The organism is Promicromonospora alba (genome assembly GCF_042654905.1).
GTDB lineage: Bacteria > Actinomycetota > Actinomycetes > Actinomycetales > Cellulomonadaceae > Promicromonospora > Promicromonospora alba.
Genome location: NZ_JBHSFI010000009.1, coordinates 1 through 56,077, shown reverse-complemented (window position 1 = coordinate 56,077; position 56,077 = coordinate 1). Strand labels below are relative to the sequence as shown.

50 protein-coding genes and 4 tRNA genes (1 of these 54 cut by a window edge) are annotated in these 56,077 nt (G+C 70.9%); 39 read left to right on the top strand and 15 right to left on the bottom strand.

The annotated features are described in order from the left end of the window. Positions 1–2,249, top strand: partial view of a hypothetical protein gene (locus ACFO6V_RS25710; RefSeq protein ID WP_377141325.1) — the 3' portion only. 58 nt of this gene lie to the left of the window's left edge; only the last 2,249 of its 2,307 coding nucleotides appear in the window; the start codon falls outside the window, past its left edge; its stop codon occupies positions 2,247–2,249. Between the two features lie 113 nt (positions 2,250–2,362). Here the strand turns inward: ACFO6V_RS25710 and ACFO6V_RS25705 are convergent, their stop codons facing one another. Together ACFO6V_RS25705 and ACFO6V_RS25700 are read right to left on the bottom strand one after the other, a co-directional pair. Continuing rightward, positions 2,363–2,737 (bottom strand): hypothetical protein, encoded by a 375-nt coding sequence (locus ACFO6V_RS25705; RefSeq protein ID WP_377141322.1) that lies wholly within the window; start codon positions 2,735–2,737, stop codon positions 2,363–2,365. An 81-nt stretch (positions 2,738–2,818) separates the two neighbouring features. Beyond that, positions 2,819–3,664: an SMP-30/gluconolactonase/LRE family protein gene (locus ACFO6V_RS25700; RefSeq protein ID WP_377141319.1), complete on the bottom strand. Its 846-nt coding sequence runs from the start codon at positions 3,662–3,664 to the stop codon at positions 2,819–2,821. A gap of 68 nt (positions 3,665–3,732) precedes the next feature. Here ACFO6V_RS25700 and ACFO6V_RS25695 point away from each other — a divergent pair, with 68 nt between their 5' ends. Then, entirely contained in the window at positions 3,733–4,377 is a 645-nt protein-coding gene (locus ACFO6V_RS25695) for a TetR/AcrR family transcriptional regulator (RefSeq protein WP_377141316.1), read from the top strand. A 33-nt stretch (positions 4,378–4,410) separates the two neighbouring features. Here ACFO6V_RS25695 and ACFO6V_RS25690 read toward each other — a convergent pair whose 3' ends face one another. After that, on the bottom strand, positions 4,411–5,781 hold the full coding sequence (locus ACFO6V_RS25690; RefSeq protein ID WP_377141313.1) for a M20 family metallopeptidase: 1,371 nt from the start codon (positions 5,779–5,781) through the stop codon (positions 4,411–4,413). Positions 5,782–5,905: 124 nt separating this feature from the next. Here ACFO6V_RS25690 and ACFO6V_RS25685 point away from each other — a divergent pair, with 124 nt between their 5' ends. Next, the gene (locus ACFO6V_RS25685; protein ID WP_377141310.1) at positions 5,906–6,316 is read left to right on the top strand and encodes a RidA family protein; all 411 of its coding nucleotides are present in this window, start codon (positions 5,906–5,908) and stop codon (positions 6,314–6,316) included. A gap of 30 nt (positions 6,317–6,346) precedes the next feature. Here the strand turns inward: ACFO6V_RS25685 and purB are convergent, their stop codons facing one another. Beyond that, positions 6,347–7,846: an adenylosuccinate lyase gene (gene purB, locus ACFO6V_RS25680; RefSeq protein ID WP_377141307.1), complete on the bottom strand. Its 1,500-nt coding sequence runs from the start codon at positions 7,844–7,846 to the stop codon at positions 6,347–6,349. 220 nt (positions 7,847–8,066) lie between these two features. Between purB and ACFO6V_RS25675 the strand changes: the two genes are divergently transcribed. Beyond that, complete coding sequence (locus tag ACFO6V_RS25675) at positions 8,067–8,324, top strand: hypothetical protein (RefSeq protein ID WP_377141304.1); 258 nt, start codon at positions 8,067–8,069, stop codon at positions 8,322–8,324. Continuing rightward, positions 8,321–9,874, top strand: a complete 1,554-nt coding sequence (locus ACFO6V_RS25670) for a lipase family protein (RefSeq protein WP_377141301.1) — start codon at positions 8,321–8,323, stop codon at positions 9,872–9,874. Before ACFO6V_RS25675 ends, ACFO6V_RS25670 begins: the two co-directional genes overlap by 4 nt. A 25-nt stretch (positions 9,875–9,899) precedes the next feature. Here the strand turns inward: ACFO6V_RS25670 and ACFO6V_RS25665 are convergent, their stop codons facing one another. Beyond that, positions 9,900–10,307 carry a phage holin family protein gene (locus tag ACFO6V_RS25665; protein WP_377141298.1) on the bottom strand — a complete coding sequence of 136 codons (408 nt, stop codon included), beginning with the start codon at positions 10,305–10,307 and terminating at the stop codon, positions 9,900–9,902. Between the two features lie 14 nt (positions 10,308–10,321). On the opposite strand from ACFO6V_RS25665, the gene hisC reads away from it, so the two are divergent. From hisC to ACFO6V_RS25645, 4 genes are all read left to right on the top strand, one after another. Next, complete coding sequence (gene hisC / locus ACFO6V_RS25660) at positions 10,322–11,410, top strand: histidinol-phosphate transaminase (protein WP_377141296.1); 1,089 nt, start codon at positions 10,322–10,324, stop codon at positions 11,408–11,410. 332 nt (positions 11,411–11,742) lie between these two features. Further along, on the top strand, positions 11,743–12,912 hold the full coding sequence (gene pdhA, locus ACFO6V_RS25655) for a pyruvate dehydrogenase (acetyl-transferring) E1 component subunit alpha (protein ID WP_377141294.1): 1,170 nt from the start codon (positions 11,743–11,745) through the stop codon (positions 12,910–12,912). 5 nt (positions 12,913–12,917) lie between these two features. Then, positions 12,918–13,949 (top strand): alpha-ketoacid dehydrogenase subunit beta, encoded by a 1,032-nt coding sequence (locus ACFO6V_RS25650; RefSeq protein ID WP_377141292.1) that lies wholly within the window; start codon positions 12,918–12,920, stop codon positions 13,947–13,949. Positions 13,950–13,986: 37 nt separating this feature from the next. Continuing rightward, a complete protein-coding gene (locus ACFO6V_RS25645) occupies positions 13,987–15,459 on the top strand; it encodes a dihydrolipoamide acetyltransferase family protein (RefSeq protein WP_377141289.1) in 1,473 nt (490 codons plus the stop codon). Between the two features lie 197 nt (positions 15,460–15,656). On the opposite strand, the gene ACFO6V_RS25640 is transcribed toward ACFO6V_RS25645, so the two are convergent. Next, on the bottom strand, positions 15,657–15,938 hold the full coding sequence (locus ACFO6V_RS25640; protein WP_464719208.1) for a WhiB family transcriptional regulator: 282 nt from the start codon (positions 15,936–15,938) through the stop codon (positions 15,657–15,659). A gap of 157 nt (positions 15,939–16,095) precedes the next feature. Here ACFO6V_RS25640 and ACFO6V_RS25635 point away from each other — a divergent pair, with 157 nt between their 5' ends. Both ACFO6V_RS25635 and ACFO6V_RS25630 read left to right on the top strand, forming a co-directional pair. Then, complete coding sequence (locus ACFO6V_RS25635) at positions 16,096–18,144, top strand: bifunctional copper resistance protein CopD/cytochrome c oxidase assembly protein (RefSeq protein ID WP_377141286.1); 2,049 nt, start codon at positions 16,096–16,098, stop codon at positions 18,142–18,144. A gap of 96 nt (positions 18,145–18,240) precedes the next feature. Further along, a complete protein-coding gene (locus tag ACFO6V_RS25630; RefSeq protein ID WP_377141283.1) occupies positions 18,241–20,424 on the top strand; it encodes a S9 family peptidase in 2,184 nt (727 codons plus the stop codon). Between the two features lie 107 nt (positions 20,425–20,531). Here ACFO6V_RS25630 and ACFO6V_RS25625 read toward each other — a convergent pair whose 3' ends face one another. After that, entirely contained in the window at positions 20,532–20,900 is a 369-nt protein-coding gene (locus ACFO6V_RS25625) for a hypothetical protein (protein WP_377141281.1), read from the bottom strand. Positions 20,901–21,106: 206 nt separating this feature from the next. After that, on the bottom strand, positions 21,107–22,180 hold the full coding sequence (locus ACFO6V_RS25620; RefSeq protein ID WP_377141278.1) for a hypothetical protein: 1,074 nt from the start codon (positions 22,178–22,180) through the stop codon (positions 21,107–21,109). 260 nt (positions 22,181–22,440) lie between these two features. Here ACFO6V_RS25620 and ACFO6V_RS25615 point away from each other — a divergent pair, with 260 nt between their 5' ends. The 4 genes from ACFO6V_RS25615 (at position 22,441) to ACFO6V_RS25600 (ending at position 26,500) form a co-directional block, all read left to right on the top strand. Beyond that, a complete protein-coding gene (locus tag ACFO6V_RS25615) occupies positions 22,441–22,656 on the top strand; it encodes a hypothetical protein (RefSeq protein WP_377141275.1) in 216 nt (71 codons plus the stop codon). Between the two features lie 10 nt (positions 22,657–22,666). Next, a complete protein-coding gene (locus tag ACFO6V_RS25610) occupies positions 22,667–24,607 on the top strand; it encodes an NHL domain-containing thioredoxin family protein (protein ID WP_377141272.1) in 1,941 nt (646 codons plus the stop codon). A 244-nt stretch (positions 24,608–24,851) separates the two neighbouring features. Beyond that, a complete protein-coding gene (locus tag ACFO6V_RS25605) occupies positions 24,852–25,784 on the top strand; it encodes a hypothetical protein (protein WP_377141269.1) in 933 nt (310 codons plus the stop codon). A gap of 62 nt (positions 25,785–25,846) precedes the next feature. Next, positions 25,847–26,500: an HAD family hydrolase gene (locus ACFO6V_RS25600; RefSeq protein WP_377141266.1), complete on the top strand. Its 654-nt coding sequence runs from the start codon at positions 25,847–25,849 to the stop codon at positions 26,498–26,500. A 98-nt stretch (positions 26,501–26,598) separates the two neighbouring features. Here the strand turns inward: ACFO6V_RS25600 and ACFO6V_RS25595 are convergent, their stop codons facing one another. Continuing rightward, positions 26,599–27,105 (bottom strand): PTS sugar transporter subunit IIA, encoded by a 507-nt coding sequence (locus ACFO6V_RS25595; RefSeq protein WP_377141263.1) that lies wholly within the window; start codon positions 27,103–27,105, stop codon positions 26,599–26,601. Positions 27,106–27,315: 210 nt separating this feature from the next. Between ACFO6V_RS25595 and ptsP the strand changes: the two genes are divergently transcribed. From ptsP to ACFO6V_RS25580, 3 genes are all read left to right on the top strand, one after another. Continuing rightward, entirely contained in the window at positions 27,316–28,965 is a 1,650-nt protein-coding gene (ptsP, locus tag ACFO6V_RS25590) for a phosphoenolpyruvate--protein phosphotransferase (protein WP_377141260.1), read from the top strand. A gap of 70 nt (positions 28,966–29,035) precedes the next feature. Further along, on the top strand, positions 29,036–29,914 hold the full coding sequence (locus ACFO6V_RS25585; protein WP_377141257.1) for a sugar phosphate isomerase/epimerase family protein: 879 nt from the start codon (positions 29,036–29,038) through the stop codon (positions 29,912–29,914). A 310-nt stretch (positions 29,915–30,224) separates the two neighbouring features. Then, the gene (locus ACFO6V_RS25580; RefSeq protein ID WP_377141254.1) at positions 30,225–31,361 is read left to right on the top strand and encodes a magnesium and cobalt transport protein CorA; all 1,137 of its coding nucleotides are present in this window, start codon (positions 30,225–30,227) and stop codon (positions 31,359–31,361) included. A gap of 191 nt (positions 31,362–31,552) precedes the next feature. On the opposite strand, the gene ACFO6V_RS25575 is transcribed toward ACFO6V_RS25580, so the two are convergent. Then, positions 31,553–32,158, bottom strand: coding sequence for a TetR/AcrR family transcriptional regulator (locus ACFO6V_RS25575; RefSeq protein WP_116677251.1), 606 nt, complete (start codon positions 32,156–32,158; stop codon positions 31,553–31,555). Between the two features lie 302 nt (positions 32,159–32,460). On the opposite strand from ACFO6V_RS25575, the gene ACFO6V_RS25570 reads away from it, so the two are divergent. Next, a complete protein-coding gene (locus tag ACFO6V_RS25570) occupies positions 32,461–33,471 on the top strand; it encodes a hypothetical protein (RefSeq protein ID WP_377141250.1) in 1,011 nt (336 codons plus the stop codon). Positions 33,472–34,004: 533 nt separating this feature from the next. Next, positions 34,005–35,057 carry a pirin family protein gene (locus ACFO6V_RS25565; protein WP_377141247.1) on the top strand — a complete coding sequence of 351 codons (1,053 nt, stop codon included), beginning with the start codon at positions 34,005–34,007 and terminating at the stop codon, positions 35,055–35,057. A gap of 2 nt (positions 35,058–35,059) precedes the next feature. Here ACFO6V_RS25565 and ACFO6V_RS25560 read toward each other — a convergent pair whose 3' ends face one another. After that, positions 35,060–35,782 (bottom strand): GntR family transcriptional regulator, encoded by a 723-nt coding sequence (locus tag ACFO6V_RS25560; protein WP_377141245.1) that lies wholly within the window; start codon positions 35,780–35,782, stop codon positions 35,060–35,062. Positions 35,783–35,922: 140 nt separating this feature from the next. Here ACFO6V_RS25560 and ACFO6V_RS25555 point away from each other — a divergent pair, with 140 nt between their 5' ends. The 4 genes from ACFO6V_RS25555 (at position 35,923) to ACFO6V_RS25540 (ending at position 37,919) form a co-directional block, all read left to right on the top strand. Beyond that, positions 35,923–36,222, top strand: coding sequence for a hypothetical protein (locus tag ACFO6V_RS25555; RefSeq protein ID WP_377141242.1), 300 nt, complete (start codon positions 35,923–35,925; stop codon positions 36,220–36,222). After that, positions 36,210–36,587 (top strand): hypothetical protein, encoded by a 378-nt coding sequence (locus tag ACFO6V_RS25550; RefSeq protein WP_377141239.1) that lies wholly within the window; start codon positions 36,210–36,212, stop codon positions 36,585–36,587. The genes ACFO6V_RS25555 and ACFO6V_RS25550 overlap by 13 nt, the downstream gene beginning before the upstream one ends. A gap of 137 nt (positions 36,588–36,724) precedes the next feature. Beyond that, positions 36,725–37,264: a hypothetical protein gene (locus ACFO6V_RS25545; protein ID WP_377141236.1), complete on the top strand. Its 540-nt coding sequence runs from the start codon at positions 36,725–36,727 to the stop codon at positions 37,262–37,264. Positions 37,265–37,322: 58 nt separating this feature from the next. Next, positions 37,323–37,919 carry a hypothetical protein gene (locus ACFO6V_RS25540; RefSeq protein WP_377141233.1) on the top strand — a complete coding sequence of 199 codons (597 nt, stop codon included), beginning with the start codon at positions 37,323–37,325 and terminating at the stop codon, positions 37,917–37,919. A 125-nt stretch (positions 37,920–38,044) separates the two neighbouring features. Here ACFO6V_RS25540 and ACFO6V_RS25535 read toward each other — a convergent pair. Beyond that, positions 38,045–38,118, bottom strand: a tRNA-Gly gene (locus ACFO6V_RS25535). A gap of 156 nt (positions 38,119–38,274) precedes the next feature. Between ACFO6V_RS25535 and ACFO6V_RS25530 the strand changes: the two genes are divergently transcribed. The 3 genes from ACFO6V_RS25530 to ACFO6V_RS25520 all read left to right on the top strand — a co-directional run bounded on the left by ACFO6V_RS25530 (position 38,275) and on the right by ACFO6V_RS25520 (position 40,574). Beyond that, complete coding sequence (locus ACFO6V_RS25530) at positions 38,275–38,754, top strand: TM2 domain-containing protein (RefSeq protein ID WP_377141230.1); 480 nt, start codon at positions 38,275–38,277, stop codon at positions 38,752–38,754. 23 nt (positions 38,755–38,777) lie between these two features. Continuing rightward, a complete protein-coding gene (dcd, locus tag ACFO6V_RS25525) occupies positions 38,778–39,353 on the top strand; it encodes a dCTP deaminase (RefSeq protein ID WP_377141227.1) in 576 nt (191 codons plus the stop codon). A 102-nt stretch (positions 39,354–39,455) separates the two neighbouring features. Further along, positions 39,456–40,574, top strand: coding sequence for a hypothetical protein (locus tag ACFO6V_RS25520; protein ID WP_377141224.1), 1,119 nt, complete (start codon positions 39,456–39,458; stop codon positions 40,572–40,574). Positions 40,575–40,640: 66 nt separating this feature from the next. On the opposite strand, the gene ACFO6V_RS25515 is transcribed toward ACFO6V_RS25520, so the two are convergent. After that, a complete protein-coding gene (locus ACFO6V_RS25515) occupies positions 40,641–41,273 on the bottom strand; it encodes a bacterial proteasome activator family protein (RefSeq protein WP_377141221.1) in 633 nt (210 codons plus the stop codon). Between the two features lie 94 nt (positions 41,274–41,367). After that, positions 41,368–42,345, bottom strand: a complete 978-nt coding sequence (locus tag ACFO6V_RS25510) for an NAD(P)H-quinone oxidoreductase (RefSeq protein WP_377141218.1) — start codon at positions 42,343–42,345, stop codon at positions 41,368–41,370. Between the two features lie 141 nt (positions 42,346–42,486). Between ACFO6V_RS25510 and ACFO6V_RS25505 the strand changes: the two genes are divergently transcribed. The 5 genes from ACFO6V_RS25505 (at position 42,487) to ACFO6V_RS25485 (ending at position 48,575) form a co-directional block, all read left to right on the top strand. Then, the gene (locus ACFO6V_RS25505; protein WP_377141215.1) at positions 42,487–46,641 is read left to right on the top strand and encodes a HAMP domain-containing sensor histidine kinase; all 4,155 of its coding nucleotides are present in this window, start codon (positions 42,487–42,489) and stop codon (positions 46,639–46,641) included. Between the two features lie 42 nt (positions 46,642–46,683). Continuing rightward, on the top strand, positions 46,684–47,133 hold the full coding sequence (locus ACFO6V_RS25500; protein WP_020017525.1) for a roadblock/LC7 domain-containing protein: 450 nt from the start codon (positions 46,684–46,686) through the stop codon (positions 47,131–47,133). A 10-nt stretch (positions 47,134–47,143) separates the two neighbouring features. After that, complete coding sequence (locus tag ACFO6V_RS25495; protein WP_020017526.1) at positions 47,144–47,554, top strand: DUF742 domain-containing protein; 411 nt, start codon at positions 47,144–47,146, stop codon at positions 47,552–47,554. 172 nt (positions 47,555–47,726) lie between these two features. Next, positions 47,727–48,365, top strand: a complete 639-nt coding sequence (locus ACFO6V_RS25490; protein WP_377141902.1) for a GTP-binding protein — start codon at positions 47,727–47,729, stop codon at positions 48,363–48,365. Positions 48,366–48,490: 125 nt separating this feature from the next. Then, positions 48,491–48,575, top strand: a tRNA-Ser gene (locus ACFO6V_RS25485). A 91-nt stretch (positions 48,576–48,666) separates the two neighbouring features. Here the strand turns inward: ACFO6V_RS25485 and ACFO6V_RS25480 are convergent. Then, positions 48,667–50,379 carry a GMC oxidoreductase gene (locus ACFO6V_RS25480; protein WP_377141212.1) on the bottom strand — a complete coding sequence of 571 codons (1,713 nt, stop codon included), beginning with the start codon at positions 50,377–50,379 and terminating at the stop codon, positions 48,667–48,669. A 238-nt stretch (positions 50,380–50,617) separates the two neighbouring features. Between ACFO6V_RS25480 and ACFO6V_RS25475 the strand changes: the two genes are divergently transcribed. The 7 genes from ACFO6V_RS25475 (at position 50,618) to ACFO6V_RS25445 (ending at position 55,553) form a co-directional block, all read left to right on the top strand. Further along, positions 50,618–50,709, top strand: a tRNA-Ser gene (locus ACFO6V_RS25475). A 209-nt stretch (positions 50,710–50,918) separates the two neighbouring features. Next, positions 50,919–50,991 (top strand) — tRNA-Arg (locus ACFO6V_RS25470). Between the two features lie 166 nt (positions 50,992–51,157). Further along, entirely contained in the window at positions 51,158–51,808 is a 651-nt protein-coding gene (locus ACFO6V_RS25465; protein WP_377141209.1) for a PAS and ANTAR domain-containing protein, read from the top strand. Positions 51,809–52,099: 291 nt separating this feature from the next. Continuing rightward, positions 52,100–52,894, top strand: a complete 795-nt coding sequence (locus tag ACFO6V_RS25460; RefSeq protein ID WP_377141206.1) for an IclR family transcriptional regulator domain-containing protein — start codon at positions 52,100–52,102, stop codon at positions 52,892–52,894. A gap of 72 nt (positions 52,895–52,966) precedes the next feature. Next, the gene (locus ACFO6V_RS25455) at positions 52,967–54,160 is read left to right on the top strand and encodes a thiolase family protein (protein ID WP_377141203.1); all 1,194 of its coding nucleotides are present in this window, start codon (positions 52,967–52,969) and stop codon (positions 54,158–54,160) included. Then, positions 54,157–54,870: a 3-oxoacid CoA-transferase subunit A gene (locus ACFO6V_RS25450; RefSeq protein WP_377141200.1), complete on the top strand. Its 714-nt coding sequence runs from the start codon at positions 54,157–54,159 to the stop codon at positions 54,868–54,870. Before ACFO6V_RS25455 ends, ACFO6V_RS25450 begins: the two co-directional genes overlap by 4 nt. After that, on the top strand, positions 54,867–55,553 hold the full coding sequence (locus ACFO6V_RS25445) for a 3-oxoacid CoA-transferase subunit B (protein WP_377141197.1): 687 nt from the start codon (positions 54,867–54,869) through the stop codon (positions 55,551–55,553). Before ACFO6V_RS25450 ends, ACFO6V_RS25445 begins: the two co-directional genes overlap by 4 nt. Positions 55,554–56,077: the final 524 nt, after the last annotated feature.

The window sequence follows — 56,077 nt, the reverse complement described above, 5'->3', positions numbered from 1 at the left end:
TCGCCGTGGCGCTTCTACCGCTGATGATCCTGGGGCTGCTGATCTCCGCCCTGTGGAACCCGCAGGACCGGCTGGACACCGTCAAGGCAGCGATCGTGAACCTCGACGAGCCGGTCAAGGTGAACGGTCAGACCGTTCCGCTCGGCCGTCAGCTCGCCGCGGGTCTGGTGAGCGGCGGTGAGACCGCGGACGCCAAGGCCGGAGAGGCGACGGCGGTGCCCGCGTCGGACGCGAGCTACGACTGGCAGATCACGGACGAGGCAGGCGCTGCCGACGGCCTCGCCGACGGTACGTACGCCGCCGTCGTGACCATCCCCGAGGGCTTCTCCGCCGCGGCGACGTCGTTCGGCGGCGACGACCCGACGAAGGCACGCCAGGCCACCATCGACGTCGCGACCCCGGCCAACGGCCGCGTGCTCGACGACGCCCTCGCGCAGATCGTGGCGCAGACCGCCACCGGCGTGCTCGGCAGCACCCTCACCGAGACCTACGTGGACAACGTCCTCGTCGGCTTCTCCACGCTCTCGGAAGAGCTCGGCAAGGCCGCCGACGGCGCCGACCAGCTCGCCGACGGCGCGAACGAGGCGGGCAAGGGCGCAGAGAAGCTGGCCGACGGGGCACACCAGACCTCGGCGGGTGTGGCCGGGGTCGGCGACGGCGTGAACAGCTTGGCCGGCGGCGTCGGGCAGTGGGCCACGGGCGCGAACCAGTGGGCCGCGGGTGCGGACCAGGTTTCGGCCGGTGTGGCCGGACTGGCTTCCGGTGCCTCTGGTCTCGCGGACGGAGCCAACCAGGTGGCGGACGGCGTGGGACAGAGCGCACGGGGAGCGGACAAGCTGGCCAGCGGTGCAGGGCAGCTTTCTGTCGGTGCTGCCGAGCTCTCCACAGGTGCCTCGGGTCTGGCTGACGGATCCGCCCAGCTCGCTGCGGGCGCGAAGAAGGCCGCGGACGGTGCGAAGTTTCTTGCCGGCCATGCGGCTGATGCTTCCAAGGGAGCCGTCGCCCTGGCCACCGAGACCGGGAAGGTCTGTGCTGACCCGCTTCTCGCGGTCCAGGTCGCGGAGCTGTGCGCAACACTCGCCAAGTATTCGGACCTTCCTGTCGACGCGGGGACCGTCGAGCACGGGCTCGCCGCGATGTCCGACGGGAGCGAGGAGAGCCTCTACGGACTTGCCGCGGGAGCCTCCCAGACGTCGGAGGGCATAAACCAGGTCGCCGCGGGTGTCGATGGCCTCGCAAGCGGTGCAAAGGGCCTGTCGACAGGCAGTCAGGAACTTGCAGACGGCCTCGGTCAGCTGGAGTCCGGCTCGGCACAGGTCGCGTCCGGCGCGACCCAACTGGCCGGCGGTTCGTCGCAGCTCGCCTCCGGTGCCTCCGGTCTTGCGTCCGGCGCACGTGAGCTGTCCGGCGGAGCCGGCGGCATCGCGTCCGGTGCGACGGAGCTCGCCAACGGTGTCGGTGAGCTGGAGACCGGCACCAGCCAGCTCGCGACGGGCGTAGACGGCCTGGCCGACGGCGTCGGCGAGCTGGCCGGCGGAGCGACGGACCTGTCGAAGGGTCTGGGGCAGGCCACCGAGGAGATCCCGTCCTACACGGAGCACGAGCGCAAGTCGCTCGCCTCCGTGGTGGCCGACCCGGTCGCCACGGACGGCGAGGTCACCGACCTCGACACCGGTGCGACGGGCCCGATGTTCGCGGTTCTGGCACTATGGCTCGGCGCGCTCGCGCTGATGACCGTCTTCTCGCCGGTCCCGCTGCACGCACGTGGGTCGACCCGCGGTGCGCTGCGGCTCGTGCTCGGGACGTTCGCCATCCCGGCGGCGGTCGGACTGGCTACCGGCCTCGCGGCGGGCGCCGTCCTGGCCGGGATCGAGGACCTCGACGCCGGTGGATGGGCGGCGACCATGGGCGTCGGCGCACTGATCTCGATCGCCTTCGTCGCGGTCAACCAGGCGCTCGCAGCGGCGCTCGGACACGTCGGCCGGGGGATCAGCCTGCTGATCGCCGTGCTCGTCATCGCGACGGGTGTCGTGTCGACGGTGCCGGGCGTGCTCGAAGGCCTGGCGGCGTTCCTGCCGGTCGGTCCCGCGATCGTCGGCCTGGGCCGCCTCGTCGAACCCGGCACGGGAAGCGTTGGCCTGGTGATCGCCTCGGTGGTCCTGTGGGGCATCGCAGGCCTGGCCGTCACGACCATCATGGTGGCGCGACAGCGCACGGTCCGGGTCGCGGAGCTTCTCCGGACCGCCTGACCCGGCCACCACGCCGAGATAGAACTGGGGCGAGATAGAACCGCAGCACCTGCGGTTCTGTCTCGCCCCAGTTCTATCTCGGCGTGGTTCTGTCTCGGCCTCGTCGGGGCGCCCTACCTAGCCGGGGCTCGGCGGAGGCGTGTCGCCGTGTCCGGCCACGGGACATGCACCCGCTTCGTGGGCGACAGCGACTTGGACAGGAACGCGTCGCGCAGCACTATCCCTTCGGGCGAGAGCTCGATGACCGTGAGCTCAGGACCCTCGCCGTCGAGCAACCAGTACTCCGCCAGCTCGCCCAGGCCGCGTTCGAGCACGAGTTCCTCGGCCGCGTGATAGTCCTGGGCCTCGCCGACGGCATGGCCGAGACGGTTGCGCGGCAGCACGTCGGCGTAGTCGTCGGTCAGCGGTTCGAGGTAGCCAACGGTCTCGCCGTCCTCCCGCGTGACGGCGAGCCAGGTCTCAACAGGAGCTATCTCCGGCATCGTCATGGCCCGACCATAGGGTCGCTCGTCGCCTGGGGCCCGCTGTTATTGCGCCCAGTCCTCGCCCGGCCCGGCCCCGTGGATGCTCTACTCGGGCACTTCGACGACGTAGATCCGTGCGCTGCGCCGTGCGAGCACCGAGTTGAGCTGGTCGATGCCCTCGAACTCGTTGCACAGGAGGAACAGGTGGCGGCCCTCTGGGCCACCGAGCGCACATGCGAAGCAGGGAAGCTCGGTCTCCACACGGTGGGTGATCTCGCCGCCATCGAGCACACGGACTACCGCACCTGCGGGACCGCTTCCCGTGTGTGCGAACGTGTCAGCGGTCTGGCACCAGATGCCGCCCGCGGAGTCGATGCAGATGCCGTCTGGTCCCAGGCCCTCCGCCCAGGTGCGACGGCCGGACAGCGAACCGTCCGCCGCGATGTCGAAGGCCGACAACCGGCCGGCGAAGGACTCCGCGATCACCAGTGTGGAGCCGTCCGGAGTGATCACCATTCCGTTGGGGAAGTCGATGTCGCCGGCGACGTCCCGCGTGGTGCCGTCGGCCTCGACCAGGCGAATCCAGCCAGGTTCGGGTGCGGCGCCGCCGAGGAAGTCGAAGTCGGCGCCGTTGATATAGACGCGGCCGGCCGGGTCGACGACCAGCTCGTTGCCGCCCTGCGGACTGTGCAGCGCCGTGGTGCCGTCCGGCTCGACCCGGGTCAGCTCCTCGCCGGAGACCAGCAGACGGCCGTCGGGCAGCCAGTCGATCGCCCAGCCCATCGTGTCGCGGCCCGGCCCGACCACCTCACGCCGGCCGTCCAGGCCGACTGCGATCACCTCACCGCTGCCCCAGTGAGCAAACCACAACCGATCTTGGTGCCAGCGTCCGGACTCGACCATGGTCAGGTCGTCGGTGAGCAGCCGTGGGGCGGGGAGTAGCACAGCCATGATCAACTCCTGGGTCGCTAGACTGGACCGTCTAGTCTTGTCGAGTCAACGTAGCGTACTTTGGCTCTGTGGTCGACGAACATGCCTCCGTAGCCAGCTCGGAGCCGCCGGGCAGAAAGCAGGCGGCGATTCTCGAGGCGGCGACGAGAGTCTTTCTGGACAACGGCTTCCGCGGGACGAGCATGGACGTGGTCGCGCGTGCCGCAGGGGTCGCCAAGCAGACCGTCTACCAGTACTTCGCCGACAAGGAGCGCCTTTTCGCCGCAGTGGTCGGCGGCGCCGTCAACGTGGTGGCCGACCCGGTCTCCGCCGAGATCGGCCGACTCGGCACAGGGGACGACCTTGCCGCGGACCTGCGTGAGCTCGCTGTACGACAGCTCGGTGCAGTACTCGCGCCCCGCGTGCTCGCGCTGCGCCGGTTGGTGATCGCCGAAGCGGGTCGGTTCCCCGAGCACGGGCAGGCTTTCTTCGCCCAGGGGCCGGGCCGCACGATCGACGGCCTCGCGGCCAGGTTCGCGGAACTCGCTCGCGATGGCCGGCTACGCGCGGACGATCCGGCGGCCGCGGCGGCGGACTTCAACTGGCTGGTCATGGCCGCACCGATCAACGAGGCGATGTTGCTCGGCCGAGCAACTTTTCCGGCCGCGGACCTGGCCCGCATCGCCGACCACGCAGTGGCGACCTTCTTGCGCGCCTACGGCCCGCCGGCCTGACCGGCCGGTCGGCCTGACCGGCCCGCCGGCCTCTCAGTCGAAGTACGCGGGCACGTCGACGGCGCCGCCCTCCTCGGCGAACTCCGCGTGCACCGCGGCCCGCAGCCCGGCGTCGTACAGGTAGTCCAGGGCCGTCGACGCGAGCCCGGCCGCACTGTCGACCGCGGCGGACACCGCCGCCGGGCTGGCCGCCGCGGCGGCGAACTCGGCCGTGTGCAGCGCGACGTCCGGGGTGGAGACCTGCACCAAAGGGTGGATCCCGGGTATGCGGAAGGAGATGTTGCCGAAGTCGGTCGACGCCGCGAGCGTCTCCGAGAGCACGCCCGCGGGTAGCGGGTCACGCCCACGGCGACGCTGAGCCGCGACCCACCGGTCGGTGAGCCGCTGGTTGGTGCGCACGGGGAGGCTCGGGTGTGCGCCGTCGTCCCAGGTGATCTCGACGTCCGTGCCCGTCATGCGCGCGGCGCCGTACGCGATGTCGTCCAGGCGGCGCGACAGGTCACGCAACGTGTCCGCGTACTTGGACCGGGCGTACAGGTGCACGACCGCCCGCTCCGTGATGATGCTCGGCCGGGTGCCGCCCTCCGCGATCGTCGCGTGCACCCGGTCCACGGGCGGCATCTGCTGCCGCAGCAGGCCGATGCCCTGGTAGGCCAGGCTCGCGGCGTCCAGCGCGTTGCGGCCCATGTACGGCTGGGCGGAGGCGTGCGCGGGCCGCCCCGTGAAGGTCCAGGTCAGCAGACGGCGACCGAGCCAGACCTGGTCGGCGACGTCGAGCCCGTACGGGTGCACCATGATCGCGGCATCGATTCCGTCGAGGGCTCCGTTGCGTGCCAGGACCTCCTTGCCGGTGTGCCCCTCCTCGGCAGGCGTGCCGAGCAGCACCACCCGTCCGGCGGGCGCGTCGGCTGAGGTCATGACCTCGCGCAGGGCGAGGAACGCGCCGACGCCGGACGCCGCGATGACGTTGTGGCCGCAGGCGTGACCGATGCCGGGCAGCGCGTCGTACTCCGCGCAGATCGCGATGGTCGGCCCAGCGGGGTCGCCGATCTCCGCCCGGAATGCCGTCGGCACCCCGTGGGCGCCCGGCTCCGCCTCGACGCCGTGCCGAGCCAGCACCTCGATCAGCGTCGCCGCGCTGCGGTGCTCCTCGAAGGCGGTCTCGGGGTCCTCGTGCAGCCGCCGCACGATCTCGGCGAGCTCCGGCTCCAGCCGCTCGGCCGCCCGCTCGATCGTGGAGTGCAGCGCGGCGGGCGCACCGCCGTCGGGCAGCGTGGCGTCCTGCCCACCGACGGCGCCGAGGCCACCCGCGGGTGCCACACGGGTCAGCGCCTGCCGCCGGCCGGCGGTCTCGGCGACCAGGTGGTCCAGGTAGGCGGTGCTGGGCGGGGTGGTGCGGCTCATGCGGCCATCGTATGGAAGGCGCGGACGGCCAGGACGAAATCCAACGGACAGGGCTCGTCACCGGGGCGTACCGTGCCTGACGTCGCACACCACTCGTGACGGATACGACGTGAAAGGTTCAACGATGACTGAGATCGTGGCGCGTAATCCTGCAGGCGTGTTTCCGCCGTACGCCGGCTATGCACACTCCGTCGAGGTCCCGCCCAACGCTCGAACCCTGTACATCAGCGGACTCAACGGATACGAGTCCGACGGCGCAACCATGCCGCCGGACTTCGCGGGACAGACCAGGCTGGTGTGGCAGCACCTCGGCACCATCTTGTCCGGGGCAGGCATGGGCTACGACGATCTCGTCTCCCTGCGGTTCTTCCTCGCGTCCGCCGCCCACGACCCGGAGAACGTGGCCATCCTCAAGGAGCACCTCGGCGACCACCGCGCATGCAGGACGGTGGTGGTCCAGCAGCTCCTGGAGCCGGATTGGCTGATCGAGGTCGAGGCGATCGCCGCCAGGGTTGACGAACCCGCTGCGCGCTGAGTCTCCCGGAGCGGCGTCGCGAGCCCTACGTCAGGCCTCCAGGTAGTCCTTCACCAGCTGCTCGGCCAGCCCCGTGTACGTGGCGGGGGTCAGCGCGGCGAGGCGGGCGGCGACGTCGTCCGGGAGGCCAAGCCCTGCCACGAACTCGCGCATGCGCGCGCCGTCCACGCGCTGGCCGCGGGTGAGGTCCTTGAGGCGCTCGTACGGGTTCTCCATGCCGGGAACGCCCGCGACGGACGCCGCGCGCATGGCGGACTGGACGGGCTCGCCCAGCACCTCCCAGTTGGCGTCGAGGTCCTCGCGCAGCAGGGTCTCGTTCACGGCGAGCCGGTCCAGGCCACGCGAGACGTTGTCGATCGCGAGCAGGCTGTGCCCGAATGCCGGGCCGATGTTCCGCTGCGTCGTCGAGTCGGTGAGGTCGCGCTGCAGGCGGCTCGTCACGAGCGTCGCCGAGAGGGTGTCCAGGAGCGAGCACGAGATCTCGAGGTTGGCCTCGGCGTTCTCGAACCGGATCGGGTTCACCTTGTGCGGCATCGTGGACGAGCCGGTGGCGCCTTCGACCGGGATCTGCGTGAAGAACCCGAGCGAGATGTACGTCCACACGTCGGTCGCGAGGTTGTGCAGGATCCGGTTGAAGCGCGCGATGTCGGCGTAGACCTCCGCCTGCCAGTCGTGCGACTCGATCTGCGTGGTCAGCGGGTTCCAGTCCAGCCCGAGACCTTCGACGAACGCCTTCGACACGGCGGGCCAGTCGGCGGTCGGGACGGCGACGGTGTGCGCCCCGTAGGTGCCGGTGGCGCCGTTCAGCTTGCCCAGGAACTCGGCACCCTCGATGCGGCGCAGCTGACGACGCAGGCGGTGCGCCAGCACGGCGAGCTCCTTGCCCAGCGTGGACGGCGTCGCGGGCTGGCCGTGCGTCCTCGACAGGAGTGGCGCGGCGGCGTGCTCGCGTGCCATACCGGCGAGCTGGTCGACGACGGCGGTCGCGGCCGGGAGCCAGGCGTCGCGGACCGCGCCGCGCACCATCAGCGCGTACGAGAGGTTGTTGATGTCCTCGCTGGTGCAGGCGAAGTGCACCAGCTCGCTCGCCGCGGGGAGGTTCGTCGTACCCAGGACCTCGGGCGCCACGGCGATGCGGCGCTTGATGAAGTACTCGACGGCCTTGACGTCGTGCACCGTCTCGCGCTCGATCTCGGCCAGCTCGGCGATCTCGTCCGCGCCGAACGTCGCGGGGATCGCCCGGAGGTAGTCGATCTCCTGCGCCGACAGGGTCGGTGCGCCGGGGACCACGGGCGCCGCGATGCCTGACGCGCCGTTGCACAGCGTGATGAGCCACTCCACCTCGACGTGGATGCGCTCACGGTTCAGCGCGGCCTCGCTCAGGTGGTCGACGAGCGGGGCGACGGCCTTGCGATACCGGCCGTCGAGCGGTCCGAGCGCGATGGCCGGGCTCATTTCCGCGAGGGTCACGCGGGTGGCGGGGCTGGTCGGGCTGGCGGCGGGCGCGGTCGTCTCAGGCACGTTCTCCATTCTCCCACGGGAGATCCGCAAGAGACCCGCACAGACCCGCAGGACGGCGCCGCACCGCTGCGAGCCCGACCACACCCGACCGGTTCGGCGACCTGTGCACAGGCGGTCGTCCCCGGCCGACGGCGGTGCCCGGCCCGCGCCTAGCGTCGTGACCCATGAGACACACCGGACGGGGAGCACGAGGGACGGGTACTGCAGGACGCGCACCGAGGAAGAGCCGATGACCGGCGCGTGCGGACCGCCCGTACCCGGAGCAGGGGATCCGACGGCGGCGTTCGCGGCCGCCGTGGAGCTCCTGGCCCGGGGGAGCGACCAGCTGCTGGCCGCCGCTGTCGAGGTGGACTGGGAGGCGCCCGCGGCGGAGCTGTACCGGGCAGAGGTGGCCGAGGCGGCGCTCGCCGTCGCACGCGACATCTCGCAGCTGAAGGAGGCGATGAGTCGGGTCGCCGTCCTGCGTGCTGCGGGCGTGCCGGGATGACGACACCCCTGACGTTGCCGCCGGACGGCCCGCGCCTGGCGCCGGACACCGTCACGGTGTTCGGGGGTGCGGGTGTCACAGCTGTCGAGTCCGACTCGGTGCGCCGAGCAGCAGCCTGGGTAGCGGCCGCCGCCGAGGATCTGCGGTCGGCCGCGAGACTGTGCCTTGCCGCGAGCGAGGACCTCGTGCTGCCCGGGGTCGCCGGAGCAACGACGTCCGGGCAGCCCGGCAACGGTCTCGGCCGGCCCGTCGCCGCGCTCGCCCCCGCGGCCCGCGCGCTGGAGGAGGTCGTGCGCGATGTGGCACGCAGCCTCGTCCAGCACGCCGACCTGTGCGACCTGCTGGGCTGGCGCGTGCTGCGTGCGGCAGGCCTCTACGAGGAGGCGGAGTCGACGGCGGAGCGAGTGGTCGGTGCCCTCGTCACCGCAGGAACCTTCGGTACGGGAGCTGCGTTCGGCAGCCAGGGCTGGCGTGGGCTGACGGGAGTCGGCGTCCTGGCCGCGGGCGACCTGGCGGGCCGCACGGGCGGGGGACTGATCACCGGAGGCCTGTCCTGGGCGGTCAGCGGATGGCTCGGTTCGGCCGCCGTGCGCGACCTGGCCCCGTACTCGGACGAGGCGTTCGCCGGGCTGGGCAGCGGCGTCGGGCGGGCGCAGCCCGGGCTCGCCAACGGCAACCCCGGCATCGCCGGAGGGGCAGGTGTGCTCGCGCACGTGGCCCGGGAGCTTCCGCTGCTGGGAAACGACGACCAGGGGGTCCGGGTCACGCGGATCACCGCGGAGGACTTCGCGGGCAGCTCGCGCCCAGCCTGGTCGGACACCGGTGCACGGTCCGTGCAGGAGGCAGTGGCCAGGATCGACAGCCTCTACCCGGCCACGGGCGGGGCACCGCCGGGCACCGTCGCGGTCCAGAAGGTCACCGGGCCCGACGGCGCGGTCTCGTGGACCGTGCTGATCCCCGGCACCCAGTCGGCGCTGCCCGCGGAACATCCGTGGGACGGCCGGACCGACGTCGAGCTCGTCGCCGACCAGGCGGACGGCGCCACCGCCGCGGTCGAGCGTGCGCTCGCCGCCTCCGGCGTCGGACCCGACGAGCCGGTGACCCTCGTAGGGCACAGCCTCGGCGGGATCGCCGCGGCGGCCCTGGTGTCGCGGGCGGGTTTCGCGGAGCGCTACCGGATCGGTGGGCTCGTCACTGCTGGATCACCGACAGGCCTGCTGTCCACACCGCCGGGTATCCCGGTCCTGCACCTGGAGACCCCGGAAGAGATCGTCTCGCACACCGACGGCCGGTCCGCCTCGGAGAATCCCCGCACCCGGGACCGGGTGACGGTCGTCCGGTCGCTCCGGGACTCCGCCGACGCGGACGACCGCGCGGCGGCGGGCGACGTGGTGCGGGCCCACTCGGTCGGCACGCACGTCCGCACGCTCGACCTGGCCATCGGCCTCGGCGATCCCAGGGTGACCGAGATAGCTGACCGGATCGCTCCGCGACTGGACGGCACGACGGCGAGCACCACGTTCTACCGCGCGGAACGGGTCAGTCGGTGACCTCTCAGTCGGTGATCTTGTTGGGTCAGTCGGTGATCTTGTTGGGCAGGATCGCCAGGAGGATCGTCTGCACCACCGAGATCACGAGCGCCGCGAGCACGAACCACCAGAAGCCGCCGGTCACCTCGAGACCCCAGTTGGGCTGGTCCGAGAACCACGACTGGTTGGTGATGAGCGTCGTGATCCACAGCATGAGGGCGTTGATCAAGAACGACACCAGGCCGAGCGTGAGGATGTAGAGCGGCAGCGAGATGAGCTGGACTATCGGCTTCACGATCATGTGCACCAGGCCATAGATCACCGCGACGATGATCGTGGCGAGAATCGTGCCCAAGGTGGTGTCGTTGCTGACGATGTCCATGTGGGAACCGAGGATCAGGGCTGACAGCCCGATCGCAAGTGCGGTGATGAGGATGCGCGCCACGAGCTTCATCTGGCCATCGTGGCATGCTGACCCCCGTGGAAGAAGCATTCGTACCGCTCCGCCCGGCCGTGTCGGCACTCCCCGCCTACGTTCCCGGCGCGCGCGTCGGCGCGGGCGCACCGGCGTGGAAGCTCTCGTCCAACGAGAACCCGTACGCGCCGCTGCCGTCGGTCCAGGCCGCCATCACGCGTGCAGCGGCGGAGGTGAACCGGTATCCCGACATGTATGCCGAGGAGCTCGTCGGGGCGCTCGCGGCACACAGCGGCGTGGCCGTCGAGAACGTGGTGGTCGGCAACGGGTCCGTCGCGCTGCTGTCGCACATCCTGAGCGCCGTCGTCGACCACGGGGACGAGATCGTGTTCCCGTGGCGCTCGTTCGAGGCCTATCCGATCGCGGCTGCCGTGTCCGGCGGCAAGGCCGTGACCGTGCCGCTCGAGGAGGGCACGGGCCGGCTGGACCTGCCAGCGATGGCCGCCGCGGTCACGCCGCGCACCCGCGTGGTGTTCGTCTGCTCGCCCAACAACCCGACCGGCCCCGCGGTGCACGCGGGCGAGCTGGAGACGTTCCTGGCGGCAGTGCCGAAGAACGTGCTGGTCGTGCTCGACGAGGCGTACCTCGAGTTCGTGCGTGACCCCGAGGCGCCAGTCGGTCTCGACGTGTACACGCGCCACCCGAACGTGCTGCTGCTGCGCACCCTCTCCAAGGCGCACGGCCTCGCGGGGCTCCGCGTCGGCTACGCGATCGCGGAGCCGCGCCTCGCCGCCGGTATCCGCGCCGTGTCCACGCCGTTCGGCGTCTCGCACGTCGCGCAGGCCGCCGCGCTGGCTTCGTTGCAGCCGGAGGCACAGGGCCAGCTGATGGAGCACGTCGAGGCGCTGGTCGGCGAGCGCGCTCGTGTCGTGGAGAGCCTCCGCGACCAGGGCTGGGTGCTGCCGGAGACGCACGCGAACTTCGTGTGGTTCGACCTGGGCGAGGCGACCATGCAGCGCGCCGCCGAGGCGAAGGAGGCGGGTGTCCTCGTGCGTCCGTTCGCCGGCCACGGGATCCGGGTGAGCATCGGCGACCCCGAGGCGAACGACGCCTTCCTGACCGTCGCGTCGAGCTGGCGCTGATCGTCCCGCTGGGCATCCAGGGCGCCTCGGGTCCGCAGAACCGGCCGGTATCCGCCGAGACCGAGGCGCCCTCCCGAGGGCTGGGGCGCCTGTGCGTCGAGACTCCGTCGCGCGGCTTGGTGGAATCCGACAAACGCTCCGCCGCAGGATTGGCCGACATCGCGGCAGACCAACCTACGGTTCCGTAGCCTACGCTTGCGTAGGCTACGAGAGCGTAGGTTGCGGATCGGCTAAATTTCCGGCCGGACCCGTGCCAGGATGGAAAGGTCCCCGGGACGGGCCGGGCGTCTCCGCAACAGCGGGCGCTCGCGTCCGCAGTTGAAGGAGGAAGCGTGACTACGACCAACGGCTCCAACGAGGCGATCCCGACGTTGCAGCTACTCGATCCCCAAGGGAACCGCGTCACGACGCGCGGGTCCAAGGGGTATCGCGACCGCGCTGCGGCCCTGACCACGGAAGACCTTCGTGGCATGTACCGCGACATGGTCCTGACTCGTCGGTTCGACGACGAGGCGACCTCGCTCCAGCGACAGGGTGAGCTGGCCCTGTTCGCACCCGCTCGTGGCCAGGAGGCCGCGCAGGTCGGCAGTGCCTACGCGCTGCGGCCGCAGGACTACGTGTTCCCGTCCTACCGGGAGCACGGCGTGCTGCACGTCCGCGGCCTGGACCCTGTCGACCGGCTGCGGTTCTTCCGCGGTTCGGACCACGGTGGCTGGAACCCGACGGAGCACAACACGAGCGTCTACACGATCGTGATCGGCGCGCACACCCTGCACGCCACCGGCTACGCCATGGGCGTCCAGCGGGACAACACCCCGCTCGACAAGCACGACGGCACCGCCGTGATCACCTACTTCGGTGACGGCGCCACCTCGCAGGGCGACGTCAACGAGGCGATGGTCTACGCGGCGGTGAACGACGCACCGGTGGTGTTCTTCCTGCAGAACAACCAGTGGGCCATCTCCGAGCCGACCACCCGGCAGACCAAGACCCCGCTGTACAAGCGGGGCGAGGCGTTCGGCCTGCCCAGCCTGCGGGTCGACGGCAACGACGTGCTCGCCGTGTACGCCGCCACCCAGGAAGCGCTCGAGCGGGCCCGGACGGGCCAGGGCCCGAGCTTCATCGAGGCGTTCACGTACCGCATGGGCGCCCACACGACGTCGGACGACCCGACCCGCTACCGCACCTCCGAGCAGGAGGAGCTGTGGCGAGGTCGCGACCCGATCGACCGGCTGGGCGCGCTGCTGCGTGCCGAGGACGCGCTCGACGACGACTTCGAGGCCGAGATCAAGGCACTGGGCGACGAGCTGGGCGCAAAGCTGCGTACCGGCGTCCGCGCCCTCGACGGCGGCCCGGCCGTCTCGAGCATGTTCGACGACGTGTACGCCACACCCCACGGCACGGTCGCCGCCGAACGCGCCTGGTACGAGGCCTACGACGCCGGCGACCCGCCGGCCCCGCAGTACGCGACAGCGGACTCAGCGCAGGGAGGCGCACGATGACAACCATGGCGGAACGCACGCACACCACATCCGGCGCCCAGGAACCGGCGTCGGGCATCCAGACGCTCTCGTTCGGCAAGGCGATCAACGAGGGCCTGCGCGCCGCGATGCGGCGCGACGACAAGGTCATGCTCATGGGTGAGGACATCGGCCCGCTGGGCGGCGTCTTCCGTGTGACCGACGGCCTGCAGGCGGAGTTCGGCGAGCAGCGGGTCGTGGACACGCCGCTGGCGGAGTCCGGCATCGTCGGCACCGCCATCGGCCTCGCCATGCGCGGCTACCGGCCGGTCTGCGAGATCCAGTTCGACGGGTTCGTCTTCCCGGCGTTCAACCAGATCACCACGCAGCTCTCGAAGATCCACAACCGCACGCGCGGCGCGGTGCAGATGCCCGTCGTCATCCGCATCCCGTACGGCGGCGGCATCGGCGGCGTCGAGCACCACGGCGAGAGCCCGGAGTCGCTGTTCGCGCACACCGCGGGCCTGCGTGTGGTCTCGCCGAGCACCCCGCAGGACGCGTACACGATGATCCAGGAGGCCATCGCCTCCCCGGACCCGGTGCTGTACTTCGAGCCCAAGAGCCGTTACTGGGGCAAGGGCGCGGTCGACCTGGGCGCTCCCGTCGGTACGGACACGCTGAACTCGGCACACGTCGTCCGCCAGGGCACCGACGTCACGTTCGTCGCCTACGGCCCGTCCGTCGCGACGGCGCTCAAGGCTGCCGACGCGCTCGCCGAGGAGGGCCGCTCCGCCGAGGTGCTCGACCTGCGCGCCATCTCCCCGCTCGACACGGCGGCGATCGTGGCCAGCGTGCGCAAGACCGGACGCTGCGTGGTGATCCACGAGGCGCCGGTGTTCTTCGGCGCGGGTGCCGAGATCGCGGCCCGGGTCACCGAGGAGTGCTTCTACGCTCTCGAGGCGCCCGTGCTCCGCGTGGGCGGCTTCCACACCCCGTACCCGGTGGCCAAGCACGAGCACGAGTACCTGCCGAGCGTGGACCGTGTGCTCGACGCCGTCGACCGCGCCTTCGCGCACTGAGCGAGGCCGAGATGAATGATTCGAGAGTGAGCCGAGAGTGAGCTTGAAGACCCAGAGGTTCCCGCTCCCCGACGTCGGCGAAGGACTGACCGAGGCCGAGATCGTCGAGTGGCAGGTCGCCGTCGGCGACACCGTCGAGGTGAACCAGACGATCGTGGAGATCGAGACGGCGAAGTCGCTCGTCGACCTGCCGTCGCCGTGGACGGGGACGGTGTCCGCCCTGCTCGTCGAGGCGGGCACCACCGTCGACGTCGGCACCCCGATCATCGAGATCACCGTGCCCGACACCGGAGGCTCCGCGGGGTCGGCCCCGGCCGGTTCGGCGGCCGGCTCCGACGGCACCCCAGCAGCCGGGGGCGCCCAGGACGAGAGCTCCGGATCGGTGCTCGTCGGCTACGGCACGGTGGAGGCGAAGGCCAGCGGACGTCGTCGCCGGCACCAGGCGGGCGCGTCCTCCCCGGCACCGGTCGCGCCTGCGCCCGTAGCGGTCGCACCGGTAGCGGTGGCCGAGACCCGTGCACCCGCACCGGTGGCAGCCCCCGTGGCAGCCGCTCCGGCGCGGCCGGCGGCTCCGGCGTCGGACACCGGGACCACCACCGCCGCGAGGGCGCGGGTGCTGGCGAAGCCGCCGGTCCGCAAGCTCGCCAAGGACCTGGGGGTGGACCTGGCGGGCGTGCACGCGTCAGGCCCGGGCGGCATCGTGACGCGCGAGGACGTGGTCGCCCACGCCGAGCGCTCGTCGGTGCGGACCCTTACCCACTACCCGGATGACGAGCCGTGGCTCGCCTCCGGCGTGGTCTCACCGGACGGGCGTCAGACGCGTGTCCCGGTGCGGTCGGTCCGCAAGCGCACCGCCGAGGCGATGGTCGCCAGCGCCTTCACGGCACCGCACGTGACGGTGCTGCACTCCATCGACGTCACGAAGACCATGAAGCTCGTCGCGAACCTCAGGGAGGACCGCGACTTCGCCGACGTCAAGGTGACGCCGCTGCTCGTCGCGGCCAAGGCGATCCTGCTCGCCGTGAAGCGGCACCCGCAGATCAACGCCTCGTGGGACGACGCGGCCCAGGAGATCGTCTACAAGCACTACGTGAACCTCGGCATCGCCGCGGCGACACCCCGCGGGCTCGTGGTGCCGAACATCAAGGACGCGCACACGCTCGACCTGCTCGGCCTCGCGAAGGCGCTCGCCGGGCTGACGGCGACCGCACGGGCCGGACGTACCTCGGTCACGGACATGTCCGACGGCACCATCACGATCACGAACCTGGGTGTCTTCGGCATCGACACGGGCACGCCCATCCTCAACCCGGGGGAGGCGGGGATCCTCGCCTTCGGCGCGATCCGCAAGCAGCCCTGGGTGCACAAGGGCAAGGTGAAGCCGCGGTGGGTCACGCAGCTGAGCTTCAGCTTCGACCACCGGCTGGCCGACGGCGAGCTGGGCGCGCGGTTCATCAAGGACGTCGCCCGCGTGCTCGAGGAGCCCGCCCATGGCCTCGTCTGGGGCTGAGCTGCTGAGCTGAGCTGAGAACGAGTCAGACCCCCAGGTCGGGTGACCTGGGGGTCTGACTCGTAGTACGACCGGGGCAGTGCGCTCGTCCGGATCCGTCTGGGAGATCCTCGGTGCGGAGAGCGCACTGCTCCGGTGTCTCACGGCGAATGGACTCGGTCGCCGTGCCTCAGGAAAAGTCTCTGGTCACGTGGCGGTCACGCCACGCGCATCCCTCCGATCGACCGGGGCCGGCCACGACGACGCTTGCGGCTGCGCACGGTGCCGTCGACGACGATCTCGCCGCCCCAGACACCCCACGGCTCGCGGCGCGCGAGCGCACCCGCGAGGCACTGCGCCTTCAGCGGGCAGACAGCGCACGCGCGCTTCGCCTCCTCAAGGTCCGCGGGATGTTCCGCGAACCAGAGCTCGGGCTGTTCCGAGCACGGCACGGAGTCGTCGGTCACGGTGATGATGTTCGCGAGGTCCACACTGGTCACAACGCAGAGGAGGGCTAAAGGGTTGGGTTTGGTGCACAAATCCGCCGAACTTTTCCTGAACTCCGTCGGAATGCCCGGTTTTCGCGGTCATGACGTGGTCAACCGGACACCCACAGACGGTCCGAACCGCCCCGGACCGCGCCTTAGGCTGGGTCGTGTGACGCCGACCGACGCCCGGAACAGGACCAGCAGACCTGCTCGGACGAGCACAGCAAGCGGCCCGACGAGCCCCTCGTGGCTCGTCACCGCCCTGCCCGCCGCAGGCCTCGTGGCGCTCGCGGCGCTCTTCGCCGCGGGTACGTTCTCGGGCGCCTTCACCGCGTTCGCGAACTTCACCGACCCGGGCGCCTTCGTGCGCTGGGGCGCTCCGGTCGCGACGGTGATCACCGAGCTGGCCGTGGCGCTGACCGTCGGGGCCCTCGCGCTGGCGGCCTTCGTGCTGCCGCGCGGGCCCCTTGCCGACCGGGCCCTCGGCGTGGCCGGCGTCGCCGCCGGGGTCTGGACGCTCGCGGCGCTGGTGCAGCTGGTGCTGCGGTTCTCGTGGTCCTGGTACCTGCCGTTGGACGCGGAGGGGTTCGGCCCCGCGCTGATCGAGTACGTGACGACCATCCCCGTCGGTCGCACGTACCTGGGGATAGTCATCGTCGCCGCGCTGACGGCGGCCGTCGCACTGCTGGTCCGCGGCCCGGTCGGCGCGCTGGGCACCATCGCGCTGCCGCTGCTCGCTCTCGGCATGCAGTCCTCGACGGGCCACGCCGCCGGGGCCGCCAGCCACGACGTCGCCATCTCGGCTCTGTTCCTCCACCTCGGGGGTGCCGCCCTCTGGATCGGCGGCCTCGCGGCCATCGCCTTCGTCGGCCTCCGGCATGCCGCGACGGCCGACGTGATCCGGCGCTACTCGAAGATCGCGTTGTGGTGCTTCGCCGCCGTGGCGGTCTCCGGCGTCGTCAGCGCCTGGGTCCGGATCGGTTCGCTCGACGGGCTGAGCACCGATTATGGGGTCCTGCTCGTGGTCAAGGCCGCGCTGCTGCTCGTCCTCGGCAGCCTCGGCTATCTGCACCGCAGCACGGTCGTCGCCCGGCTCTCCGCGGCGACCACCACCAGGAACGCGGCGATCGGCCTGTTCTGGCGGCTCGCGGCCGTGGAGGTCGGGGTGATGGGCGCCGTGTCCGGTGTGGCGGTCGCGCTCGGCTCCACCGCGCCGCCCGTGCCCGACGACGAGATCGTCGACCCGACCCCCGCCGAGCTCGTCACCGGCCACCCGCTGCCGCCCGAGCCCACCGTGCTGCGCTGGTTCACCGAGTTCCAGTGGGACGTCATCGTCGCGTTCGCGTGCGCTGCCGCCGTGCTCGTGTACGTGCGGTGGACGCTGCGGCTGCGGCGCCGGGGGGATGCCTGGCCGGTCGGCCGCATGATCTCCTGGTGCCTCGGCATCCTGGTCCTGTTCTGGGCCACCAACGGCGGCGCGGCCGCCTACGGGCACGTCCTGTTCAGCGCGCACATGGTGCAGCACATGGTCCTCGCGATGGTGGTGCCGCTGTTCCTCGTGCTGGCCGCCCCCGTCACCCTGCTCCTTCGCGCGGTCCCCGCCCGCAAGGACGACTCCCGCGGGCCGCGCGAGTGGGTGCTGGTGCTCGTGCACTCCGCCTTCGGCCGGTTCATGGCGAACCCGGTGGTGGCCGCGGTCCTGTTCGCGGGCGGGATGATCGTCTTCTACTTCACGCCCCTGTTCGAGCTCGCGCTGACGACCTACGCGGGTCACCTGTGGATGATCGTCCACTTCACGCTCGTCGGATACCTCTTCGCGAACGCCCTGGTCGGCGTCGACCCGGGGCCGGCCCGCCCCGGGTACCCCCTGCGGCTCGTGCTCCTGTTCGCCACCATGGCGTTCCACGCGTTCTTCGGCGTCACGCTCACCTCCGGCACCGCCCTGCTCGTGCCCGACTGGTTCGGGCTCATGGGCCGCCCCTGGGGACCCAGCGCGATCGAGGACCAGCAGAAGGGCGGCGCCGTCGCCTGGGGTATCGGTGAGCTGCCGACCCTGCTGCTCGCGGTAGGCGTCGCGATCTCCTGGGCCCGGTCCGACGCGCGCGAGGCCAAGCGGAACGACCGCAAGGCGGAACGGGACGGGGACGCCGAGCTGGAGGCGTACAACGAGATGCTGGCCAAGAAGGCCAGCCAGGCGGCGCAGGAGCGCGACTCCTGACCCTCCCGGTCGTGGGCGGGATCGGTACGCCTCGAACGGGCGCGTAGCCGCGAAAATCGCGCCCACAACCGCAGGCGTGCGTGATAGACGTGTCCGGTGAGCGAATCCCCGCAGACCCCGTTCCACGACCTCGACCACTACGTAGCGATCCCGCGCCTCGCCGGCCTCACGGCCAGCCCGGACGGTACCCGCGTCGTCGCAGCAGTCCAGACGCTCGACGGCGAGCGCACCGGCTACCGCACGGCCCTCTGGGAGCTCGACCCGGTGGGTGAGGCGCCGGCCCGGCGGCTCACGCGTTCCACGAAGGGCGAGTCGTCCGCCGTCTTCACCCGCTCGGGCGACCTCCTCTTCACCTCGGCCAGGCCCGACCCGGACGGCGCCCCGGCAGGCTCGGCCACCGAGCCGACGTCGGCCCTCTGGCTCCTGCCCGCCCACGGCGGCGAGGCCCGCGTCATCGCGACCCCGCCCGGCGGCGTCTCGGGGGCGCTCGCCGCCCGCGACGCCGACACGGTGAGCATCGCCACGAGCCTCCTGCCCTCCGCGAAGGGCCTGACCCAGGACGCCGAGCTCCGCAAGGCACGCAAGGACCAGAAGGTCTCCGCGATCCTGCACACGGGCTACCCCGTGCGGTTCTGGGACCACGACCTCGGACCCGACCAGGTGCGCCGCTTCGCCGGCGACCTCGCGACGCTCACGGACGAGCCGGCGTCTCCGCTGCCGGACGCCCCCAGGACCACCGGCGTCAAGGACGAGACCTCCGAGGAGGAGAACCCGTCGTCGGGCAAGCACCTCGACCTGCGTGACGTCACGGGCCCCGGCCGCCACCTCGAGGAGCACTCGGCGGACCTGTCGGCCGACGGCACCACGCTCGTCACCACCTGGAGCGTGCCCGACGCCGGCGCCGCGACCCGCAGCACGCTCGTCGTCGTCGACACGGTGACGGGCGACCGCCGGGTGCTGGTCGACGACCCGGACGCCGACGCCGGCGGCCCGCGCATCTCGCCCGACGGTGCCTGGGTCGCCTACGTGACCGAGTCCATCTCGTCCCCGACCGAGGCCCCCGTGGTCCGCCTGGCCCTGGTGCCCACCGACGGCTCCGCCGAGCCGGTGGTGCTCGCCGACGACTGGGACCGCTGGCCCGGCCGGCCCACCTGGCTCCCGGACGGCAGCGGCCTCCTGGTCCAGGCCGACGACGACGGTCGCGGGCCGGTCTTCGTCCTCACGTTCTCGACGGCTCTGCCAGGTAGCGACGTCACCGTCGAGAGGCTGACCGCCGACGACGCGGTCTTCTCCGACCTCTCCGTCACGTCCGACGGCGCCACGCTGTTCGCCTTGCGCGCCTCCTACGCGGCCCCGGCCGAGCCCGTGCGGATCGACCTGGCGGGCTTTCTCGCCTCGGGCGCACCGGGGGAGCGGACGCCGGTCGCCGCCACGCTGCTGCGCTCGCCGGTGGCAGCTCCCGCACTACCGGGCCGCCTCACCGAGATCGAGACCACCGCGGAGGACGGTTCCCGGGTGCGCGCCTGGCTGGCGCTGCCTGACGCCGGTCCCGAGGCCAAGGCCCCGCTCCTCCTCTGGATCCACGGCGGCCCGCTGGGCTCCTGGAACGCCTGGAGCTGGCGCTGGAACCCGTGGCTGATGGTCGCCCAGGGGTACGCCGTGCTGCTGCCCGACCCGGCGCTGTCCACCGGGTACGGCCAGGAGTTCATCCAGCGTGGCTGGGGCGCCTGGGGCGGGGCGCCGTTCACGGACCTCATGGCCATCACCGACGCCGCCGAGGCGCTGCCGGAGATCGACGAGACGCGTACTGCGGCCATGGGCGGCTCGTTCGGCGGTTACATGGCCAACTGGGTGGCGGGGCACACCGACCGCTTCAAGGCGGTCGTGACGCACGCGAGCCTGTGGGCGCTGGACCAGTTCGGACCCACGACGGACGCCGGCTACTACTGGGCGCGCGAGATGACGCCGGAGATGGCGCTGGAGAACAGCCCGCACCTGGCGGTGGGGGAGATCCGCACCCCGATGCTGGTCATCCACGGGGACAAGGACTACCGCGTCCCGATCGGTGAGGGCCTGCGTCTGTGGTTCGAGCTGCTGACGAAGTCGGGTCTGCCCGCGTCCGACGACGGCGAGACCGAGCACCGCTTCCTGTACTTCCCGGACGAGAACCACTGGGTGCTCACGCCGCAGAACGCCAAGGTCTGGTACCAGGTGGTGTCGGCATTCCTCGCCGAGCAGGTCCTCGGCGAGCCGACGGACCTACCGACAACCCTGGGCTGACCCGGCACCGACATGCCCAAGTAGAGCGTCTGTCCGGCCGCGCACCCTCGGGTCGCCGAAGTAGAGCGTGCGTCCGGACAGACGCTCTACTTCGGCACGCCTGTGGTTCAGCCCGCTTTGACCGCGCCTACGACGCGCACGCGCACGGCGACGTCGTTGATCTCCTCCGGGACCTTGTCCACGAGGCGGGGGTCCGTCACGTTGACCTGAAGAACCCAGCTCCCGCCGGATCCGGTCACCTGCTCGACCGAGACCTCCTCGGCCAGCACCTCGACCGATGATCTACCGGACGTGCCGGACTGCGCGTGTTTCTGCGCTGGGTACTCGCGCGGGGGCTGCCCGAGGGACGTCGTGAACTCAGGGGCGACGCCAACTCCGATCACACCGTCGAGCCCGGTCACTTTTTGCCGTAATGCGGCTTTTGCGGACCGAGCCTCGTCGAGTGTTGCCATCCCGATCACCTCCTGGTCATCCATTGTGTCCCCCGTGTCTACCCCCTCGCTCGCCGTATCTCGCCGGTTGCGCCGCCCTCCAGGAGGTCCACAGCGCCTTCGCAGGTCAGCGGGTTTGCGGCGCTCGACGCGCCGTATGGACACGCCAGCGCGCCCGGTCGGCGGGACCGACACGCCCGGCACGGGAAACGCTGGTGCGCATACCGAACGCCCCCGAACGGGTGCCTGGCTCAGGCGAACGGGCCAGGCGGCTCCCTAGCCAGCTCGACTCCCAGGATCTCGAGCACCTGGTCGATCGGGTTGGCATACGTGAGCCCCTTGCCACTGGGTCCGCCGGACTCCGACCCGGCGAACAGGAGACCGAGCGCCACGCCGTCCTCCCGGTACACGAGGGCGCCCGAGTCGCCGCCGCGCGAGAACGGCTGGTCGTCGAGGCTCTCGACCTCGATCTGGTCGTCGAAGCTGAGCGCGCCGAGATCCTCGTAGCCCACTATGACGTCGTCCAGCTCGATGGCGGTGACCCGCCCGCGCGTGACCGACGTCGTACGGCCCACCTTGCCGACGATCTCGCCGCCGAGGGCACGCGCGGTCTTGACCACGCGCCCCACGGGGTAGTCGAAGTCGACAGGGACCCGGTCGAGACGCGCGATGGCGGCGTCCGTGTAAGCGGGCTCCAGCGCATCGAGGTCCACCACCTGGGTCAGCTCGCCGATCCGGTCGCCCGGCGCCAGCCCGCCGTCCGCGGGCCCGGGCTGCAGGACGACGTCGCCGGGCCTGGCCTCCGGGGATCCGGCCAGCACGTGGTAGTTCGAGAGCGCGTACAGCTGCCCGTCCCCGGCGCGGTCGCTGCCGCCGGGGATCGCACGCGTCACGAACGCGCCGAGCGTCCCGGCAGTCACTCCCACATGGCCGATGGAGATGCCGGGCCGCAGCGGACGGCGCCGGTCCGTGTCGCCGTCGGCCTGCGACGTCGGCGCGGGCGGGCGCGGACCCAGCTCGCTCACGGGGCGGATGCGCCCGGTCCGCCGGACGTCGGCCTCGGGGCCGATCTCCGCCGAGATCTTGCGCACTATCGAACGGGCCCGGGGAATCCCCAGGCGGTAGCGGACGGCGATCCCGAAGCCGCCCCCTGCCTGGGGAACGAGCCCCAGGGCGAGCGTGGGAGCGCGTACGACGTCGGCAGCCTCCGACTCCGTCTGCGCACCCAGGGACCGCGGTACTGCCACTACTCCATGCTTCTCGGCGAGCTCTCGGGCGAAGGCTGCGAGCTGCTCCTTCATCTTCCTGGCCTGGTCGCGGTCCATGCCCTGATCCTCTCCTCACCCACCAACACACACGGGCCCCACGAGGGCGACACGCCGGTCTGCCCCAGAAAGTCATCCGATAGGCGGATATCGCCCCGCCAGGTTTGCGCGGTACGTTCCTCTGCTACCACCCAACCATGGCCGGGTGAAAGCCAGGAAGACCTGGGATGTCACAAAACATCCTCGGAAAACCTCCTGAATCGTTGGCGGTGCCCGCTCTGGACGCCGGCAAACACGGAACGGCGAAAATGATCGGGACGATGGACGAGACGCGGAGCGCGCGGGTGACCCGCTCCGACGTGCGACAGGCCCTCATGTGGGCCCTCGAGCGGGACCGCGCCGCTCTGCTCGCGCACCGGGCGGCAGTGCACTCCAGCAAGAGCGATCTCACGCGCCGCCGCGCCGACAAGGCACTTGTCGAGCAGTGGCGTGCCCGCAGGCCGGACACCGGGCAGGACGCCTCACCCCGAGAGTGACAATGGGCTCGTGCGTACAGGAGTCCAGAACCTTCCCCGCGTCCGCGCGTCCGAGCTCATCGGGCGCGGCTGGCTGAACACCGGCGGCAAAGAGCTGTCGCTGGCAGACTTTCGAGGCCGCGTCCTGATCCTCGACTTCTGGACCTTCTGCTGTATCAACTGCCTGCACGTGCTCGACGAGCTGCGCGAGGTCGAGGAGCAGCACCGCGACGAGCTCGTGATCGTCGGTGTGCACTCGCCCAAGTTCGAGCACGAGGCGGACCCCGAGGCGCTCGCGGCCGCCGTCGAGCGGTACGAGGTGCGGCACCCGGTCCTGGACGACCCGGAGCTGGTCACCTGGGGCGCGTACACCGCGCGGGCCTGGCCCACGCTCGTGGTCATCGACCCCGAGGGCTACATAGTGGCGCAGATGGCGGGCGAGGGGCACGGCTCCGCGATAGCCGCCCTCGTGACCGAGCTGATCGCCGAGCACTCGGCCAAGGGCACGCTGCACCGCGGCGCGGGGCCGTACGTGCCGCCCGCTCCGGCGTCGGGCACGCTGCGGTTCCCCGCCAAGGCGCTCGCCCTGCCGAACGGGAACCTCCTGGTCGCGGACGCCGGGCACCACTCGCTGGCCGAGCTGGCACCGGACGGCGAGACGCTCGTGCGGCGCATCGGTTCCGGCGAGCGTGGTCTGGCCGACGGCGGTCCGGGCGAGGCGCGTTTCTCGGAGCCGAACGGGCTGTGCCTGGTGCCAAACGGGGCAGCTGACCTCGGGTACGACGTCGTGGTGGCGGACACGGCTAACCACGCCCTGCGTGGGGTTCGGCTGTCCGACGGCACCGTGACAACCCTCGCCGGGACCGGCCAGCAATTCATGGTCGGCGGCCAGGAGAACGTCCTGGGTGAGGACGGAAAGTGGGGTCCGTTCGTTCCTGGCACAGCGGACGACCGGCCCGACGCAGTGAAGCTGTCTTCCCCGTGGGATGTCGCCTACCTGCCGGAGCGGGGTGAGGTCCTGGTCGCGATGGCAGGCAACCACACGCTGTGGGAGTACGACCCGGCAGAGGATTCGATCGCGCTCGTGGCGGGGACGATGAATGAGGGGCTTCAGGACGGCGATCCGATGACCGCTTGGTTCGCACAGCCGTCAGGTCTGACGGTCGACGCCAGCGGACGAGTCTGGTTGGCGGATTCTGAGTCATCGGCTCTGCGCTGCTTCGATCCGGCCGCCGGGAGATCTGTCGGCCCGTTGCAGACCGTCGTCGGCCAGGGCCTCTTCGACTTCGGGCACCGCGACGGCGCCGCCGACCAGGCGCTGCTGCAGCACCCGCTCGGCGTGGCCGCGCTGCCCGACGGCTCCGTCGTCGTCGCCGACACGTACAACGGCGCCCTGCGCCGCTACGACCCCGCCACCGCCGAGGTGACCACCCTGGCCAAGAACCTGGCCGAGCCGTCGGACGTGCTCGTCGAGGTGGTGGACGGCGCGGTGCACCTGGTCGTCGTCGAGTCGGCGGCCCACCGGCTCACGCGGGTCGCGCTCCCGGCGAGCCTGGCGGGCGAGGTGCTCGACGGCGGTGCGCACCGGATGGCCCGGCCCGCGACCGACGTCGGCGCCGGACCGCTCCGGCTCGACGTGCCGTTCGCGCCCGCGCCGGGGCAGAAGCTCGACGACCGGTGGGGCCCGTCGACGTCGCTCCAGGTCAGCGCCACCCCGCCGGAGCTGCTGCTGTCGGGTGCCGGCAACGGGACCGACCTGTTCCGTGACCTGGTGATCAACCCTGAGGTGGCCGAGGGCGTGCTGCACGTGACGGCCAAGGCGGCGTCGTGCGACGAGGTGCCCCTCCTGCCGAACGGCGAGCCGGACCCGGACGTGTTCCCGGCCTGCCACCTGGCGCAGCAGGACTGGGGCGTCCCGGTCCGCGTGGTGCCGGACGGCGACGCAGGCCTCACGCTCCCGCTCCGCGGCTGACCTGTCAGAAACCCGCGCACGTGTCAGACCCTCAAGTCACCCGAGTGACCTGAGGGTCTGACACGTCGGGGAGGTCTGACAGCTGTGGCTGGATGCGGAGCGAAACTTGTCGGCCGGACCGGGAGACCCTCGCGACGCAGTTCCAGGGCTTCGAATGCGACCACATGGACCGGTAAGAGGGTTCCGCGCACAGGCTGCCGAGGGCGCCCAGCGGCGGCGCAGATCGCCGGCGCAGGATCCAGGCATGACCGGATCACGAAACTTCGAGCGGACACCCGGGCTGGTGCAGCTCGCTCGCCGTCAGCATGCGGTGGTCACCCGCGCCCAGCTTGCCGGCGTCGGAATCTCCGCCCGGCATGTCGCCAGCCAGCTCGCCGCCCGAAGATGGCGCGCGGCGACGAGCGACGTCGTCGTACTGCACACGGGGCCCCTGCCGCGCGAGGCAGAACTCTGGGTAGCGGTCCTCGACGCCGAACCACCGGTGGCGCTCGGCTCGTGGACCGGTCTGGCCAAGCACGGACTGCGCGGCTGGGATCGGGAGGGCACGCACATCGTGGTGCCGCGGGGTGCGAAGACGCGGCGGCTCCCCGGCGTCGTCGTGCACGAGTCGAGACGGCCTGCGCCCGAGGACATCGTGCGCGTAGACCGGTTGCCCGTACACACGGTGCAACGGTGCGCGGTCGATGCGGCGGCCTGGCAGGAGTCGCCCCGGACCGCCGTCGGGCTGCTCGCCGCGGTGGTGCAGCAACGAAAGGCCTCGCCGGAGCAGCTGTGGGACCAGCTCGAGAGGGTGGGTCAGGTGCGCTTCCGTGATCTCATGCGCCGCAGCGTCGCCGACATCCGGGGTGGATCAGATGCCCTCAGCGAGATCGACTTCGTCGGGCTGTGCCGTCGAAACGGCCTGCCCGAGCCCAAGCGTCAGGAACATCGGATCGATGCCCGGGGACGGCACCGCTTCCTCGACGCCGAATGGATTCTCGACGACGGGCGACGGCTCGTGGTGGAGATCGACGGGATCGGACACATGGACGCGTCCCGCTGGTACGACGATCTCCTGCGGGACGCCGAGCTCGACAACGGCGACGGGTCGATCCACCTCCGTCTACCGGCGTCCGCGGCAAGGACCGAACCGGAACGCGTCCTCGCGATCCTCACCCGCCACCTCCGATCCCCCTGACGTGTCAGACCCTCACGTCACCCGAGTGACCCGAGGGTCTGACACGTCTTAGGGTCGGGCCCATGGTGCGCACCGTGGTGTTCGACGTCGGCGAGACGCTTATCGACGAGTCCCGGATCTGGCTCGGCTGGGCCGCACGGCTCGGGGTCCCCCCGCTCACGTTCCTCGGCGTGCTCGGCGGCTGTGCCGCGCTCGATCTGCCGCACGGAGACGCGTTCGAGATGCTGCGGCCGGGTCTGGACCTCGAGGCCGAGATCGCCCGTTGGGCCAGGGAGGACCCGGACGGCCTGCGCAACGGGTTCGACGCCGACGACCTCTACCCCGACGTCCGGCCGGCCCTGACCGCACTGCGCGAGGCGGGCTTCGACGTCGTCATCGCGGGGAACCAGCCGCCCGAGGCGCGCGCCGCGCTGGAGGCGATGGACCTGCCTGCGAGCGCGATAAGGACCTCCGACGAATGGGGTGTCCAGAAGCCGGAGCCCGGGTTCTTCGCCCGGGTCGCGGAGCTGTCAGGGGTCGCGCCCGAGGAGATCGCCTACGTGGGCGACCGGCTCGACAACGACGTCCTGCCCGCCGCCGACGCCGGGATGCGGCCGATCCTGCTGCGCCGCGGCCCGTGGGGCTACCTCCACGCGCTCCGCCCCGAGGCGGCGCGGGCCACGGTCATCGACTCGCTGGCCGAGCTTCCTGAGGTGCTGGCCGCGCGAGCCGCCTGACCTGTCAGAACCTCACGAACCTGTCAGACCCACAGGTCACTCAGGTGACCTGAGCGTCTGACACCTCCTGAAGTATCTGACAGGTCCGGGAGGGACGTTCACGGGAGGCGGAACAGCGGGTCGCCTGCCTGCACCCGGTGGCCCGGCCGGACCAGCTCCTCGAGACCCTTCGGCCCGAGGTCCAGGGCGACGACCGGCACCAGGGGTGAGCGGCCGCCGTCGGACACCTCGGCGGGGGACCAGGCGATCAGCTGCTGCCCGGCCGCGACCGTGTCGCCCTCCGCGACGAGCAGGTCGAAGCCCGCACCCTTGAGCTGGACCGTGTCTATACCGAGGTGCACCAGCACACCCCGGCCGCCGGCGTGCCCTGCGGTCCCGGCCGGCTCCGGCGGATCAGCAGACGGGACGAGCAGCACGAACGCGTGCGGGTGCAGCTTGACCACCACCCCGGCGCACGGTGCGACGACGCGCCCCCCGAGCTCGGGGTCGGGATCGATGGCGAGCCCCGGGCCGACGATGCTCTCCGCGAAGACGGGATCGGGCACGTCGCGCATCGCGACCACCCGTCCGGCGACGGGGGATCCGACGATCAGGGCCTCGGCCATGGTGTCATCTTGCCAGACGGCGGACTTTCACGAGAGCAGCCCTTTGCCTGCTCTGGCGGTCCCGTCGTCCGGCCCGGCGCTTCCGCCCGACGCGCCCGTCCCGCAGCCCATCCAGGTGCGGCCTCCTCCGAAAAACCGAGCCTCGCCCGGCGGAGCGCTCGCGTGTAACGTTCCGAGCGCACGCGACGACGAGCCTTGGGGAGCGTACGGATGACGAGCGAGAGGCTCACGGGGGTTCCGGCGAGCCCGGGGCGCGCAGCAGGTCCGGTGGTCCGGATGCCGGCCCGCGTGCCCGAGCCGAGGACGACCCGCCTGTCGGGCTCTGCCGACGAAGCCGTTCGTGCCGTCAAGGAGGCCGCCGCCCGGGTGGAGGCCGACCTCGCGGAGCGGGCGAGCCGCGCGTCGGGCACCGCGGCCGATGTGCTCGCGGTCACCGCCGCCATGGCCGCCGACCCGACCCTTGCCGCGGGTGCCGCCCGGCGGGTCCGGGAGGACCGGCTCACCCCGGAGCGCGCGGTGTGGGACGCCGCCGGCTCGGTGGCCAACCAGCTCGAGGCCCTCGGCCCGCCGATGTCGGAGCGTGCCCGCGACGTACGGGACGTCCGGGACCGCATAGTCGCCGCGCTCACGGGGGCGGCCCCGCCCGGTGTGCCCGACCCGGGGCACCCGTTCGTGCTGGTCGCGAGCGACCTCGCCCCGGCCGACACCGCGATGCTGGATCCGGCGGTGGTCACAGCGGTCGTCACGGCGCGCGGTGGCCCCACCTCGCACATGGCGATCCTGGCCCGTGCCCTCGGCATCCCCGCAGTCGTGGCGCTGCCCGGAGCGGGCGACCTCACCGACGGCGAGGAGATAGTCGTCGACGGCACGCTCGGCGTCGTCCTGCGCGCCCCGTCGCCCGCAGAGGTGGAGCGTGCCCGACGCTCCGTCACCACCGCCACCTTCGACGGCAGGGGCGTCACGCGCGACGGGTCCGAGGTGGAGCTCGTGGCGAACGTCGCGGACCCTGCGGCGGCCCGGGCGGCCGCTGCCGCCGGTGCGCGCGGCGTCGGCCTGTTCCGCACCGAGTTCTGCTTCCTCGGGCGGGGCGAGGAGCCCAGCGTCGAGGAGCAGGTGACCGCCTACCGGGCGGTCCTGTCCCACTTCCCGGGCCGCCGGGTCGTCGTCCGTACGCTCGACGCCGGTGCCGACAAGCCGCTCCGGTTCCTCACCCCGGACCACGAGGACAACCCGGCGCTCGGTGTGCGCGGGCTGCGCACCGCCGTCGCGCACCCCGACGTGCTGGACCGTCAGCTGGACGCGATAGCGCAGGCCGCCGCCGCCGAGACCGCCGAGGTCTGGGTCATGGCGCCGATGGTCGCCACGGTCGACGAGGCACGCGACTTCGCGGCTGCCTGCGCGGCACACGGGCTCGAGCAGTCGGGCGTGATGATCGAGACGCCGGCTGCCGCGCTCCAGGCGCGCCACGTCCTGGCCGAGGTGTCGTTCGCGAGCCTGGGCACCAACGACCTCACGCAGTACACGATGGCGGCGGACCGCGACCTGGCCGGCGTCGCCGCGCTGTCGACGCCCTGGCAGCCCGCCGTCCTGCAGCTCGTCCGAGTGGCGTGTGAGGGCGGCGCGATGCATGGTGCTCCCGTAGGCGTGTGCGGCGAGGCGGCGGCAGATCCGCTGCTTGCTCCTGTCCTGGTGGGATTGGGCGTAACGTCACTGTCCATGACCCCCCGCGCGCTGGCCGACGTCGCAGGCACCCTGGCAGGCGTCTCCCGGGACGAGTGCGTCGAGCTGGCACGGACGGTGCTCGAGTGCTCGACGGCGCAGGCGGCACGCGACGTCGTACAGGAACGCCTGCTCACTTGAACCCGCACTTCGACCCCATCTGAACCCACTGGTCACATCACAGTCACGTAGGCGCTTTAAGGTGGCCCGCATGCCCGAACCGATTCGGACCGAACCGCACGAGCCCGCTGCACCTGACGTGCAGGTCACGCTCTCGACGGCCTCGGTCTTCCCTCGCCGTGTGCCGCTGGCCTTCGAGTCGGCGGCCGAGCTCGGCTATGACGGCGTCGAGGTCATGGTCTGGTCCGAGGAGGTGACCCAGAACCCCCGGTCCCTCGCGAAGCTGGCTGCCGACACGGGCATGCCCGTGCGCTCGGTGCACGCGCCGACGCTGCTGGTGAGCCAGCGGGTCTGGGGGCGGTCCCCGGTGGCCAAGCTCGAACGGACCGCGGAGATGGCTCTCGAGCTCGGCGCGGGGACCGTCGTGGTGCACCCGCCGTTCCGCTGGCAGTACAAGTACGCCCGGCAGTTCCAGGAGCAGGTGCGCGAGCTGAGCGCGACCACCGGCGTCACGATCGCCGTCGAGAACATGTACCCCTGGCGCGGCGGCAAGCGCGAGTTCCAGGCATACCTGCCCGGCTGGGACCCGGCTGAGCACGACTACGACGCAGTGACCCTCGACCTGTCGCACGCGAGCGTCGCGCAGCAAGACGCGCTGACGCTGCTCAACACGTTCGGCGACCGCCTGCGGCACGTGCACCTGGCGGACGGCAACTTCGGGGCCCGCGACGAGCACCTGGTGCCCGGTCGCGGCAGCATGCAGGCCGACAAGGTGCTGCAGGAGCTGGTCGCGCGACGTTGGAGCGGCGACGTCTGCGTGGAGATCTCCACGCGCGCGGCGCGCACCGCCGCCGAGCGGCACGACGACCTGGCCGCGTCGCTGGAGTTCGCACGGGCCTACCTGTCGCCGACGCCGCACGAGTTCCAGACTCCGCCCGGCCCGCACCACCGGCCGCACGACGCCTGGTGACGAGTTATGTGATCCTGCTCTCGAAAGGGTTCGATTCTGCGCCTCGACGTGGCTAGACTGGCCTCCGTCGAGAACGTACGGCGCGGCGATCCGCCGCTTGGGCCAAGGAGGTGGCGCGCATGACACGTAGCGAGCCTCCGAGTAGTCCGAACCGCAGCTGAGCTGACGGTTCCCCTCCCGCCTTTCCGCGGGTTCTCGCGCGCCGGTGCGCTCCGCCCTTCTCGGGCGTGAGGTCCACCGGTCGTTCGGCCGTCTCCGCTGCGGTGTCCGTTCGCAGTCCTTTTCCTGCGCTCGACCCCAGGAGTTCCCCATGGCCACGTTCCTGCCCTCCCGCCCTTCTCGTCCGCTGCTCGGCGTCCGGCGCCCGCGCCGCACCGTCGGCGTGGTGCCCGACGTCGCCCCGCGCGCCGTGGCACCCGCGCCCCGCTCGTCGGTGGTCGCCGCCGCGATCTACGACGACGGCATCCGCACCGCCGGCTACGACAACCTCGCGGAGACGTTCAGCGCACTCCGCTCCCGGCCCGGCGGCATGGCCTGGATCGGGCTGGAGCGCCCGGACGAGGCCGAGCTGACGTCGCTCGCTCGCGAGTTCGACCTGCACCCCCTCGCCATCGAGGACGCGATCCAGGCGCACCAGCGCCCCAAGATCGAGCGCTACGGCGACACCCTGTTCGTGGTGCTCCGCGCAGCCCGCTACCTGGACGACGCCGAGGAGGTCGAGTTCGGCGAGCTGCACGTCTTCGTCGGCCCCGACTTCGTGGTGACCGTGCGGCACGGCGCCTCGCCGGACCTGGCGGCCGTACGGAGCCGCCTGGAGTCGGACCGCGCGATGCTCTCGCGGGGACCCGAGGCCGTGCTGTACGCGATCCTCGACAGCGTCGTGGACGGGTACGCGCCCGTCGTCGCGGGGCTGGACCACGACATCGACGAGATCGAGTCCGACGTCTGGGGCGGCGCACCGGACGTGTCGCGGCGCATCTACGAGCTGTCCCGCGAGGTCATCGACTTCCAGCGGGCGGTACGGCCGGAGCAGGCGCTGTGCGCCTCGCTCGCCAAGGGCGCCGACAAGTACGGCGTGGACCCGGAGCTGCAGGCTTACCTGCGCGACGTCGCGGACCACCTCACCGAGGCCGCCGACCGCATCGAGGTCTTCCGGGCCGCGCTGCGCGACATCCTGACGGTCGCCGCCACGCTGGTCGCGCAGCGGCAGAACGAGGAGATGAAGCACCTGTCGGAGGTCAGCATCCGCCAGGGCGAGGAGGTCAAGAAGATCTCGGGCTGGGCGGCCATCCTGTTCGCCCCGACGCTCGTCGGCACGGTCTACGGCATGAACTTCGAGGTCATGCCGGAGCTCGACTGGGCGTACGGCTACCCGGTCGCTCTCGTGGCGATGCTGGCCGTGAGCGTGGGCCTGTTCGGCGTCTTCCGCTGGAAGCGCTGGATCTAGAGGGGGCTCGACCTCAGGCTCTACTTGTTCGGCCTGAGCCTGCGGTTCCGCTCCGGGCGGGTGCCTCGTTCCTCGGCCCCCACCCTGCGCTGCACCTCCGGCTCAGCCTCTACTTGTTCGGCCTGAGCCTGCGGTTCCGCTCCGGGCGGGTGCCTCGTTCCTCGGCCCCCACCCTGCGCTGCACCTCCGGCTCAGGCCGGTACGCGCTCCCGCGCCCCGACCGCGCGCAGCACGAACGACTCCGCGGCGCGGATGGTGCGTTCGCGGGCGAGCGGCTCGTCGGGGATGAGGCGACCGGACAGGCAGGCGTTGACGAGATGCACCGTCGGCTCGATGTCCTGGGGCGGGAAAGTACCCGCATCGATCCCGGCCGTGAGGATCCGGCGGAGGATCGCCTCGACGATGTCGGCGTGCTCACGCAGGCGCTGCTGCGTGGCGCGGGACAGGACCGTCCGCAGGTCCGGACCGGGGGCGAGGTGGAAGACGCGGGTGAGCTGAGCCTGCTGGCGGATGTAGGTGCGCAGCTGCTCCACGGGATCGTCCACGCCGTCGAGCGCGCGCTCCAGCGTGTGGGCGTACTGCTCGGTCTCGTGCGTGATGAACCCGAGGAGCAGCGCTTCCTTGTCGTGGAAGTGGTTGTAGACAGCAGTCCGGCCGACGTGCGCCGCTGCGGCGATGTCGGCCAGGGTGATGGTGTCGAACCCGCGCTCCGCCATGAGCGTGGACAGAGCGGTGAAGAGCTTGTGCCTGGTCATCTGCCGGTGCTCGTGCAGGCTCTTCCCGATGATCTTGGGCATGCTGACATCATATGCCCGCGTCGTCAGGTAACTGGAACCCAGGATCGCGGTACGGGCCCGACCGGAGCGGCAACGGAGGGTGGCTTCGTGGTGACGATGACGCTAAGGCTTCTTACGCCGTCCTTTTGGAGGCGGATAGAAAAACTGCCGTCCTCTTGTGGTGAGACTCAGTCGCCAATGAATATCCAAAGGCATACATGTCGGACGCTGCCCAAATAAACCGCGCCTGCTGTCACGAACGTGTTTCCTCCTTGTAACATGCCTGCATCATCGCGGAAAGTGACCCGCAGTAAAGTGCGCGCATGACATTTCTGGCGGGTGTGATTCCAGCGGAACACGCCTCGGGTCACATTCTGATCCTGCCCAGTACGAACGGCCCCGTCACCGTCAGCGAGCTCGCTGCCGCGTGGTTCTCCGACATCGAGTGGCTCCGAGAACCGACCCGCACCTCGGGTTCTCGGCGGATGGCCGGTGCGCGGTTCCGCGGTATGGCGCAGCCGGACGCGCTGGTGCCGGGTGTCATGCGTCTGGGCGAAGGGCACGTGGCGACCGGCCCGTTCGAGGTCGGTGAGGCGCACCTCGCGGAGCTCAGCATCTCCGCCACGAAGGCCGAGGCGTACTCGGTGGCCCGCGCGGACGGCCTGCGGGACGTCCGCGGTGCGGCTCCGACGTCGTACGGCGACCGGGACGGCATCGCCCGCACCTTCCCGCACGCCCTGCCGCAGGGCGAGGAGCTGCGCATAGTGCAGTGGATGGTCGCGGCGGCCCGCAAGTCCGGTGGCGGGGTGCTCGCGGACGGCAGGCAGCCGCTGGTCCCGGACCCCGCCGCGTCGGTCAACGTGGCGCTCTACGCGGCGCACGTGCTCCTGCCGGGCGACGTGCTGCCGATGCTGCGCTCGCTCATCGCCACCGCCGACGTCTCCGCCGAGCAGGTCACGCCGGACGGGTCGCCGCGCTACACGCTCGCCGGCAGCACCGCGTACGACGGCGCGCTCGTCGTCGACGTGGAGCGCGTCGACCGGGTGCCGCGTGCGCTCGGTGCGCTGGACTGGCGCAGCTACGGGCCGTTCGCCTACCGCCTGAGCTGGGCCCCTGCCGACCCCTACGAGCTCGAGCTCGAGCAGGCGTCCGGACTGCACGTGATCGCCCGGGCCCGCATGCGTGCCTCCCTCGCCCGGCTCGCGGTGGCGCTCCAGAGCCGGATCGGCGGGATCCTGGTGGACGACGGTGGCTTCATCACCGGGTCGGAGGAGCTGGACGCACGCAGCGACCCGACGGCAGGCGGCGCCCCGGGGTCACGCGCCTGGGTTTGATCACCCTTTAGTTATCCACAGATCTTGTCCACAGCCCTGTGGGTGGTGCGGGAAATCCGCGCTTGTTCCTGTGGACAGAACTGTGGGCAAAGGCGGGGTGAAAATTACAACGCTGGAGCAGTTGCCGCTCCCGCGACACGCGGATAGAAACGTGGCAATGGTTCGACGATTCGGGTGCAGATGCGGTGCGCTGCAGCGGTACCGACCGGCCCGGGCATCGGACACATGGTTGACCGGAGAACGACAGGACGTCCCGTACCGCGGTGCGGGCTGTGGATGACGCCACAGGTCCTGAACGGGGCCGGAAGACCGCCCGCGTCCGGACGTCCGTGGAGAACAGGCCTGGTGCCCCAGGCCTGACGGGTGCTTCGGGGCCGTGACGTCGACACGGCGCTCTGGTCCTCACTGAGGGTGGACCACGGTGCGCGGTTGTGCCAGGGCCCCCGGCCTGCCCCGGGGGCCCTGGCCGTGTCCTGGGACGGGGGACTCGGGCGGGGTCCCCGGAGGCCCACACCTGGATCTAGGCTCGGTGCATGAGCAACCTCGAGACCCGGCCGGCCGAACAGGTCTGCGCGGCGGGCGAGCAGGGCGACGGCATCGAGCTCCTCAGCCCGCGCGACGTCCCGCTGGGCGGCCCGCGGGCGATGAACGTGCGGCGCACCATCCCGCAGCGCGCCCGGTCCCTCGTGGGGGCGTGGTGCTTCAGCGACCACTACGGTCCCGACGACGTCTCGGTCGGCGAGGGCATGCAGGTCCCGCCGCACCCGCACACCGGGCTCCAGACGGTGAGCTGGCTCTTCGAGGGCGAGATCCTGCACCGCGACTCCGTGGGCTCGCTGCAGGCGGTCCGGCCGGGCGAGCTCAACCTGATGACGGCGGGGGTGGGCATCTCGCACTCGGAGGAGTCGCCCGCAGGGCGCCCGCCCCTCCTGCACGGTGTGCAGCTGTGGACGGCGCTGCCCGGGTCGGCCCTCGGCATCGACCCGCACTTCGAGCACCACGGCGACCTTCCGGTCGCACGGTACGACGGCGCCGTCGTGCAGGTGTTCATCGGGAGGCTGACGGTGGCCGGCGAGCAGCTTGCCTCACCCGCGACGACGTACACGCCGCTCGTGGGAGCGCAGATCGACCTGGAGCCGGGTGCGGAGCTCCGGCTCGACGTCGACGCGGACCACGAGCACGCCCTGCTGGTGGACAGCGGCGACGTGACCTTCGAGGGCTGCGGGGTGCCGCCGGCCGGCCTTGGCTACGCGGCGCCCGGGCGGTCCACCCTCGTGGTGCGCGCGGCCGCGGGCGCACCGGCGCGAGCGGTGCTGATCGGCGGTCTGCCCTTCGCCGAGGACGTCATCATGTGGTGGAACTTCATGGGCCGCACGCACGAGGACATCGTGCGGGCCCGCGACGACTGGATGGCGCTGGTCGCCGAGCTCGGCCCTGCGGGCGCTCCAGGGAACGCAGGGGCGACCGGGTACACCGAAGGCGCTGCCGGGCGTCGCTTCGGCCAGGTGCACGGCTACCCGGCAGGGCCGCTGCGCGCCCCGGCCCTGCCGGACCTGCGCCTCAAGCCGCGAGCGCGGCCGGCCTAGTTTCAGTCGATGTCGTACCGGAGCATGAACTCGCCGGCATCGAGCACCACGTAGCTGACCTCGACCGGCGTGCCGTCCTCGGTGAACGCGGTGCGCGTGACCGACAGCACCGGTGTGCCGGGCTCGATCCGTAGCTCCTCGATCTCCTCGATGGTCGGCATCCGGCCCACCACGTCCTCGCGGAACCGCACCGGCGCATGTCCGGCCTCGGTGAGGCGTGCGTGGGTGCCGCCCGGCCCGACCTCCTGGGCAGCGATAGGCGTTCCGGCAGCTATCGACGCAGGCAGGTACGACGTCGCGAACAGCACAGGCTTGCGTTCGCGCAGGTGGAGCCGCTCGCGGACGGTCACCTTGTCACCCTCGGCGAGCCCGAGCGTCGTCCGCACCTTCTCGGGCGCTTCTGCCTCGGCGGTGACGGCGAGCGTGCGGACGGTGAGCCCGGCGCCGGTCTCGTCGATCTCGGCGGTCACCGTGGAGCTGCCGTCGGCCTTGCCGCCGGTGGTGTCCCGCACGATCGGCTCGAAGGAGCGGACGAAGACGCCGGAGCCGTGCCGGGTGACGGTCAGCCCCTCGTCCTTGAGCATCGACAGGCCGTGGCGCGCGGTCATGCGCGCCACGCCGTAGTTCGACATGAGCGCTGCTTCGCTCGGAAGACGATCGCCCGGTTTGTAGGTCCCGGAGCGGATCGCGGCACGAAGATCCTTGGCGATGCTTGCGGCAGTCACACGTCCCTCTCTAGACACGGAACCCACCTAACCCGCAGCCAGTGCGTATACGCAACTTTTCGGCGTAGCGGTTGCGATGCCCAGTTCGCGCCCAACAGGCTGTCTATGCGCCTAGAGGTAGGCGCGGAGAGGTGGGAGAGATGGCGACGAAAGCGGGCAGCCTGGCCGATTCTGCGGCCGGTGCGGCGGACCTGCTGGCGGAAGTAGGGGACGCACGGATCAAGTGGGTAGAGGTGTTTCGCGACCATCTGGTCGTGCACCCGGCACGGCTGGCCGAGGGGGCGGACATCGCGGCTCAGCTGGGCATCACCGTCGCCACCGACTACCCGGCCACCAAGCCGGGCTTCACCGTGTGGACGGGTCGTTGGAACGGCATGGAGATGTTCGTCTACGCCGAGCTGCGGGGGACCGCGCGGTCGATCCGGGCGTGGCCGACGTGACCGGGGGCTCCTGCGACGCGGGCCTGGGCGCCGACCACTGCCCGACGCCGGGCGCGCACCTCGCGGAGCTTGTCGGGGTCACCGCGCTGATCGCGCACATCTTCGACATCCACACCCTGGACGTCCGGGCGGGTGTCGACCACCTCGATCTCGAGGACGACGTGGTGGGCGTGCTGACCGTCGACGTCGTCGCCGCACGGGTGCCCGACGCCGTACGGCTCGCGGGGATGCTCCACCTGGCCGAGCGTCATGGGCATCACGAGAGCGAGGGCCCGCAGGTGTGGCGGTGCTGGAGCGGCTGGGTACCGGCCGCGGAACGCGGGCTCGCGGTCTCCCTGCACCTGACCGCTCCGGTGCGGGGCTGAACCCAGCCCCCAAGAACGGGCACCGCAGGTCCGACGGTGGGTCCGGCCTGCGGTGCTCCTGCGAGGAGCGGGTGAACCGGCGAAGTTCTTCGGCCCGGCGTCGTCTCGCGTTCACTGCGACCGGGCAGGCTGGGGCGATGAGGTCTCGCCCGTCGCCGTCGGCGCAGCGTCGCCGGGCACGCTCTGGTATCAGCTCGGCAGTCCGGCTCCCCGTGGCCTGGCTCCCGACCGCCGTCCTGGTCGCCGGCCTGATGACGGCCTGCACGGGGGCGCCGTCCGAACCGCCGGGCGCGGTGCCCGCCATGCCGGACGGTGTGACGGCCCCGGAGGAGTACGCGTTCGGCGACGACATGGCCGCCCGGGACCTGCGCGCGACGGACCCGGTCTACTACGCGCTCGTCGACCAGGTCGACAGGGACCGTCTGCGCACCCGCCCGCTGGTCCTGGACACCGCGGTGGACGTGGCGGCAGTGCGGGACGCCTACGACGACGAGCTCGCGGGTGCCCGGGGGTGGGACGCGCTGCCCCTGCAGCCGGGGGACGACGCGTGGGCGCAGGGCTGGCTGAGCCCCGACGGGGAGGACGCGTTCGCCCTGGTCGGCCTCGAACCCGGGCCGGGCGAGACGCACGTGTCCCTGACCGTCCTGACGACGCTGCCGGACGAGGTGTCCGGCTGAGCTGGTCCAACACGGCCCGGTAGGGTCTGCTGCCAATACGGACCAGCTGGGGGGCACGGTGGACCTGCAGGAGAAGTATCGCGGCCTCTATCTCGGTGCTCTGTTCGTGGTCGAGGAAGTAGAGAGCGCGTACCGGTTGGGCGCGCTGAACAGCGTCCTGAGCGCTTGGGTCCGCGAGGAGCTCAAGGGGCGAGAGCACAGCTTGGACTACTGCGACAGCCAGATGGACCTGGCGCACGCTGTCGAGGGCTTGTCTGCGATCGCTCCTCGGTACGTGAAACTGCGTCGGCAACTCTTCTCGGACGTGCACCACATCGGACCGGAGCCGCCCTGGCGTCCGGTGCGGGGGGCGGCGGCGGTCAGGGCAGGATCTCGTATCTTCGTGCGTCATCCCAGCTACGCGCTGCGCCGCATCGATGCCGGTTCTCGCTCGGGAGCGGAGTCGTGGGAGTTCAGCGTGTTCACCGAGCCGAACAAGCCTGACGACGAAGGTGTCACGTTCCGGGCGATGGTCTTCCCGGACGACCCCGGGGGCACGCTGCAGGTGAGTCCCGAGCTCGAAGCGCAACGCGCCTGGTACGAGCAGCTCGCCTATGGCTTGCGCGCGTTGGACCGTACGCCGCGGTTGGCGGCGCTCTACGACCCGGGTTCCTGAGGGCGACCCGGTTGGGCGTGATGGCTTCCTGCCGCTCGACGAGCGGACTCAGGCCGGCGCTACCGAACCATGGAAAAAACTCCGCCCCAGGTCAGGAAACATCCTCTGACCTGGGGCGGAACGTGTGGAGCGGGTGACGGGAATCGAACCCGCGCTATCAGCTTGGGAAGCTGAAGTTCTACCATTGAACTACACCCGCATCGTCCGGTTCTGCCCGGGTATCTGCTGTTTCAGAATCCCGCTAGGGTTCCGCAACAGCGCCCGTGAACCTGGCGCGCGACCTGATCATACCCAACCTCGCCCGGATGCCCGAACCGGACTCCGGAGCGAGTGTCGCCGAGCAGCCGGAGCAGTCGTGAGCGAGCATCCCAGCGAGAAGCCCACCGAGCCGATCTACCAGGAGACGAAGCGGTTGCCTCCGCGTCCGCCGAGCAAGCCGACGCCGCCTCCGCCACCGCCCGGTGCGACGCGCGCCATGAAGACGCCGAAGACCTCGGCAGGCCCGGCGGTCAGGACGCCGTCGGGTGCGGCCCCGGCGAACTATCAGCAGCAGTACGACTACGACCGCCCCACGCCGCCCGCTGAGCACGTACCGGGGCGCAAGTCCCGCATCACCGCGGGTCTGCTCGGGATCCTGCTCGGCGTGGTGGGCGCGCACCGGTTCTACCTCGGCTACAAGGGCCTGGGCTGGATCATGCTGCTCATCACCGCGGTGTCGCTGGGGAACGCGTGGTTCGTGCCGGCGATCTGGGGCGGCATCGAGGGAATCCTCTACCTCGTGATGCGCAAGGGCTACTGGTCGGTGGACGCGAAGCACAAGCCGCTGCAGTGGTGACTGGGGCCCAGTACCGTGTCGGGGTGCTCCTCTCCGACCGCGATATCCGTGCCGAGCTCGAGGCCGACCGCGTAGTCCTCGACCCGTACGACCCGTCGATGCTGCAGCCGTCGAGCATCGACGTGCGCCTCGACAAGTACTTCCGGCTCTTCGACAACCACAAGTACCCGTTCATCGACCCCGCGACCGACCAGCCGGAGCTGACCCGCCTGGTGGAGGCGGACAACGACGAGGCGTTCGTGCTGCACCCGGGAGAGTTCGTCCTTGGCAGCACCTACGAGGCGGTCACCCTGCCCGACGACGTCGCCGCCCGCCTCGAGGGCAAGTCCTCCCTCGGGCGGCTCGGCCTGCTGACCCACTCGACCGCCGGCTTCATCGACCCCGGGTTCAGCGGGCACGTGACGCTGGAGCTCAGCAACGTCGCGACGCTGCCGATCAAGCTGTGGCCCGGCATGAAGATCGGGCAGATGTGCTTCTTCCGGCTGTCCTCGGCGTCGGAGCACCCGTACGGATCGGACCTGTACGGCTCCCGCTACCAGGGCCAACGCGGCCCGACGGCGTCCCGCTCCTCCAAGAGCTTCCACCGCACCAAGGTCTGACCGCCGGGGCCGGGCGCCGCCGCCGAGGGCACCCGGCGAGCGGTAGGCTCCCGGGTGCCCGGCGCGGACCGGGCACACACCCGGACGTCAGAAGGGACCCCGATGGCCGCTCCCCAGCTTCCGCTCCTGCCGCGCACGGTTGCGCAGGCGCACCAGGCACGGCACGTGCTGACAGTGCCTGGCGACGTGGAGCTGGACGAGATCGAGGTCCTCGCCCTCTCTCGCTTCTCCGCTACCCGCTGGGACGTGGTGCCGGCGGGCATCCTCCCCGGCAACGTGGCAGGCGCGCCCCAGGTGCGTCGCGCGCAGGGCAAGGAGGTGGGCGTGCTGCGGGTCTCGCGGCACGCGGTGATGAACGGCCCGTACCAGCCCGCGGGTGAAGGCTTCGATCTCGGCGTCCCACCGGGAGCCGAGATGGCCTTCGACATCGTCTGCCACCGGGAGCGCGGCGAGGTGCCGTTCCCGGCGGGCGACCGCGACGGCATCGGCCGGGCCTTCGCAGCCGGTATGCCCGAGCGCGAGGAGCGCCGCCTGATCGAGTGGCTCGTCTCGGTCGCGCGCCGGCTGGGCGGTTCCCTCCGTCTGGACGTAGGCGGTCTCTGGGACGCCCCCGGCGGCCCGACGGCGAAGCCTGGCGCCGGCGTGGTGCTCACGCCCGACGCCGGCGCGGCCATCGACATGACCGTCTACTCCGACGTCTGGCTCGACCCGCAGGCCGCGCTCACGATCCTGCAGAAGGTGCACCCACGCGCCCGCCTCCACATGGAGGGCAAGGAGTGGGGCGGCCCGCCCCGGGGCATCGCCGACAAGCCGCTCTACCCCGGCGACCCCCTGGACCCGGAGCTGCGCAAGAAGCTGCACGCGGCCGCCGACGACTACGACATCAAGGCCCTCACGGGCCCGCGGGTGCTCGACGGGTACGGGCTGATCGTGGACCTCGACGTCGACGGGATCGTCTCGGTGGAGATCTCCGGCGAGGAGAGGCTGCCGCGCCTGCTGCGCGGCCTGCCGTGGGCCGAGCAGGGCGCCGTGCGCTACTGGGTGCACTGGGAGCCGCAGGACCTCGTGGAGTCGCAGCGCGAGTTCCCGTCCATGGAGCTACGAGTCGCGCGGAAGCGCGCGGCGGAGCTGGTGGCCCGGCTTGCCGGCGCCGTCCATGCCGCCGCGGGAGGCGAGATCGCCGACGAGGATGGCTTTCTGGTAGACCCCTCCGATCTCTGAGCGCTCTTGACCTCGCCCTGCCGGTCCCACGGGGACCAGCAGGGCGAACACGTCAGGATAGGCGACTCAGAGGTACTGGCCGGGGGTCCGGCGCTCGCCGCCGGACCCCTCGTCCTGCGCGCCTGGCATGGTGGGTCCGCCAGGACCGCCCGGGCCGAACGCCCCCGAGCCGGGCGGTAGCGCGCGGCGCATCTGCGAGAGCTGCGCCTGGGCAGCCATCTGCTGCGCGACGAGCGCCGTCTGGATGCCGTGGAACAGGCCCTCGAGCCAGCCCACGAGCTGCGCCTGCGCCACCCGGAGCTCGGCGTCGGACGGCGCGGAGTCGTCCGAGAACGGCAGCGTGATCCGGTGCAGCTCGTCGACGAGGTCGGGGGACAGGCCGTCCTCGAGCTCGCGGATCGAGCGTTCGTGGATCTCGGCCAGGCGGGTCCGGGCCGCTTCGTCCAGCGGTGCGTCGCGGACCTCGTCGAGCAGCCGCTTGACCATACCGCCGATGCGCATGACCTTTGCCGGTTCCTCGACCTGACCGACGACGGCCTCTGCCTCGTCGATCGCGTCCTCCGCGGAGCCCTCGGGCTTGCGTCCCGGCGGCACGGCGGCGCCGTCGGGCGTCACCACCTGGGGGTGCACGGTGGGCGCTCCTTCGGGACGGTCGTCGCGCCGTTCGTCTGACTGGGGGATGCCTCGCTCGTCGGTCATGAGTCCAGTCTTGCCCGGATTGCCTGTCGTCCGCATTGCAGCATCTTGGCGCGGCCGAAATTGTCGACCATGCCTATATATAGGCACGCGATGATCAGGGCACGAGCAGAACCTTGCCGAACGCCTCTCCTGACTCCAGCAGATCGTGCGCGGACTGCGCCTCCGCGAACGGGATGCGGGCATGCACCACTGGCCGTACGCGCCCGTCCGCGACCATCGGCCAGACGTGTTGTTCGGTATCAGCGACGATGCGCGCCTTCTCGTCCGCCGGCCGGGACCTGAGCAGTGTTCCGGTGACCGTCCCGCGCCGGGCCAGGAGGTCGCTGAGGTCGAGCTCGCCCCGGCGCCCTTTTTGCATGCCGATGACCACCAGGCGCCCGCCCCTGGCCAGCGCTCGGACGTTGTCGCCGAGCGCGCCGCCGCCGAGCAGGTCGAGCACCACGTCGGCGCCGTGGTCGTCGGTCGTCCGCCGGACCTCGTCGGCGAAGTCCTGCTCCCGATGATCGATGACCAGGTCCGCGCCGAGCTCGGCGCAGCGGGCCGTGCGCTCGGGTCCGCCGGCTGTCGCGGCCACGTGCGCGCCGAGCGCCCGCGCGACCTGGATCGCGAAGCTGCCGATGCCGCCCGAACCGCCATGGACGAGTACCCACTCCCCGGCACGCAGCCGGCCGACGTCCACGAGGTTGTTCCAGACCGTGCACGCCGCCTCGGGAAGGGCCGCCGCATCGACCAGGTCGACGCCGTCGGGCACCGGGAGCACCTGCGTCTCGCGGACCGCGACTTCCTCGGCATAACCGCCGCCCTCGAGCAGCGCAACCACCCGGTCACCGGCGCGCCATCGCGACACGCCGGGGCCGACACGCTTCACAATTCCCGATATCTCAAGACCCGGCCAGTCGGGCGCACCCGGCGGAGGGGGGTAGTATCCGGCGCGTTGGAGCAGGTCAGCACGGTTCACGCCGGCTGCAGCGACGGTGATCACCACGTCCCTTTGGCCAGCAATCGGGGGATTCAGGGATGAAAGGGAGAGTTTCCCTGATGGGCCCGGTCCAGATATCGTGACGGCTCGCACATCGATGAAGCCTACTTCCGTGTGGCCTCACGAAGGTCGCCAGCGGAAACCGGGTGCCGGTAACTTGTACGCAGCACCGAGGGATGCTCGGCGGGCAGAAGCACGCCACCCCTTCCGGATCAGTGATGGAGAGAGGTACGCATGTTCCGCAGGTTGGGAGTGCGCGGGAAAGTTCTTGCGACACTGGTCACGCCTGCCATCGTCCTGGTCATCGCAGCGGCGTACATCATCGGCCTGTCTGTGGTCGACGCGATGCGCGCGCAGCAGACGAGCGATCTCGTCGCCGCGCTGGAGTACCAGGACGCGGCAGGCACGACTTTCGCGCAGGAACGGTCGCTCAACATCGTGGCGATGATCGACAACGGTGTGCAGGGTGAGCAGGCCAGTCGCATGCTGCTCCAAGGGACGCCGAAGCTGGACGAGAACGGCCAGCCGGTCACCAAGGACGGCAACCCTGTCTGGGCGGCCAAGGCTGCCCAGGCGCAGACGATCACGGCACTCGACGAGCGCGACGAGGCGCTGCTCGACATCGACATCTCGATGCTGGACCAGCGCGTCAAGACCGCCGTCGCGGAGACCATCGAGGACCGCGCTGCGATCACCGACGTGCAGGAGAAGGTCGCTGCCGGCCGGCTCACCGAGCAGGCCGCGACCGAGGCGTACGGCGGCTACATCGACGGTGCCCTCGAGGTGATGGACGCCATCGCGGACACCTCCGAGGACCGTCAGCTGGGTACCCGTCTCGAGGCGTACCACTCGATGGACCAGCTCATGCTCACCAACACCTACGAGCGCCCGGTCGTCGCCCTGACGCTCGGGATCTTGTGGGAGCACGAAGAGGGCGTGGCGGCCTCCCGGTCCCTGGCGCTGCGTGCGGCGGACCTGGTGAACCTGGGTGACCGACAGTGGGACGAGACGCAGGACCTCTACGACCGCATCCCTGGTGACTACCAGGTCCCCGGCATGGACGGCATCTACGGCACCGTTCGCGGCCAGATCGCGCGTGGTGACCTCGCGTCCATCCAGCAGGTGCAAGGCCTTGCGTTCCGCGACGAGTCGGCCAAGTGGGTCGACGAGGCGCGCATCGTCCGCGACGCCGTCCGCGAGGACGCCGCGGCCTTCGCCCAGGAGCGGGCCGACGTCGCCGCCAACCGCGCGTACCTCACCGGTGGCATCGCGATCGCGGCCCTCGGCTTCTCGATCATCACGGCGCTCGTCATCGCCCGCCGTCTGGTCTCCCCGCTGCGCCGCCTCACCCAGGCCGCCGGCGTCGTCCGTGACCGCCTGCCCACCCTGGTGGAGCAGGTCTCGGTGCCTGGCCAGGGCCCGAGCATCGACCTGGACCCGATCACCGTCGAGTCGTCGGACGAGATCGGCCAGCTGGCCGCCGCGTTCAACGACGTCAACCGGACCACGATCGACGTGGCCCGCGAACAGGCCGCCCTCCGTGGCTCGATCGCCGAGATGTTCGTCAACGTCGCCCGCCGCGACCAGGTGCTCCTGAACCGGCAGCTCGCGTTCCTCGACGACCTCGAGCGTTCCGAGGAAGACCCGTCGACGCTGTCGAACCTGTTCCGGCTCGACCACCTCGCCACCCGGATGCGCCGCAACGCGGAGTCCCTCCTCGTCCTCGCGGGCATCGACTCGGGTCGTCGCGTCCGCCAGCCCATGCCGGTCTCCGACGTCATCCGTACGGCGTCCTCCGAGATCGAGCTGTACGACCGGGTGCGCCTGAACCTCGTCGTCGACCCGATGATGCTCGGCCACAACGCGCTGAACGCCGCGCACCTGCTGGCCGAGCTCCTCGAGAACGCGACGATGTTCTCCGAGCCGCACACCCCGGTCGAGGTCACCACCGCGCGTGACGAGCAGTTCGTCACCGTCGTGGTCCGCGACCACGGCCTCGGGATGAACCCCGCCGAGGTCGCCGAGGCCAACCGCAAGGTGCTCAGCCACGCCGCGTCGGACGCCGTCGGCGCCCAGCGCCTCGGCCTCTACGTGGTCGGTCGCCTGTCCGACCGGCTCGGCGCCCAGGTCGAGTTCGGCGTGGGCGAGGGCGGCACCGGCACCGAGGTGACGGTCCGCTTCCCGGCGGTGCTGTTCATGCCGGACAACGCCATGCCGCTGCCGATGCCCACGGACCCGCTGGAGGCCAACACACAGGCGGCCGCCTCGCAGTTCAACGGTGGCCTGGCCACCGGCCCGGGCACGGGTGCGATGCGCGGTGCGCCCGCCAACGGCTTCGGCTCGCCGGCTATCTCGTCGGCGTCGCCCGCCACGACCTCTCTCCCGCAGCAGGGTGGCCTGCCGGTCCCGACGGGTACGTCGCAGATCGCCGCTGCCGCCTTCGCGGCGCAGCCGGCGCCCGTCGCGCAGCAGGTCGACATCAACGCCCTGACGGACGGCACGACGGCGCTCGGCCTGGCCCGGCGCCGCAGCTCGACCGCGGCACAGCCGATGGCGGAGACGACGCCGACCGGCTCGATCGTCCTGCCCGAGATCCAGACGCCGTCGCTCCCGCAGGAGTACCAGGGCGACGACAACGCGTGGGCACCGCCGTCGAACGTGTCCGAGGGCAGCTCGCTCCCGAGCCGTCAGCGTGCACCGCAGCCGGAGGAGCCGGTCGCACCGATCGCACCGGTCTTCGAGGAGACCACGCCCGTCGCGGTGGACGTCGACCAGCGCAGCGCGCTCTTCTCGAGCTTCCGCTCGCTGAACACGATCGATCCGGTCGACGCCGGTGGGCCGCAGTCGCTGCAGCTCGACCCGGTGACGCAGGACCCGGCCGCGCTGCCGGGGATGTCCGACACCGACGTCATGCGGTTCCCGGCCGCGGGAGGCGCCCAGGCACCTGCCGCACCGGTGCCGGCCCGGAGCTTCGGTGGACCGCCGGCGGGCTTCGGTGGCTCGTTCCAGGGCGACGACGAGCAGTCGCAGGGCTTCGGGATGGACGGCCCGCAGGGGCCGGACTCGTCCTTCGAGGCGCTGCCCGCGTTCGAAGAGCTCATGGCGGACCTCCCGAGCCGCCGCTCGACCGGCTCGGGCGCCCAGCAGGGTGCCAAGCCGGCCCAGCCGAAGCGAGGCCTGTTCGGTCGCCGCCCGGGCCAGCCGGCCACGGGCGAGCTGCGCGCCTACCAGCCGCAGGAGCGGCCGGCATCGCGTCCGATCCAGACCGTGAGCAGCCCTGTCGCGGACGTGCCCGCGTTCGGTGCGTCGAACGTGGAGACGCAGAGCTTCCAGGCGCAGAACCTGCCGCCGCAGAACTTCCAGGCGCCCAGCGGCCCGCCGCAGGACTTCCAGGACCTGCAGGTGCCGCAGGACTTCCAGGCGCCGTACGTGCCGCAGGGCATTCCCGCCCCGCAGGCGACGGGCCCGATGACCGGGGCCTTCCCGGTCCAGGCTCCCGCCCCGGCGCAGCCGCAGCAGCCCGTGGAGGACCCGACCTACCAGCGGGGATACCAGGAGGGCTACCAGCGGGCGGTCCAGGAGTCGCTGACGTCGGCGATGCCTGCCGTGCCGAGCGCTCCCGCGGGCGGCACGGTTCCGATGCCCACCCAGGCACATGCGACCGTTCCGGCTCCGGCCCACGGCAGCAACCCGTTCGTCGACGCGGCGCCGCGTGCAGCGGCACCTGCCCCGGCCCCGGCGCCGGAGCGGGCACCCACCTCGTTCGACTCGGGCCCGGCCACACAGGCCGTGCCGATTGCGGCCGTGCAGCAGTCCTTCGAGGCCCCGGTCCGCGAGCCGATCCGCGAGTTCAGCGAGCCGTACCCGACGGGTGCTGTGTACGACCCGACGTACGGTTCGCCTGCGCCGCTCGCCAAGCGGGCCGCCGGTACGGACGGCGACGGCAAGGACCCGCTCGACCCGGAGTACGTGCGGGACTCGGTGGAGGCACGGTCGGAGTGGACGGCTTCGGCGGTCCTCTACGAGGAGATGACGAGCCTTCTTCGCCGAGGGGCTTTCCAGGAAGATGATGTGAAAGAGAACGACTCGTACCGTCCGGCAGCCGTCAACACCGAGGTTGCCAACGGTGGTCTGACTCGCCGCACTCGCGGTGCCTCCGGCACCGGGGCGGACCCCACTGTCGAGCGCCTCTCAGCTCGCATTGACCGTGATCCCGAGCAGCTTCGCTCACGTCTGTCGGCATTCCAGTCGGCCACAGCCCGTGGTCGTTCGGAGTCCGTCGAAGAGGGCGAAACGGAGAACGCGAACGGCAAGAAGGCCGATGGGGACTCGACGTGGGCACCCTCGACCGTGAATCATGTCCCTGACTCAGCGCCGCAGTCGCGGTGACAAGCAAGCGCGTCTGTGGATTCTGACTAGGAGGAACAGAGAGTGACCCTCAGCACCGAAGCAACGAATTTCGGGTGGCTGCTCGACAACTTCGTGCGTACGGTTCCTGGCAGCCGGCACACGCTGGTCGTGTCGGCGGACGGCCTGCTCATGGCGATGTCCGACCAGCTGGACCGGACGAGCGGTGATCAGCTCGCGGCAATCGTTTCGGGTATGTCAAGCCTTACGCGTGGAGCATCTCGTCAGCTCAACGGCGGTAATGTCCGTCAGGCAATCATCGAGATGGACAACGGCTTCCTTTTCCTGATGAATGTCTCGAACGGGTCAGTGCTCGGCGTGGTGGCGGAGGCTACGTGCGACATCGGTCTTATCGGCTACGAGATGGCTCTTCTGGTGTCCCGCACCGAAGCCACGCTCACGCCGCAGCTGATCTCGGAGATGCGTGGCAGCCTCCCGGTCGATGGGCAGACCCGAGCCGCCAGCGTGGGATGAGGACTCGACCATGACGTACGCACCTTTCGGTTCCCAGGGGCAGGGGGACGTCCGTGAGACGTCCACCGTGCGCCCCTACGCGGTCACCGGCGGCCGGGTGCGGTCGGAGCTCTCCGACCTGCCGCTCGAAGCCCTCGTTGAGGTTTTGCCAGGCGCTGTCAGCAGTTTTGGGTTGCCACCCGAGAAACGCGCAATCCTCCAGCACGCCGCGCACACTTACGTGTCGATCGCCGAGCTCTCGGCCCTTCTGCGGCTGCCCCTGGGTGTCGTCCGGATTCTCGTGGCGGACATGCAGGAGGAAGGGCACGTGACCGTACACACCTCGACACCGGTTAACGTCCACACAGGCCACGGCAGCTCGAACTCGGGCCTGTCGCTGAGCGTCTTGGAGAGTGTTCTGAATGGCATTTCCGCCCTCTGACGGCGGGGCCCGCAGCGGTCCCAACTGGGCCCCGGTGTCGGGTAACGCCGGCACTGCGACCGCTTCCTCGAGCACGCCTGCGCGCCAGAGCGTGCTGGGTGGTGGCGGCGGTGCTCCGGCGCCCACCGCACAGGCGTCCCGTCCGGCGCAGGCGCAGCCTGCCCCGCCGGTGATGCAGCAGGCTCCAGCCGGCAACGCCGGCGCGCAGACCGCTCCTGGTGCTCAGCCCGCGGCCGAGCGCACCGCGCCCACGGTCGTCAAGATCGTGGTCGCCGGTGGTTTCGCCGTCGGCAAGACGACGTTCATCGGCTCGATCTCCGACGTCGAGCCGCTGAACACCGAAGCCGCCATGACCGAGCACTCGGTCGGCGTCGACGACGCCGGTGGCGTCACCGACCGCAAGACCACCACCACGGTGGCCATGGACTTCGGCCGTGTCGAGCTCCCGGGCAACCTGTGGCTGTACCTGTTCGGCACCCCGGGCCAGGACCGCTTCCTCTTCATGTGGGACGACCTGGTGCGCGGCGCGATCGGTGCGGTCGTCCTGGTCGACACCGACCGTCTGGAGCAGTGCTTCCCGGCGATCGACTACTTCGAGTCGCGCAACATCCCGTTCGTCGTGGGCGTCAACTGCTTCGACGGCGTGGCCAAGCACCGGCTCGAGGACGTGCGCGAAGCCCTGCAGATCCCGGCACACGTGCCGATGCTCTACACGGACGCACGCTCCCGGGCGGCGACCAAGCAGACGCTGATCGCGCTGGTCCAGCTCGCGATGCGGCAGCTCAGGTCCGGCGCACAGGCGCAGGGCTGATCAACTCTTCAGCATCCTGCGGACGGCGGGCCACCCGGTGGGCGGCCCGCCGTCGCTGTCTCGCTGGGCGTTAGACTGTGTGGCCGCGCCGTGCTTCCGGATGTACTTCGGGACGTGCGGCGCGAGGAGGGCTGACAGAGCGGCCTAATGTGACAGTCTTGAAAACTGTTGTGCGGCAACGCACCGGGGGTTCGAATCCCTCGCCCTCCGCTCAGTACCGCGAAGTAGAGCGCCTGTCCGGCTCCTGCACGGGATAACCCGTACAGAAGCCGGACAGGCGCTCTACTTCGCGGTACTGACGCTAGCTGATGCCCACGATGGGCAGGCGCAGCGCCGCCGGCGCCGCCTCGGGCACGACCGGGGAGGCGGGACGCACGGGTTCCACGGGCACGTAGGCCGATCCCAGAGCCGGACGGGCGTCCGGCTCGCCTGCGTTGGGCCACAGCGCGCAGGCGCGCTCGGCCTGAGCCGTGATGGTGAGCGACGGGTTCACGCCGAGGTTCGCGGTCACCGCCGACCCGTCCATGACGTGCAGACCGTCGTGGCCGAACACGCGCAGATAGGGGTCGACGACGCCGCTCCCGGCGTCGGACCCGATCGCGCAGCCGCCCAGGATGTGCGCCGTCAGCGGGATGTTGAACGGGTCGCCGATGGTGCCGCCGGCGACGCCCTCGACATCACCGTCGCCCAGCTTGTCCGCCATGCGGCGTACCGCCTCATGCCCTTCGGGGATCCAGCTCGGGTTCGGTGCGCCGGTGCCCTGCTTCGACGTCATGAACCGGCCGAACGGCGAACGCCTGGTGAGGGTGACCAGGGAGTTGTCGTGGGCCTGCATGACCAGCGCGATGACCGTCCGCTCGGACCAGCGGCGCCAGTCCATCAGCACGGGCAGCCACTTCAGGTTCTTGCCCAGCTCGCCGATCCAGCGGGCGAACCGGAACGGCCCGCCGTCGACGAGGATGTGCTGCAGCGCGGCCATGACGTTGGAACCGTGGCCGTAGCGCACGGGTTCGATGTGCGTGCTCTCGTTCGGGTAGAACGACGACGTGATCGCGATGCCGCGTGAGTAGTCCGTCGCGCCGACCTTGTGCGTCATCGCGCCGAGCAGCGCCTCGGAGTTGGTCCGCGTGAGGTGCCCGAGCCGCTCCGACAGCCGCGGCAGCGTGCCCGAGTCCTTCATGGCGTGCAGGAGACGCTGGGTGCCCAGCGTGCCGGCTCCGAGGACCACCTGCCGGGCGGTGAAGGTGCGCTTGCCCGCCCACTTCTTGCCGGTGCGGTGGGTGCGTACCTCGTAGCTGCCGTCGGGCAGCTGGCGTACGCCGTGAGCCGTGGTGAGCGGGTGCACCTCGGCGCCCGCACGCTCAGCGAGATAGAGATAGTTCTTGACCAGGGTGTTCTTGGCACCGTGGCGGCAGCCGGTCATGCACTCGCCGCACTCGGTGCAGCCTGTGCGTTCCGGGCCGACGCCGCCGAAGAACGGGTCCGGGGCGGACTGCCCCGGGGACGGGGCTTCGGCGCCACCGGGCCCGAAGTACACGCCTACGCGGGTGGGGCGGAACGTGTGGCCGACGCCCATGTCCTCGGCGACGCTCCGGACGATCTCGTCGGCGGGGGACCGGCCGTGGTACTGGACGACGCCGAGCATGCGCTCCGCCTGGTCGTAGTACGGCGCGAGCTCGGTCTTCCAGTCGGTGATGTGGGACCACGCGGGGTCCGCGTAGAACGGGTCGAGCGGACGGTAGAGCGTGTTGGCGTAGACCAGGGAGCCACCACCCACGCCCGCGCCCGTCAGGCAGAGCACGTTGCGCAGCAGGCGCACGCGCTGGATCCCGTAGCAGCCCAGCGCCGGCGCCCACAGGAACTGCTTGAGGTGCCAGGAGTTCTCGGCGAACTCGTGGTCCTCGAACCTCCGGCCGGCCTCGAGCACACCTACGCGGTAGCCCTTTTCGGTGAGGCGGAGGGCGGCCACGCTGCCACCGAAGCCCGACCCGATCACCAAGACGTCGTAGTCCATGCCCGCGAATGTACTCGCTATTGAGGCGGTGTGAAATACGGGGATCCCGAGTCGGCCGGCGCTCGTCCGGGCCCTCCACCCGTCTCGACCGGCAACGTGTTCACATGAAAATTTTGGCGGGATGACGGCGATGCGGGGCCGTTCGAGGCGCCGTCGGCTCCTCCGCTTTGCTCAGTTCGCCGTACGGCAGGTAGCCTGGGCCGCGCGGCATGGCCCTGCCTGTACAGGGCCGCCGCGAGGAGACGTCGCATAGTCAGGTCTAGTGCGCCACCCTGCTAAGGTGGTAACGGGGCAACCCGTTCGAGGGTTCAAATCCCTCCGTCTCCGCCAGGAAGGTCCCGGCCGCGCGTGACGCCCGGGGCCTTTTCTGTGGGAGGCTTCGGAACGTCGGTTCAGCTCGCGGACCGAACGCTGCGGAGGGCTGTGACGGAGTTCTCCTCGGGAATCGTGGGTTTGAGTTTGGGCCCGCGCCGAACAGGCGGTAATGTTCTCGTCGGTCGGCCGTGTGAACGGCAGGCCGGTAGCAAGTAGTACGACCAGCGCCCGTAGCTCAACGGATAGAGCATCTGACTACGGATCAGAAGGTTGGGGGTTCGAATCCCTTCGGGCGCACAGTAGGAACGAAGCCCCGGTCAGCGGAAAAAACGCTGACCGGGGCTTCGTCGTTCGTAGGGCACTTATTTTCTCCCCGGGTTCCGGTGAAGGCGGATTAACCGCTACGCTCGGATCGAGTCAGGCCGCGGCTCATCAGCGCACCACGCGCAGGAGGACTGCATAGATGACCGCTGAGCCTTTGGAGATCGAGCGTGCTCTCACGCTCGGGCTGAACCACGTAGTAGGGCGCTACCGATACGACCTGGCCACGCAGGCGTGGTGGTGGTCGGACGAGACCTTCCAGATTCATGGCTTCGAGCCCGGCGAGGTCGTCGTGACCACGGCTCTCATCCTCGCCCACAAGCACCCCGCAGACCGCGCCCGCGTGTCCCGCGTTCTGGCGAACGCCGCGGTGACGGGCAAGCCGTTCAGCAGCGTCCACCGCATCATGGATGCCCGGGGGCGCGAGCGGACGCTGACCGTCGTCGGGCAGGGCAGACGGGACCCCGACACGCGCCAGGTCGGCGCACTCGTCGGCTACTTCGTCGATGTGACCGCTGCGGTCAAGGCCCATGCGAACGAGGTGGCGAACGAGTCGATCCACGCCTCGGCGGCGACGCGCGCGTCCATCGAGCAGGCCAAGGGCGTGATCGCCTTCGTCCTGAACATCGACGCCGAAGAGGCGTTCGGGCGGCTGCGCAGCATCTCCAACGACACGAACGTCGCCGTGCGGGACGTCGCTCGGCGAATCGTCGAGCTGGCCCGCTCCGGAGGCTCGACGGAAGACGTGGTCGCTGCCCTGACACCGTCGCGGCCCCGCCCGCCCGTCGATTAGCTGCACGCGGCCCCGCATATCCCGATCGGGTCACGGTTGTGACCCAGGCCACTCGACTGTTGACCTGGCCTGCGGCTGTCGCTACGTTCACGTGCGGCACACCCGTTCGGAGAGTCACCAGGGCGGACGTCGGAGCTCAACGATGCGTTCCGGCGTTGGCCCTGGGAAGTTCCGGGCGGGCGTGCTGCCCAGGTGACGCACCCCCCCCGGTCGCACGTGTGCGAGCTGGAGCGGCCGGAGACCCGGCCGAGGATGCGAAGCGGACGCGCGCGCTGGCAGGGAGGACCTCGGATGAGGGAGATCGTGCACGACGTCGGCACCAGGTCGGGCGAGTTCGTGCAGTCGCTGGAGCGCGGTCTGGCCGTGATCCGTGCGTTCGGCACGGACCGCGCCCGGATGACCTTGAGCGAGGTCGCCCGCGAGGCCGAGTTGAGCCGGGCGTCCGCACGACGCTTCCTCCACACCCTGGTCGAGCTCGGGTACGTCGTGACCGACGGGCGCGTGTTCGCGCTGCGCCCCCAGGTGCTCGAGCTCGGGTACGCGTACCTGTCGAGCCTGTCGCTGCCGGAGGTGGCGCAGCCCCACCTGGAGCAGCTGGCGGAGGACGTCGGGGAGTCGTCGTCGGTGGCGGTGCTCGACGGCGCCGACATCGTGTACGTGGCCCGCGTGGCGACCCACCGCATCATGTCCGCGGCCATCCAGATCGGCACCAGGTTCCCGGCGGTCGCGACCTCGATGGGTCGCGCCGTCCTGGCACACGTGCCGGACGGCGAGCGGGAGGCCCTCCTGGCCGCCGTCACCCTCGCGCCGCTCACCCCGCGCACGATCACGGACAAGGGAGTGCTGCGCGCTGAGCTGGCCACCGTCCGGGAGCAGGGCTGGGCGCTCGTCGACCAGGAGCTCGAAGAGGGCCTGCGTTCCGTCGCCGCACCCTTGCGCGACGGGACGGGCCGAGTGGTCGCGGCCGTGAACGTCTCCGCACCCGTCCGTCGTGGGCCGGTCGAGCAGATGGCCACCGAGATACTCCCGGCGCTGCTGCGTGCGGCCCGCGAGATCGAGGCGGATATGGCCCATACCCGAACCTGAGCCCGGCTGCTAGCGTGAGTGTGCGCATATGGAACTTGTGTGCGCACAGCGAACAGACAGGGGTCTGGATCGATGAGACACGCATACGTCTATGACGCGGTGCGCACTCCTTTCGGCCGTTACGGCGGGGCGCTGTCAGCGATCCGCCCGGACGATCTCGCGGCCTTCGTCGTAGGGGAGCAGGCGCGCCGGGCGCCGGGCCTGGATCCGGCCCGGATCGACGACGTCATCCTGGGTAACGCGAACGGCGCCGGCGAGGAGAACCGGAACGTCGCGCGCATGGCGGTCCTACTGGCCGGGCTGCCCCTGACGGTTCCCGGGGCCACCGTGAACCGGCTGTGCGGCTCCTCGCTCGAGGCGGTCGTCCAGGCGGCTCGCGCCGTGGAGTCGGGCGACGCCGACATGGTCGTCGCGGGCGGGGTCGAGTCGATGAGCCGCGCACCCTGGGTGATGCGCAAGCCCGAGCGTGCCTATCCGGCGGGTAACGGTGAGCTCGTCTCGACCACGCTGGGCTGGCGGCTGGTCAACGCGCGGATGCAGCCCGACTGGACCGTGTCCCTCGGCGAGGCCACCGAACGCCTGCGGGAGAAGTACGGCGTCACGCGAGAGCGTCAGGACGAGTTCGCCCTGCGCAGCCACCGACTGGCGCACGAGGCCTGGGAGGCCGGCCGGTACGACGACCTGGTCACCGCGTACCCCGACACCGATCTGCTGCGGGACGAACCCGTTCGCCCGGGCAGCACCCTGGATCAGCTGGCCGCACTGAAGCCGTCGTTCCGCGCGGAGGGCGGCACCATCACCGCGGGGAACGCCTCGCCGCTGACGGACGGCGCCAGCTCCGCACTGATCGGCTCGGAGTCCGCGGTCGACCACACCGGCCTGGAACCGCTCGCCCGTATCGCGGGCCGCGCGTCGGTCGCCAACGAGCCGCAGTACTTCGGGTACGCCCCCGTGGAAGCCGTCGACCGCGCCCTGTCGAAGAGCGGTATCGCCTGGGCCGATGTCGGCGCCGTCGAGCTCAACGAGGCGTTCGCCGCTCAGTCGCTCGCCTGCGTCGATGCCTGGGGCGTGGACCTGGACATCGTCAATGCGTGGGGCGGCGCGACGGCGCTCGGCCATCCGCTCGGTGCCTCGGGTACCCGGATCCTGGGGACGCTCGCGCGTCGGCTCGTCGCGGAGGACCAGCGCTGGGGCGTCGCGGCGATCTGTATCGGCGTGGGACAGGGCATGGCAGTGGTGCTGGAGAACGTGCGAGCCACCGCATGACCGTCCAGCTCGCACGGACCGCCCTGGATGCAGTGGGCGACGTCGCCGACGGTTCGACGGTGATGATCGGCGGGTTCGGGCCTGCCGGACAGCCGGTCGAGCTCATCGAGGCGCTCCTGGCGCAGGGCGCCGGCGATCTCGTCGTCGTCTCCAACAACGCCGGCAACGGGGAGGACGCCCTGGCTCGCCTCATCCACCTGGGCCGCGTCCGCCGGATCGTGTGCTCTTTCCCCCGGCAGGTGGACTCGTGGCACTTCGACGAGGCCTATCGCGCAGGCCGGATCGAGCTCGAGCTGGTCCCGCAGGGCAACCTCGCCGAGCGGATCCGCGCGGCCGGCGCCGGCCTGGGCGGCTTCTTCACCCCGACCGGCTTCGGGACACCGCTGGCCGAGGGTAAGGAGACACGCGTGGTCGACGGCGTCCCGATGGTCTTCGAGTCGCCGATCCACGCCGACCTCGCCCTGGTCAAGGCATTCCAGGCCGACGGCGCCGGCAACCTCGTCTACCGCAAGACGGCCAGGAACTTCGGGCCCGTCATGGCCACGGCCGCGCGCCGGACGGTCGCGCAGGTGACGGAGGTGGTTCCGGTCGGAGCTATCGACCCCGAGACGGTGGTGACCCCCGGCATCTATGTCGACGCCGTGGTGGAGATCGACGGCGCGACGACGCTCGCGGGCGCGCAGCCCGCACAACGAGGAGCTGCATCGTGAGCGCGGAGACGATCGCGGCGGGCTCGCGCGGTACAGCCCCGCTGTCCACGGCGCAGCTCGCGGCCCGCGTGGCCGCAGACATCCGGCCCGGCTCGTACGTGAATCTGGGGATCGGCCTGCCGACGCTGGTGGCCGACCATCTGCCGGCCGACTCCGGCATCACCCTGCACACGGAGAACGGGCTGCTCGGCATGGGGCCGTCGCCGCGGGCGGACCTCGTGGACCCGGAGCTGATCAACGCGGGCAAGGTTCCCGTCACCGAGCTGGCCGGTGCCGCGTACTTCCACCAGGCGGACTCGTTCGCCATGATGCGCGGCGGACACATCGACGTCTGTGTACTGGGTGCCTTCCAGGTGTCGATCTCGGGCGACCTGGCGAACTGGTCCACGGGCAGTCCGGGGGCCGTACCCGCAGTGGGCGGTGCGATGGACCTAGCGGTAGGCGCCAAGCGGAGCGTCGTCATGATGAAGCTCCTGACCAAGGACGGCCGGCCCAAGCTCGTACGCGAGTGCACGCTCCCGCTCACAGGTGTCGGCTGCGTGTCGCGGATCTACAGCGACGTCGCTGTGATTGACGTCGGGCCCGCACTCGACGGCGAGGCGCGCCTCGTCGAAGCCTTCGGGGTCTCGCACGGGGAGCTCGAGGAGATGCTGGGACTGGGTCTGGCTTCCGGCCAGGGCTAGTCCCGGCAGCGTGTGACGGCCTGGTTCGGCGCGATAGCGAAATCTGAATCAAAGATTACGTAGACATGGCCAGCGAGGTGAGTTCTTGGTCTGGTCAGGGTCAAGCAGCTGCTCCAGGCGGCGGCTGAGGCCGTCCTGCATGACTTCGGACCCCTCAGACCTGAGATGCTCTTGGAAAAACAACCGGTGAACAGCGCTTCTGTGTCCGCCGTCACGGGCCCCGGCTTTGACGCACCCCTGCACCTGACGTACTGTTCTGGATGTCAGCCCGACGGGCCGACGGACACGGGGCCGGAAACGGCCTGGGTGGCCGCGCCGGGGCTGGATCCCATCTCTGATGCAGGGCAGTTCAAATTGCCTTGCGGGATATCAGATGTGGATCCTCTCTTGTAGAGCATGCAGGTCCATCAGGACCAGCAAGTTTGCGAGGCGGGTTCGAGTCTGGTAAGTTAGAGAAGTTGCCCCGGACAGGGAAGCGATCGGAAAGATTGCGGATCTGACGGTGTGCGTCGGTTGTTTGAGAA

Excerpts from the sequence above, each read along its gene's own strand:
- ACFO6V_RS25705 (WP_377141322.1), bottom strand. The coding sequence starts at position 2,737 with ATGACGATGCCGGAGATAGCTCCTGTTGAGACCTGGCTCGCCGTCACG.
- ACFO6V_RS25700 (WP_377141319.1), bottom strand. The coding sequence starts at position 3,664 with ATGGCTGTGCTACTCCCCGCCCCACGGCTGCTCACCGACGACCTGACC.
- ACFO6V_RS25690 (WP_377141313.1), bottom strand. The coding sequence starts at position 5,781 with ATGAGCCGCACCACCCCGCCCAGCACCGCCTACCTGGACCACCTGGTC.
- ACFO6V_RS25685 (WP_377141310.1), top strand. The coding sequence starts at position 5,906 with ATGACTGAGATCGTGGCGCGTAATCCTGCAGGCGTGTTTCCGCCGTAC.
- purB (WP_377141307.1), bottom strand. The coding sequence starts at position 7,846 with ATGGAGAACGTGCCTGAGACGACCGCGCCCGCCGCCAGCCCGACCAGC.
- ACFO6V_RS25675 (WP_377141304.1), top strand. The coding sequence starts at position 8,067 with ATGACCGGCGCGTGCGGACCGCCCGTACCCGGAGCAGGGGATCCGACG.
- ACFO6V_RS25670 (WP_377141301.1), top strand. The coding sequence starts at position 8,321 with ATGACGACACCCCTGACGTTGCCGCCGGACGGCCCGCGCCTGGCGCCG.
- ACFO6V_RS25665 (WP_377141298.1), bottom strand. The coding sequence starts at position 10,307 with ATGAAGCTCGTGGCGCGCATCCTCATCACCGCACTTGCGATCGGGCTG.
- hisC (WP_377141296.1), top strand. The coding sequence starts at position 10,322 with ATGCTGACCCCCGTGGAAGAAGCATTCGTACCGCTCCGCCCGGCCGTG.
- ACFO6V_RS25650 (WP_377141292.1), top strand. The coding sequence starts at position 12,918 with ATGGCGGAACGCACGCACACCACATCCGGCGCCCAGGAACCGGCGTCG.
- ACFO6V_RS25625 (WP_377141281.1), bottom strand. The coding sequence starts at position 20,900 with ATGGATGACCAGGAGGTGATCGGGATGGCAACACTCGACGAGGCTCGG.
- ACFO6V_RS25620 (WP_377141278.1), bottom strand. The coding sequence starts at position 22,180 with ATGGACCGCGACCAGGCCAGGAAGATGAAGGAGCAGCTCGCAGCCTTC.
- ACFO6V_RS25615 (WP_377141275.1), top strand. The coding sequence starts at position 22,441 with ATGGACGAGACGCGGAGCGCGCGGGTGACCCGCTCCGACGTGCGACAG.
- ACFO6V_RS25605 (WP_377141269.1), top strand. The coding sequence starts at position 24,852 with ATGACCGGATCACGAAACTTCGAGCGGACACCCGGGCTGGTGCAGCTC.
- ACFO6V_RS25600 (WP_377141266.1), top strand. The coding sequence starts at position 25,847 with ATGGTGCGCACCGTGGTGTTCGACGTCGGCGAGACGCTTATCGACGAG.
- ACFO6V_RS25595 (WP_377141263.1), bottom strand. The coding sequence starts at position 27,105 with ATGGCCGAGGCCCTGATCGTCGGATCCCCCGTCGCCGGACGGGTGGTC.
- ptsP (WP_377141260.1), top strand. The coding sequence starts at position 27,316 with ATGACGAGCGAGAGGCTCACGGGGGTTCCGGCGAGCCCGGGGCGCGCA.
- ACFO6V_RS25585 (WP_377141257.1), top strand. The coding sequence starts at position 29,036 with ATGCCCGAACCGATTCGGACCGAACCGCACGAGCCCGCTGCACCTGAC.
- ACFO6V_RS25580 (WP_377141254.1), top strand. The coding sequence starts at position 30,225 with ATGGCCACGTTCCTGCCCTCCCGCCCTTCTCGTCCGCTGCTCGGCGTC.
- ACFO6V_RS25575 (WP_116677251.1), bottom strand. The coding sequence starts at position 32,158 with ATGCCCAAGATCATCGGGAAGAGCCTGCACGAGCACCGGCAGATGACC.
- ACFO6V_RS25570 (WP_377141250.1), top strand. The coding sequence starts at position 32,461 with ATGACATTTCTGGCGGGTGTGATTCCAGCGGAACACGCCTCGGGTCAC.
- ACFO6V_RS25565 (WP_377141247.1), top strand. The coding sequence starts at position 34,005 with ATGAGCAACCTCGAGACCCGGCCGGCCGAACAGGTCTGCGCGGCGGGC.
- ACFO6V_RS25555 (WP_377141242.1), top strand. The coding sequence starts at position 35,923 with ATGGCGACGAAAGCGGGCAGCCTGGCCGATTCTGCGGCCGGTGCGGCG.
- ACFO6V_RS25545 (WP_377141236.1), top strand. The coding sequence starts at position 36,725 with ATGAGGTCTCGCCCGTCGCCGTCGGCGCAGCGTCGCCGGGCACGCTCT.
- ACFO6V_RS25520 (WP_377141224.1), top strand. The coding sequence starts at position 39,456 with ATGGCCGCTCCCCAGCTTCCGCTCCTGCCGCGCACGGTTGCGCAGGCG.
- ACFO6V_RS25515 (WP_377141221.1), bottom strand. The coding sequence starts at position 41,273 with ATGACCGACGAGCGAGGCATCCCCCAGTCAGACGAACGGCGCGACGAC.
- ACFO6V_RS25505 (WP_377141215.1), top strand. The coding sequence starts at position 42,487 with ATGTTCCGCAGGTTGGGAGTGCGCGGGAAAGTTCTTGCGACACTGGTC.
- ACFO6V_RS25495 (WP_020017526.1), top strand. The coding sequence starts at position 47,144 with ATGACGTACGCACCTTTCGGTTCCCAGGGGCAGGGGGACGTCCGTGAG.
- ACFO6V_RS25490 (WP_377141902.1), top strand. The coding sequence starts at position 47,727 with ATGCAGCAGGCTCCAGCCGGCAACGCCGGCGCGCAGACCGCTCCTGGT.
- ACFO6V_RS25480 (WP_377141212.1), bottom strand. The coding sequence starts at position 50,379 with ATGGACTACGACGTCTTGGTGATCGGGTCGGGCTTCGGTGGCAGCGTG.
- ACFO6V_RS25465 (WP_377141209.1), top strand. The coding sequence starts at position 51,158 with ATGACCGCTGAGCCTTTGGAGATCGAGCGTGCTCTCACGCTCGGGCTG.
- ACFO6V_RS25460 (WP_377141206.1), top strand. The coding sequence starts at position 52,100 with ATGAGGGAGATCGTGCACGACGTCGGCACCAGGTCGGGCGAGTTCGTG.
- ACFO6V_RS25455 (WP_377141203.1), top strand. The coding sequence starts at position 52,967 with ATGAGACACGCATACGTCTATGACGCGGTGCGCACTCCTTTCGGCCGT.
- ACFO6V_RS25450 (WP_377141200.1), top strand. The coding sequence starts at position 54,157 with ATGACCGTCCAGCTCGCACGGACCGCCCTGGATGCAGTGGGCGACGTC.